Below are 57,310 nucleotides of genomic sequence, written 5' to 3' on the forward strand. Positions count from 1 at the left end.
TGGCTGTCTCTCGGTTTTCAAACAAAAAAGGCGAACACCGTGGTTCGCCTTTGTGCGGAGGGGGTGGTGGGTGCTGAGGGGCTCGAACCCCCGACCTACGCCTTGTAAGGGCGCCGCTCTACCAACTGAGCTAAGCACCCCTCCTTCAACTCTGCAATCAATTCAGTGCATCAGTCCAGAGATTTTAGCGGCGAAAACGCCCCATCCTTGACGTTGGTCGATATTTACCTGCTCAGGCAGCGGCAATCGCCTGTTCCAATGCCCTGCCCAGGTCCTGGGTACCAGCTGTACCACCCAGGTCGGGGGTACGAGGGGCTCCACTTCCGGGGCTCAGAACAGCCTCGATGGCTTGGAGCATGCAGTCATGCGCCGCTTTGTGGCCCAGAAACTCCAACATCATGGCGCCCGACCAGACCTGCCCAATGGGGTTGGCAATACCTTTGCCCGCGATATCGGGTGCCGAGCCGTGCACGGGCTCGAACAAGGACGGGAACTTACGATCCGGGTTGAGGTTGGCACTGGGCGCAATGCCGATCGTGCCTGTACAGGCCGGCCCCAGATCCGACAGGATGTCGCCAAACAGATTGCTGGCCACCACCACATCGAAAAAGTCTGGACGTTGTACAAAGTGCGCGGTCAGGATGTCGATGTGAAATTTGTCCACATTGATGCCAGGGTAGGCTTTCGCCATTTCTGCCACGCGCTCGTCCCAGTAGGGCATGGTGATGGCGATACCGTTCGATTTGGTGGCGCTGGTCAAATGTTTTTTGGGACGCGATTGAGCGAGCTCGAAAGCAAACTTGAGCACGCGGTCCACACCAACTCGGCTCATCACGGTTTCCTGCATGACAATTTCACGCTCCGTGCCCGGGTACATGCGCCCGCCAATACTCGAGTATTCGCCTTCCGTGTTCTCGCGCACGATGTACATGTCGATCTCACCAGGCTGGCGCGGGCTGCCATCCCGGCGCACCACGGGCGCAATGATGCCCGGCATCAAACGAGCCGGGCGCAGGTTGATGTACTGATCAAACTCGCGGCGGAACATCAACAAAGAGCCCCACAGCGAAACATGGTCTGCGATCTTGTCGGGCCAGCCTACCGCTCCAAAGTAAATGGCATCATGCCCGCCGATCTGGTCCTTCCAGTTATCGGGCAGCATCTTGCTGTGCTTTTCGTAATAGTCCCAGCTGGAAAAATCGAAGTGATCGAAGTGCAAATCGATATTGAATTTGCGTGCAGCCGCCTCCAGTGCGCGCAAGCCTTCGGGCATCACTTCCTTGCCAATGCCGTCGCCTGCAATCACAGCAATGCGATGTCGAGCCATGGAACTACTCCTTGATACTGAATAAATCGCCTCAGCGCGGCTTGGCGGGTCTGACCACCAAGCTCACCCCCACTGCCGTAATGGCCGTGCCCAGCAAGGTCAGCGTGGTGATCTGCTCGCCAAACAACACCCAGGCAATAAATGCGGTGGTGGGCGGCACCAGATACATCAAACTGGCCACCGAGGCCGCTGCACCGCGCTGAATCAGCAAGTACAACAAAGACGAGCCGCCCAACGTGAGGCCCAACACGGACCAGGCCATGGCACCCATGAGTTGGCCATTCCATTGCATCCCCTCGGGCTCCAGCCCCGCCAGGGGAATCGTCACTGCAGCTGCCGCTATCAGCTGCACCGTGTTGGCTGTACGAACATCACAGGGTTTGACAAATCGCTTTTGGTAAAGGGTACCCGTCGTGATGGCCAATAAAGCCATCACCGCCCAGGCCATGTTTTGCGGCGTGACATGGTCCAGAGGCGTCCCTTGGACAAATTTGCGTGAGACCACCATCACCAAGCCGACAAATCCCAGCAACAAACCCAACCACTGCCTTCGCGTGACGTGGTGTTGGCCTCCACCCGAGGCCATGGCTGACAACCAAATGGCAGTCAGCACGGGCTGAATACCCACGATCAGCGCCGACAGGCCAGACCCCATCCCGGCTTTCACGGCCGCCCAAACACCGCCCAAATAACCGGCATGCATGAGCACGCCCGTCACCGCCAGGTGCAAAAACTGCTTTCGCTCCATTGGCCAAGCCACTCGGGCGAGCACGATCCAGGGCAAAAAGCAAAGAATGGAAAAGAAATAACGCCAAAGCAGAAATGTGAATGGCGGGGCATAGGGCATGCCGTAACGTGCCACGATGAAGCCCGTGCTCCAGATCAGCACGAAGACAGCAGGCATGGCTTTGATCCACGCCGTGTTTTGGGAGTCTGTCATTGGACGCGTGCGCGAATCTCAGGCAGGGCTTTTTGCATGTAATAAACCATCGACCATACCGTCAAAATAGCAGCGGCCCAGATCAGAACTTCACCCCACAAACGCGAGTCCAGTCCGCCAGGCAGCATGCCGTCATAGAGCAAAAAAGGAATCGCCACCATTTGCACGGTGGTCTTGAGTTTGCCCACCATGTGTACGGCCACGCTCTTGCTGGCGCCAATCTGGGCCATCCATTCACGCAGGCTTGAGATGGCGATCTCACGTCCAATGATGATCAGCGCCACCAGCACGTGAACACGGTTCATGTGCACCAGAATCAAAAGGGATGCACAGACCAGAAACTTATCGGCCACCGGGTCCAGAAAGGCGCCGAAGGCCGAAGTCTGGTTGAGTTTGCGGGCCAGAAAGCCATCCAGCCAGTCAGTGACGGCAAACAGCACAAACATGACTGTGGCAATCAGGTTCTGAGTCGCCGCCAACATGCCTGGCAGGTAATAGACCCCGATGATGAGTGGGATGGCGACGATGCGCGTCCAGGTCAGAATCGTGGGAATGGTGAAAAACATGAGGCAATTGTGCACCAAACTCAATGCAATGCCTGGTAGATGGCCTCGGCCAATTCCTGCGAGATGCCCTCGACCTGTGCCAAATCTTCAACACTGGCCGCCTCCACCCCGCGTACGCCACCAAAACGCTGCAGCAGCCGAGCCCGTTTGCGGGGGCCAATGCCGGGAATTTCCTCGATCTTGCTGCCGCCCACCCGCACCTTGGCGCGCTGCGCCCGCATGCCGGTGATGGCAAAGCGGTGCGCCTCGTCGCGGATCTGCGCCACCAGCATCAGCGCCGCCGAGTCTTTGCCCAGGTAGACCTTCTCACGTCCATCGGCAAACACCAACTCCTCCAGACCGACCTTGCGACCCTCGCCCTTTTCCACGCCCACAATGCGCGATAGGTCCAGCCCCAGGTCGGTGAACACCTCGCGGGCCATGGCCACCTGCCCCTTGCCACCGTCGATCAGCACCAGGTCAGGCATGCGGGCGTTACCGTCGCCGGTTCTCAAAGCCTCGGCCAGCTTGCCGTAGCGGCGCGTCAGCACCTGGCGCATGGCGGCATAGTCGTCACCTCCGGTGATGCCCTCGATGTTGTAGCGCCGGTATTCGCTGCTTTGCATCTTGTGCTGGCGAAACACCACGCAGGACGCCTGTGTCGCTTCGCCCGCCGTGTGCGAAATGTCGAAACACTCGATGTGCAGCTGGTCCAGATCGTCGGGCGCCAGATCGAGCGCTTCGGCCAGCGCACGGGTGCGGGCCTGCTGCGAGCCTTCTTCGGCCAGCAAACGGGCCAACTGCAGCTCGGCGTTTTTCTCGGCCATCTCCAGCCAGGCGCGGCGGTGCTCGCGCGGCTGGTGCACCACGTTGATTTTCACTCCGGTTTGTTCAGTCAAGGCGGCAATCAGCGCTTTGTCTACCGGGGCGCTGAGCACCAGCACCAGCGGCACGGGTACACCGATGTAGTGCTGGGCCAGAAAAGCTTCGAGCACCTGCACATCGACCGGGCGTTCCACCTCGCCCTCCTCCAGGCCTTGCAAAGCCTGGGCATCGTCCACATGCGTTGGGAAGTAGGGCCGATCCCCCAGATGGCGCCCCCCGCGCACCATGGCCAGGTTCACACAGGCGCGGCCGCCCTGCACCCGCACCGCCAGGATGTCGGCATCGGTGTCGGTCACCGTGTCCACCGCCTGCTGGTGCAGCACCTTGGACAGCGCAGCGAGCTGGTTGCGCACTTCGGCCGCCTGCTCGAATTCGAGCTTCTCCGCGTGGTCCATCATGCGCGTTTCCATCTCGCGCATCAGCTCGCGCGTCTCGCCGCGCAAAAACTGCTCGGCGTGCTGCACATCGGCCTTGTAGGCCTCGGGGCTGATCAGGTTGACGCAAGGGCCGGAGCAACGTTTGATCTGGAACAGGAGGCAAGGCCGGGTGCGGTTGGCAAACACCGTGTCCTCGCAAGTGCGCAGCTTGAACACCTTCTGGATCAGCTGGATCGATTCCTTGACCGCCCAGGCGCTGGGGAACGGCCCGAAGTAGCGGTGCTTCTTTTCGACCGCACCCCGGTAATACGCCACACGCGGGTAATGCTGTGCCTCGGGCGCCGTCACCACGGCAGGCAGTGCCACGCGGCCATTGCCCGTGAGCTTGAGGTAGGGGTAACTCTTGTCGTCCCGGAACAGGATGTTGAAGCGCGGGTGCTGGGTCTTGATGAGGTTGTTTTCCAGCAGCAGCGCCTCGGCCTCAGAGCGCACCACCGTGGTCTCCATGCGCACGATCTTGCCGACCATGTGGCCGATGCGCGTGCCACCATGGTCCTTCTGGAAATAGCTCGACACCCGGCGCTTGAGGTTGAGCGCCTTGCCCACGTAGAGCAGCTGGTCCTGCGCGTCAAAGTAGCGGTACACGCCGGGCAAGGCGGGCAGCGCGGCGACTTGCGCAAGTAGAGCTTCATCGTGAGGGCTGGTCATGGTGCGTATTGTCTTTGAAAACAACAACGACAACACCGGCGACAATCGGCCCATGCGACACGGCCAACTCTGGGACATTTTCTGTACCGTCATCGACAACCACGGCGACCTGGGCGTGTGCTGGCGCCTGACGCGCCAGCTGCGCGATGCAGGTCAACGTGTGCGTCTGTGGGTGGACGACGCCTCGGCCCTGACCTGGATGGCCCCCGCCGCTGCTCAAGGCCTGGAGCCTGGCATTGAGCTTCGCGCCTGGACACAAGCTTCAGACCCGCAAGTGTTGGCCACCCTGCCCCCATCCGATGTCTGGATTGAAGCCTTTGGCTGCGAAATTCCACAAGCCTTTGTCGCCCACGGGGCAGCCACCCGCGCTGCGCAAGCTGCGTGGATCAACCTCGAATACCTCAGTGCCGAAAACTGGGTGGGCCGTATGCACCGCTTGCCCTCGCCGGTCATGAGTGGCCCTGCACGGGGCTGGACCAAGCGCTTTTTCTACCCCGGTTTCACTCCGGACACAGGGGGTCTTTTGCGCGAAGTCGACCTGCTCCAGCAGCAACAAAGCTTTGACCGCCGTGCCTGGCGGCATGCACACGCTCCAAAATCAGAGCCCAACGCGCTGCTGCTCAGCTTGTTTTGCTACGAACCCGCAGCGCTGCCCAGCTTGCTCAAGCAACTCGCGGGCACGACGCACCACTTGCTCGTCACCCCTGGTCGCCCATTAGCTGTGGTTCAACAAGCCCTGTCTAGCTGGCCTCAGGCACAAACACGCCCAAGCTGGAGTGCCTTGCCCTACACCGATCAAACCGGCTTTGACCAGATGCTCTGGGCTTGTGACCTGAACTTTGTGCGCGGCGAAGACTCCTTGGTGCGCGCCCTCTGGGCTGGTCAGGCTTTTGTCTGGCACATCTACCCCCAGGACGACCAGGCCCACCATGCCAAGCTCGAAGCCTTTCTGGATTGGCTGCAGGCCCCCGCCAGCCTGCGGCAGTTTCACCACATCTGGAACGGCCTGGAAACAGGAGACCTGCCGCCGCTCACACCGGAAAACCTTGCTCAGTGGGCCGATTGCGCCAGACGCGCACGTCAACGTGTGCTGGAACAGGAAGACCTGTGCAGCCAATTGCGCAGTCTGGCTGGCGAAAAAGGCTAAAATGATGGGTTTCGCACCTGTCACAGGTGCTACCTTTTCCTTTCCCCCACGGAAGCACCTATGAAAACAGCTCAAGAACTCCGCGCCGGCAACGTGATCATGCACGGCAAGGACCCTATGGTCATCCTGCGCACCGAATACCAACGCGGCGGTCGCGGTTCGTCCACCGTGCGCATGAAGCTCAAAAGCCTGATCGCCAACTTCGGCACCGAAGTCGTGTTCAAGGCCGACGACAAGATGGACCAGATCATTCTGGACAAAAAAGAATGCACCTACTCCTACTTTGCTGACCCGATGTACGTGTGCATGGACACCGAATACAACCAGTACGAAGTCGAAGCCGAAAACATGGGCGACGCCCTGAACTACCTCGAAGACGGCATGGAAGTCGAAGTGGTGTTCTACGACGGCAAGGCCATCTCTGTGGAACTGCCCACCAGCGTGGTGCGCGAGATCACCTGGACCGAACCCGCCGTCAAGGGCGACACGTCTGGCAAGGTGCTCAAGCCCGCCAAGATCGCTACTGGCTTTGAAGTGCCCGTGCCCCTGTTCGTGAACCAGGGTGACAAGATCGAAATCGACACCCGCACCGGCGAATACCGCAAGCGCGTCTGACCCGTTCAGCGTCCCATACAAAGGCCCTCTCAGGGCCTTTTTTATTTTCTTTGCCGCACAATGTGCGCATGAAGTCCACACACAACATCCAGGAAAGCGCCCTGCCCGATGCTTGGGCAGAACTTCAATCGCAAGCCAATCATGAGGACCTGATGAAACCGGAGTCCTACCGGCTGGCCTTTGCCGATCCGGAGTTTTTGCTGCGTCGTGAAACCCGGGGTATACGCATGCAGCTGGAACTGCTCAAACCCGATCTGGCCCAAAACAAAGTGGGCATTGAACACACCATCGTGGTCTTTGGCAGTGCGCGGTTTGTGGATCGCGAGCAGGCACAGGCCCAGTTTCAAGCCGCTCAAGCCAGTGGCGACCCCACGGCGCTTGCCCGTGCTCGCCTGGCCTTGCAAAACGCCGAGCACTACGAACATGCCCGCGAATTTGCCAAACTGGTGGCTCTCAACAGCGCCGGGCACCGCGAAGCTGACAAACTCTTCATTTGTACAGGGGGCGGTCCCGGCATCATGGAGGCCGCCAACCGCGGCGCGCAAGAAGCGGGTGTCCCCTCAGTAGCGCTGAACATCGTGCTGCCCCACGAGCAAAGCGCCAACCCCTATGTCACACCTGAACTGAGTTTCAAATTCCACTACTTTGCGATACGCAAAATGCATTTCATGATGCGAGCCAAAGCCTTGGTGGCTTTCCCGGGCGGTTTTGGCACACTGGACGAGTTGTTTGAAGTGCTCACACTGGTACAAACGGGCAAGGCCAAACCTGTGCCCATTTTGCTGTTTGGAAGCGCTTACTGGAAGCGGCTGATCAACCTGGAAGTGCTGGTGGAGTCCGGCACCATCAGCGCTGAAGATCTGGAGATCTTCAGCTATGTCGACACTCCCGAAGATGCCTGGCGCACCATCTGTGAGTTTTACTGCCTGCCCACAGCCAAGGAAAACTTCTGCCCCTACTGAGCGCCTGACTGAAGGCGATCAAGATCGCCTTCTTCACGCCCCGGCAGCAGACTTTGAGCCTGATCATCAGGCAAAGCATCAACCTGGCGCAGCGCGCGGTTCATCACATTCGTACGCGTCTGCGCCTGATCGAGCGTATTGAGCACGGTCTGCGTCTGGTTGCGCACCTTCGCCAGCACGTCGCCAAATTTGCCAAACTCGGTCTTGACTGCACCCAGCACCTGCCAGACCTCGCTGCTGCGCTTTTCAAGGGCCAGTGTGCGAAAGCCCATCTGCAGCGAGTTGAGCATGGCCAACAGCGTGGTTGGCCCTGCCAGCGTGACGCGGTGCTCGCGCTGCAACAGCTCCATCAGGCCGGGGCGGCGCAGCACCTCGGCGTACAGGCCTTCGGTGGGCAGGAACATCACCGCAAAGTCGGTGGTATGCGGCGGCTCCAGGTATTTGTCAGCAATCGACTTGGCTTCGAGTTTGACGCGTGCTTCCAGCGCGCGGGCGGCCAGTTCGGCGGCAGCCGCGTCTGCCCTGCCCTGCGCGTCCAGCAGGCGCTCGTAATCTTCGTTCGGAAATTTGGCGTCAATCGGCAGCCAGACGGGCTGGCCGTCGTCGCTGCGGCCCGGCAGGCGGATGGCAAAGTCCACCCGATTCTTGTCGCCCGGACGCGTGGCTACCTGAGTGGCGTACTGTTCGGGTGCGAGCACCTGCTCAAGCAAGGCGCCGAGCTGCGCCTCACCGAACATGCCGCGCGTCTTGACGTTAGTCAGCAGGTGCTTGAGATCGCCTACACCTTGGGCCAGTGAATGCATTTCGCCCAGGCCCTTGTGGACCTGCTCCAGCCGCTCGGCCACTTGCTTGAAGCTCTCGCCCAAGCGTGCCTGCAGTGTGGCCTGCAGTTTTTCGTCCACCGTCTGACGCATCTCGTCGAGCTTGGCGTTGTTGCTTTGCTGCAGCTGAGCCAGCTGGGTTTCCATGGTGGTTCGCATCTCGGTCAACCGACGCGCATTGGTCTCGCTGAGCATTTGCACTTGATGTGCCAAACTGTCCAGAAGGTTTTTCTGCAGCAATGCCACTTGCTGCGCCAAGGCATCGATTTGCTGATTTTGCGTGCGCGTGGTCTCAGCACCTTGCTGCAGCAGACTTTGCTGAAACAGCGTCAAGGTCTGCATGTTTTCCTGGCGAGAGTTGACTGCTGTCAAACTCACCTCTGCGCGCAACTCGCGCTCAAGTCGCTCGTTTTGAGACTGAAGAGCACTTTGCAGTTGTTGCAGCTGCTGCTCAACAGGTTGCAGATCAACATTTGCGGATCGGCGCAACACCAGCAAGACCCCTGCCCACAACATCAGCAGGAGCAAGGCCAAACCTCCCCAAAGGGCCCAATCCATCATGAGCGATGCCCTTTGGAAAAGAGGCTGGCGGGCATCAGATGAACCAGATGAGCGTCATGATGATGAACAAGGGCACCAGAATCGCCCCAGACCACAGCAAATAGCCAAAGAAGCTGGGCATCTTGATGCCACGGTCTTCCGCAATGGCTTTCACCATCAGGTTTGGCGCGTTACCGATGTAGCTGTTGGCCCCCATGAACACCGCACCCGCTGAAATGGCAGCCAGGGTGCTGGCACCTGCGGTCATGAGCATCTGGGCATCACCGCCAGCTGTGTTGAAAAACACCAGATAGGTGGGTGCGTTGTCCAGGAAAGAGCTGAGTGCGCCAGTGACCCAGAAATACATCATGTTGTTGGGCGAGCCATCAGCATTGGTCACTGCCGACACCACCGCACCAAACGGGCCGTTTGCGCCTGCTTTAAGCATGGCGATCACCGGAATGATGGTCAGGAAAATACCAGCAAACAACTTGGCCACTTCCTGCATCGGGCCCCAGGAGAACTGGTTGCTTTCATGCACCAGTGCAGGCGTCAACTTCAGCGAGAGCAAGGTCACCAGCACCAGGCCCAGATCACGCAGCACGCCTGGCAAGCCCATATGAGCACCGGCTACTTCAAAGTGAATATCGGATTTCCAGAATCCGCTCATCAACACCAGCCCCATCACGACCAGGAGCAAGGCAAAGTTGAAGCCCCCGTCAAAACCAATGCGTCGGGTGTCGGGCGTGGGGTCGCGAGGCATGACCTCTTCCTTGTGGTGATAAAACCACCAGTCCAATGCATAGAAAATGGCCAGCAGGGACCCCACCAGGAAAAGGGTCTCGGGGAAAATGTGACTGACTGTCCAGAAGAAATCCACGCCCTTGAGGAAACCCAGAAACAATGGTGGATCGCCCAGCGGTGTGAGGGAGCCACCAGCGTTGGACACGATAAAGATAAAGAACACCACCACGTGAGCCACATGTTTGCGGTTGTCGTTGGCACGAATCAGCGGGCGAATGAGCAGCATCGAAGCCCCAGTGGTCCCCATGAAACTGGCCAGCACAGCACCGATCCCCAAAATACTCACATTGAGCAAGGGCGAACCGTGCAGGTTACCTCGAATGTAAATACCGCCCGAGACGGTATACAAGGCAGTCAGCAACACAATGAAGGGGATGTACTCAGCCACCAGAGCATGTACAAAGTTGGAAGCCGCCTCCCCAGCGCCAAACACGACTGCAAAAGGCAACAAAAAGGCCAAAGCCCAGGCTGCTGCTACTTTGCCGAAATGATGGTGCCAAAAGTGCGGGACCAACAATGGCATCAAGGCAATCGAGAGCAAAATACCCGCAAAGGGCACACCCCAAAGAACAGACAGCTGTGCACCGTCAAATTCACTGGCATGCGCCAAACCCGGCAGCATACTCAGCAGCATGGCCGCCATGGGCCACGCGAGTGGTCGCAGATTGAACATGGGTACTCCTCCAGTGTATGAATAACTTCTAGGAACCCGATCTTAAGGGCTGATGAAAATCAGCCATTCTGGTCGAGCTCAAAAACCTGACGCAGATACGCCAGATATTTTTCATCTTCGCACATGCCTTTGCCCGGCGAATCTGACAGTTTGGCCACAGGCTGCCCGTTGCATCGGGTCATCTTGATGACAATTTGCAGTGGATCGTAGCCCAGATCGTTGGTCAGATTTGTGCCCACCCCAAAGGCCAGCTGGCAGCGACCATGGAACTGTTTGAACAACTCAATGGTGCGTGGAATGGTCAGCCCATCACTCCAGATCAGGGTCTTGGTCCGCGGATCCACACGGTTTCGCCGATAGTGCTCGATCATGCCCTCGCCCCAGGCAAACGGGTCGCCGCTGTCATGACGAGCACCATCAAACAGTTTGCAAAAGTACATGTCAAAGTCGCGCAAAAAGGCTTTGAATCCGTACACATCACTCAGGGCGATGCCCAGGTCGCCCCGGTACTCGCGCGCCCAGGACTCAAACGCGAACACCTGGCTGTCACGCAGGCGAGGCCCCAGAGCCTGACAGGCTTGCAGGTATTCGTGCGCCATGGTCCCCAAAGGGGTCAAACCCAGCATGTGCGCGAAGTACACATTGCTGGTGCCAGCAAACTGGCCAGTCGGCCCTGTGCCCAGACGGTCAGACAAAACACGCAAAACTTCTTCATGCCATGCCCGCGAAAAGCGACGACGGGTGCCGTAGTCAGCAATTTTGAGGGCCTGCAAATCAGCGCCCTGAAGTTGCGCAATTTTTTCATCCAGCCGTTGACGTCCATGCATCAAATCAGGCACGCGCTGGGTATTGCGGAAGTACACCTCGTTGACAATGGCCAATACCGGAATCTCGAACAAGATGGTGTGCAGCCAGGGCCCCGAAATGGTGATGTCAATTTCCCCCGTTTGCAAGGGTGTGACGGTGATGTACTTTTCGTTCAGCCGGAACAACCCCAGAAAATCGACAAAATCGCTTTTGATGAAGCGCAACGACGATAAGTAGCGCAGCTCGGAATCTTTGAACGACAAGCTGCACAGGGACCGGATTTCGCTGCGGATCTCGTCCACAAAGGGCGCCAATTGAACGCCCGGATTGCGACACTTGAACTTGTACTCGACCTGCGCACTCGGAAACTGATGCAGCACCACCTGCATCATGGTGAATTTGTAGAGGTCGGTGTCCAGCAGACTGGTAATGATCATGACAGGTACAAGGCCATCCGCTGGCGTACGGACACGGCTGGTTAGGGCTGAGGCTGCAGTTTAACGGATGACCCAGGCACAAGCACTTTCGACAACTGGCCACCACTCATGCGCAACACCTGGTCCGCATAAGGAGACAGAACTTGGTTTTGCTCAGCCACCACAAGCGTCACCCCACGGGCACGCAAATCGAGCAAGGCATCGCGCATGACCTGCACCAGCACAGGTGCAATACCTTCACACGGTTCATCAAGCAGCAACACCTGTGGCGAGGTCATCCAGGTGCGTGCCAGCGCGAGCATTTGCTGCTCTCCTCCACTCATTTGAGACGCAGGACGCTCCATCATCTCGCCCAACACCGGAAACCAGGCCAGGACATCCGACAAACGTTGTCGCGCTTGCTGACGACCTGCGGGCATCACGCCCACCCAGAGGTTCTCGCGTACCGTCAAGGCAGTGAACAACCGCCGGTCTTCCGCCACATATCCAAAGCCGACGCCAGCGCGTGCATGCGCTGGCAGCGCCGTCAAATCCTGCCCCTGCCACAGCAGCTGGCCCTGCGTGTCGGGCAACAAGCCCATCACGCTTTGAATCAAGGTGGACTTGCCTGCCCCATTGAGCCCTTGCAAAACCACCAGCTGACCAGGCAGCACCTCCAGATTCACGTCCCAAAGGGCTTGCGCGTGTCCATGCCATGCACTCCAGTGCCGCAACTCAAGCATGCTGGCCTCCGCGTTGCATCCATCCCTGCAAAGCATCGCCGAGATACGAAGCACGCACCTCGGGGTGCACGGCCACTTCTTGCGGCAAGCCATCGCACACCACACGGCCACGCATCAGCACAATCACCCTGTCTGCCACGCCAAACACGGCATCCATATTGTGTTCTGTATAGAGCACTGCCAGGCCTTGTGCCGCGCAGTCATGCACCAAAGCCATCATCTCGGCACGCTCTTCAGGGCCAAGCCCTGCAGCAGGCTCATCGAGTAAAAGCAATCCTTGCTCGCGTTGGCCTACGGCTTGCAAACCCGCCAGTGCCATAGCCAATTCCAGCCGTTTTTTGGCGCCATAAGCCAAACCCTGCACTCTCGCTTGGGCATGCGAAAACAAACCCACTTGCGTGAGCAAAGCCAGTGCAGGTGCAACCAGCTGCTCGTCGAGCCGATCCGCCCAGCTCAAGCCCTGTGGCGCCTTCAAACACAGCTGTAGGCTTTGCTGCACCGTCAAGGCTTCAAACAATTGAGCAACCTGAAAGGTCCTCGCCACCCCTTGCTGCAGGCGCTCATGCGGCGCCAAATGCAGCAGGGACTGACTGCGCCAGCTCACCTGCCCTTGCCTGACCTTCTGTTGTCCGGCAAGCGCAGCAAAGCACGTCGATTTCCCTGCGCCATTAGGCCCGATCAGGGCCACGCACTGCCCGGGGGCAACCTCAAAGCCGACATCATCGAGCGCGCGAACGCCGCCATAGCTGTGGCTCAGCCCTTGCACGCGCAATCCAACTGACCGCTCAGTCATGCGCGCTCCCCAGCGACAAGCGCCGCCAGCGCAAACCCATCACCCCTTGGGGAGCCAACAGCATGACCGCCACAATCAAGGCGCCCAACAAGCCACGCCAATATGCCCATGTTTGCGAGAGCTCTGCAGACGCCAAGGTCAACAAACCGCTGCCCAGCCAGGCTCCGGCCCATTGGTGCACACCTCCCAGCAATATCACAAGCAGGGCATCAACCGAGGTAGATACAGAGGCCACTGCAGGAAAGAGAGCACCTTTGAAGCTGGCAAACATGGCCCCTGCAACACCCGCTACCGAGGCACTGAGCACAAAGACCTGATAACGCATACGCTGAACGCGCAGGCCACTGGCCTGGGCCCGCAAAGGCGCATCGCGCAAGGCCTGCAGTCCAGCGCCCATGCTCGAGCGCACCCAGCGGCGCATGAGCCATATGCTGGCCAAAGCCAGCATCAGCAAAACAAGGTCTGCGATGCTGCGGTTGGCTGGCGTCACAAGCTGCAAACCAATCAGGCCGTTGTCGCCCCCCGTCAGTTCGGTCCACTGCGAAGCCAAGGCCCAGACAGACTGGGCCAAGGCCAGGGACAACATGGCCCAATACACGCCGCTGCTGCGCCGCATCAACCCGCCGAACGCAGCTGCAAAGGCCGCAGCCACCACCCCGCCCAAAAGCCAGGCCCACAGCCAAGGCCAAGCCGCATGCAGATGCGACAGCGCCGCCGCATAGGCCCCCAGTGCGAAAAACGCCGCGTGCCCGAAACTGACGAGTCCGCCAAGCGCCATCATGATTTGCAGGCTCCAGCCAAAGAGCATCAGCACCAAGACGTCTTCGAACAAGCTGCGCCCATAGTCCCCACCCTGCCACCAGCTCCACAGAGACAGCAGCAATACGCCTGTTACCCAGAGCGTCAGGCCCCAGGAGGCAGGCCGAAGTTCAAACACCTGCGCCTCTTCGACAGCATCTTGCGACATGCGCGAGCGGGCCAGCCCTTGTGGTCGCCAGATCAGAACCACCGCCATGGTCAAGAAAACCAGCACCAACGTGGCTTGCGGGAAAAAAGTCACCCCCAAGGCGTGAATCAGGCCAATCAACACGGCTGCAGCATAGGCCCCGCCAATGCTGCCCAGGCCGCCTGTCACCACCACGACAAAGGTCTCGACGACGATTTGCATGTCCATCTGCAAATTCGCGGGTTCCCTGGGCAACTGCAATGCACCCGCAAGCCCTGCCAAAGCACAACCGAGCACCACCACGCCCAGCATCAGGGGGGCAGGCCGCACCCCCAAAGCAGACAACATGGCAGCATCTTGTGTGGCTGCGCGCACACGTTGGCCCCAGAGGCTTTGTTTGAGCAAGACATGCAATCCCAACCACACCAGGGGTCCGAGTACCATCATCAGCAATTGCCAACTCGGGAAATAGGCCTCTCCGAGCGCCAAGGCGCCTTCCAGTCCCGGAAAACGTGGCGCAAACACTTCCTCCACGCCAAACACTGCCTGCATCGCGTCATGCATCAGGAGCGTCAGACCAAATGTGGCCAGCAGAGGATACAAGTGCGGCACACCGCGCATGCGACGCAAGACCAACAACTCCATCAGAGCGCCCGCGATTGCTGACGCTGCTGCTCCTGCCAGCATGGCCAGCAAATACCCCCAGACCGAAGGCTCATACAGCTCAAACCAGCCCGTCACTGCATGCGCTGCCACCAGCGCGCCCAGCATGAAGAAACTGCCGTGCGCAAAATTGACCACACGGGTGACGCCAAAAATCAGCGTCAGCCCTGCGGCCATCAAAAACAAAGTGGTGGCATGACTCAGCCCGTTGAGCAGCTGAATCGCCAGGCTATCCAAACCGGGCATGAAGTCCTTAGCGTAAAGCGCTTATTCCACCCAGTGGGTAAAAGCCGTGGCCGGTTCGCGCTCGGTTTCGAAGGTGTTGACCAGCGCCGAGGTATCGGCATAGCCCAAAGCCATGCCACACACCAGCATTTCCTGCTCCTGAGCACCGACAAAAGGCAGGATGATGTTGGCAAAATTGTTCCAGGCCGCTTGCGGGCAGGTGTGCAGGCCACGGGCACGCGCTGCCAGCATGACGTTTTGCAGGAACATGCCGTAGTCCAGCAAACTGCCACGGCCCATGACCTTGTCGATGGTGAACATCAAACCCACCGGCGCATCAAAAAACTTGAAGTTGCGCTGGTGCTGTTCGTGCATGCGCGCCTTGTCGCCCTTGCCGATACCCAACACACCATACAAGCCAAAACCGCAGGCCCTGCGGCGGTCGATATAGGGGCTCACCCACTGCTGGGGATAGTAGTCGTAAGCCTCGGCATATTGCGCAGCCAGGCCAGGGTCTGCCGTGACGGCGTCGTGGGCTGCGCAGACTTTTTGCACCAACTCGTCGCGACGCGCGCCCTGCAGCACATAGACCTTCCAGGGCTGGGTGTTGGTGCCGCTGGGCGCACGACCGGCCACTTGCAGCAAGTCCATGATGACATCGCGATCGACCGGGCGGCTTTCAAAAGCGCGCGCCGAAAAACGACTGAGCATGGCCGCATCCACGCTGGATGGATCAGCTACGGCAGTCTGCACTTGAGATTGAGGCAAAGCGGGTTGGGTCATGCCAAGGTCTCCGTCAAAGGTTTGAGTTTCTTGTGGCCGTCTTAAGCAAACTGGCGACTGGCCTTATTTTGCCAGCGTTGCCAGGATGAAAAGGCAACCTGCCAGGTCTGCACCTGCACAGCCACAGTGGTTTCAATCTGTCGGCCATAGCCCCCACCCATGCAAAACGCCACCGGCAAACGGTGCTCCCAAGCCCAGTCGAACACGCGCTGATCACGTTCTCGCATCCCTTCGCTGCTGACCTTCAGCCGCCCCAGCCTGTCACCCTCATGGGGGTCTGCACCGGCCAGATAAAACACAAACTGTGGCTGGAAGCGTGACCACATTTGCGCCAATGCCTCGTCCACCGCGGCCAAGTAGTGCTTATCTGTGCACCCATCGGGCAAGCCTATGTCCAAGTCGCTGTCGACCTTCCGAAAAGGAAAATTCTTCTCGGCATGGATCGACAGCGTAAACACGCTGGGGTCCGTGGCAAAAATACTGGCCGTGCCATTGCCCTGGTGCACATCCAGATCAACAATACCCACTTTGAGTACCTCCCGGCTGTGACGGGCATGCTCGGCCTGCATCAAACGAGCAGCTACCGCCAGGTCGTTGAACACGCAAAACCCACCCCCGCGCTCGGCGCTGGCATGGTGCGTGCCCCCAGCCAGGCTGCCGGCCAGCCCTTGGCTGCTCGCCGCTCTGGCGGCAGCAATGGTGCCCCCCACGCTGCGCACGGCCCGTTCGGCCATCTGCACAGACCAGGGAAAGCCTATTTCGCGTTGAATGTCATGAGCCAGCGTGCCCTCTGCCACTGCACGAATGTAAGCCGGGGTGTGCGCCAGGGCCAATTCGCCCACAGACGCTGCAGGAGCCTCGCCCCACTCCAGGCCGGGCAGTGCAAGCGCCAAGGCGTCGCGCAACAGACGGTACTTGGCCATGGGAAAGCGGTGCCCCTCGGGCAAAGGTAAAACAAAGTGGTCGGCGTAGAAGGCTTGCATGTCAGATTGAAGGCGAGTGGACATTTTAGAAAGTCCTCTCTAAAGCGCCCGCAAAGCCTTGCAATCCCCATTCAGGCCCCTATACTTCTAGTCATGCTGCACTGCAACATGCTGTATCGGCCCTCAGGCCAGTTTCAGCGCAGTCCCTTGAACCTTAACTTTTGGAGATTCACATGATGACCGCTGAACAAATCGCCGCTTCCAACAAAGCCAACATGGAAACCCTGTTTGGCCTGACCGCCAAAGCCTTCGAAGGCGTGGAAAAACTGGTCGACCTGAACATGACCGCCGCCAAGGCTGCCCTGGGCGAATCCGCACAGAACACCCAAGCCGCCATGAGCGTGAAAGACGCCCAGGAACTGCTGGCCCTGCAAGCCGCCCTCTTCCAGCCTCTGGCCGAGAAGACCGCTGCCTACAGCCGTCACCTGTACGACATTGCCTCCAACACCGGCAACGAATTCACCAAGGCTTTCGAAGCCCAAGCTGCTGTGGCCCAGAAACAGTTCGCTTCCATGATGGACACCGCGACCCAAAACGCCCCCGCTGGCTCCGAGTCCGCTGTGGCCATGATGAAGAGCGCCGTGACCGCTGCCAACAACGCTTTCGAATCCGTGCAAAAAGCCGTCAAGCAAGCTTCTGACCTGGCCGAGTCCAACTTCGCCGCCATGAGCCAAACCGCTTCTGGCGTTGCCAAGACCAGCAAAAAGCGCTGATCGACGAACCAGTTGTCTCCTCGGATCCTTTCGAAATCAGATTTCAGGGATCCATTTACAGGGCTGATCGCAAGATCAGCCCTTTTTTTTGTCTCTCACTTCAGCGTTTCTTCAGCGTTTGAGTGCAAGCAGTTTTTCGCGCAACTTGGGCAAGGCCACCAGCATGGCTTGACGACCTTGTTCGATCGAGCGCTCACGCGAAGCAAAGTCCGCACTGCCCACACCATTGAGCGAGGGCTGCACCACCACGTCGGCCTGGCGCAAGGCCAGTGCGTTGATTCTGCGTCCCATGATGGTGAAGGTCTGCAGCAAAATTTTGAAAACATCGCCCGTTTCGCCTGATTGCGGGTCGCTCGAAATGTCCACAGCAATCACAAAATTGGCCCCCATCTGCCGGGCTTGTTGCACCGGCACGGGCGCCACCAGCCCGCCGTCAACGTACTCTCGTTCACCGATTTTTACCGGCAGGAAGACGCCCGGTACGGCGCTGGACGCGCGCACGGCAGTGCCCGTGTTGCCACGTCGAAACACCACCGCATCGCCCGTGCGCAAATCGGTCGCCACAATGCCCAAAGGCAAGGACATGTTTTCAATCTGGCGGCCCTGCACTTGCTGGTTGACGTATTGCGCCAGCGCATCACCTTTGAGCGCTCCCCGGTTGAACAGCGGCAGGACCCAATCGGTGATGGCTGCTTCCTGCATGGCAACCGCCACCTGCCTGAGCTGAGCGCCACTCATGCCACTGGCGTACAAGGCAGCCACCAGACTACCGGCTGAGGTGCCTGCCACATACTGCGGGCGAATGCCTGCCTCTTCCAGCACCTGAATCACGCCTACATGCGCAAACCCTCGCGCAGCCCCCCCGCCCAGGGCCAAGCCAATGCGCACCTCATCTCCAGCGGGCAACGGGGTCACGGCTTCCCCGACCTCAGAGCGGGGCAGTTTGGGACTGCTGGCGCAACCGACCAGTAAAGCGACCCAAAGGAGCAAGCCCAGCCAGCGCATCGAGCGCCGACCGGAGCGTAAAACATCAGAAAAAACTGGCATGGGCAACACACTCACAATCTTCAAGACTGCGTATTTTGACGTGGGTGGCCCTGCCCCGTGTTCAGACAGCCTGCGGCAAACGGATCAAGTGATCAAAAGCACTGAGTGCAGCCTTGGCACCTTCACCCGCGGCGATCACGATCTGTTTGTAGGGCACGGTGGTGCAGTCACCAGCAGCAAACACGCCTGCTACGTTGGTGTGACCTTTGGCGTCCACCACGATTTCGCCGAACTTGCTCAGCTCCACCGTTCCCTTGAGCCACTCGGTATTGGGCACCAGGCCAATCTGTACGAACACACCCTCCAATGCCACATGGTGCTCGGCGCCAGTGGCGCGATCACGATAGCGAATGCCATTGACCTTGCTGCCGTCGCCTGTGATTTCGGTGGTCTGGGCATTGGTGTGCACCGTCACATTGGGCAAGCTGTTGAGCTTGGCCACCAACACGGCATCGGCCTTGAGGTGTTCGGCAAACTCGATCACGGTCACGTGTTCGACGATACCGGCCAGGTCAATGGCCGCCTCAATGCCTGAGTTTCCACCACCAATCACCGCTGTGCGCTTGCCTTTGAACAAGGGGCCATCGCAGTGCGGACAATAAGCCACACCTTTGTTTTTGTACTCGGCTTCGCCAGGCACGTTCACATTGCGCCAGCGAGCCCCGGTGGACAGGATGACGGTCTTGGCCTTGAGTGTGGCGCCGCTTTCGGTCTGAATCTGCACCAGCCCATCGGCGCCGGCTGGCACCAACTGGGCTGCACGTTGCAGGCCCATGATATCCACACCGTAGTGACGCACCTGCGCTTCCAATGCAGCGGAGAATTTGGGGCCATCGGTTTCCAGCACCGAGATGTAGTTTTCAATCGCCATGGTGTCGTTGGTTTGACCGCCCATGCGCTCGGCAGCCACACCGACACGGATGCCCTTGCGGGCGGCGTACACCGCAGCAGCAGCCCCAGCGGGGCCACCACCGACCACCAACACATCAAATGCTTCCTTGGCGCTGAGCTTGGCGGCTTCACGGCTGGACGCAGCGGTATCGAGCTTGGCCACGATTTCTTCCACACTCATGCGACCCGAGGCGAACACCTCGCCATTGAGAAACACCATCGGCACAGCCATGATCTGGCGCTCTTGCACTTCCTTCTGGAAAGCCCCCCCCTCAATCACCACAGTCTTGACCTTGGGGTTGAATATGGCCATGAGCGACAAAGCCTGCACTACGTCCGGACAGTTGTGGCAGCTCAGGGACATGTACACCTCGAAGTTGAAGTCACCGTCCAAGGCCTTGATGCTGTCGATCACGTCTTGCTCGACCTTGGGCGGGTGGCCGCCGGTCCACAGTAGTACCAGCACCAACGAGGTGAACTCGTGGCCAAGCGGCAAACCTGCAAAGCGCACGCCCAGGGTTTCGCCAGCCCGTGCCACCACAAACGAGGGCTTGCGTGCGTCTGTGCCACTGGTGTCGAGCGTGACTTTGTCGGACAGGCTGACGATGGTCTCCAGCAAGCTCTTCATGTCCACACCGGTCTCGCTGTCGTCCAGCGAAGCAATCAACGTGATGGGTTGGCGCAACAAACCCAGATATTGCTGCAGTTGGGCTTTGAGGGTGTCGTCCAGCATGGTTTTCTCCTTTTTCAGGGTGCAGAAATCCTGAGCCATGCGCTTGTGACGCTGGCCCCTGAGTTTCAAGGGTGGGAAATCGTTGAGTACAGCGCACGGATCGAGCCATGCGCTGAGGTCAACGCCCTGCATGCAGGGCGTAGGCTGACAGATTTAGATCTTGCCAACCAGGTCGATGGAGGGAGCCAGGGTCTTGGCGCCTTCTTTCCACTTGGCGGGGCACACTTCACCGGGGTGAGCGGCGGTGTACTGAGCAGCTTGCAACTTGCGCAGGGTCTCGGAAACGTCACGAGCGATTTCGTTGGAGTGCACTTCCATGGTCTTGATCTGGCCATGGGGGTTGATGATGAAGGTGCCGCGCAGCGCCAGGCCTTCTTCAGGAATGTGCACGCCGAAAGCGTTGGTCAGCACGTGGGTGGGGTCGCCGACCAGGGGGAACTTGGCCTTGCCCACAGCAGCGGAGGTCTCGTGCCACACTTTGTGAGAGAAGTGGGTGTCGGTGGTGACGATGTACACCTCGGCACCGGCTTTCTGGAAAGCCTCATAGTTGTTGGCAGCGTCTTCGATTTCGGTGGGGCAGTTGAAGGTGAAAGCAGCCGGCATGAAAATCAGGACGGACCATTTGCCCATCAAGGACTGCTCGGTGACTTCAACGAACTTGCCGTTGTGAAAAGCTTGAGCCTTGAAGGGCTGGACTTGGGTGTTGATCAGAGACATGGATTTTCCTTTCGAGGGTTACAAGGTTTGGGAACTGACAATGACCGTAATGGTATCGGAATAAAAGCAATAGAATAGACCTTATCGATTGATATTCACTATTAGTCCAATAGCGAGTGTCAAGCCCGAATAGCAGCCCACAACACGCACAGCCACCCCAACATAAAGGCGCCACCACCCCAAGGTACCAAACCCCGTGTGGCTTGCCAGTCCAACAACAGACGCACGTCAATGTTGATGCTGAAAAGCACAATACCCGTCGCAAACAACCCAGCTGCAGCGCACCAGGCTGTACGCTTGTTGCTGTGTGAACTCCACACCAGTGCCACCAGCATCGCCAACGCATGAAACTGCATCATCTGCTGCGCCGATGCAAAGCTGGCAGGAATGCCTTGGGCAAACACAGGCAAATGGGCGGCCATCGCCCCCAGCACCACGCTGGCCAAAGCAGACAGCGCTGCAAATACAGCCAGCAAGCGAGCAGGCAAAGAGAGTCGCCGAGTCGAATCCAGAAAAGCACTCATCCTTCAATCTCCTGAACTTTTTCGAACACCCTGACCAGCATAGGGCGGGTAAAGTCCGCACCGTTGTCATCACAGTGCGGTGCAAACGCCTGAGCAATTCGCACCAGCAAGTCCGCGTCAATGTCCAGATCAATGAACGTAGGTTTGAGCATGCGGGACTCGAACGCAGCAAAGTCCGCAAAATGAACAGGCTGCGTGAACCGAACCGCCTCGCGTTCTTGCCACAAGCCTTGGCGTGTGAGCCTGTCGAGTGCAGCTTGCGCGGCAGCGCGCACCACACCTTCGTCGTTGTAGAGGCGAACAATCTCGTTCAACGCGCCAGCGTATACCGGCTCGGACACATAAAGCAAACCGTCCGGCTTGAGCACGCGCCAGATTTCCTGCAGGGCCTGATCCATCTCAGACACCGGCACATGGTGCAGTGACTTGAGCATCATGGCCGCATCAAAACTCGCGTTCTCAGCCGGGACTTGGGCTGCAGATGCAAGTTCAAAGCGCATCCCGTCTACAGGCTCTTGCGCATTACGAGTCATGGCCCGCTCATCAAGATCAACCCCAAAATAACTTCTTCCGGGGACTTGTGCCATCCATTGCCGAGCCAACCGCGCGCGGCCACAGCCCAGCTCAAGCAAGCTTTGAACACCCGTTCCAAGACAACTCTGCAAAACCTCCAACTCATCGAGCACCACTGCCCCCTCATGACTCATACATGCTCCAAATGTTGATCTTGCTCAATATGCCGCAGCATAGCGCCACAGGCTTGCGATAGATCATGCTTCATGACTGAAATCGGATTGAAATGAACACATCCCAACAGGAGATGACCATGAAAGCATTGATCGACCTCTTTTCCACTGACTACGGCCTGATGAGCCTTGCGGGCATTTTGTTCATGATTGGCATGGGCGTGTTCTTTGTCCGCTTGTTCTTGAACAAGATCAAGTAATCCGGGCACCTGTCGCTGCCTTTCCTGCATCCATGCATAATTGACGTTTACGTTAACGTCAATTGAATCCATACACCAAGGAGCGAGACATGGACATTCAATGCAAGGTTTTCATCGTCACTGGCGGTGCATCGGGACTGGGCGAAGGCACGGCACGCATGCTGGCGGCCAACGGCGGCAAGGTCGTCATTGCTGACATGCAGGCCGAAAAAGGCGAAGCCATCGCCAAAGAACTGGGCGGCGCCTTCGTCAAATGTGACGTCAGCAACGAAGCCGACGGCCAGGCTGTAGTGGCCAAGGCCGTGTCCATGGGCAAACTCATGGGTTTGGTCAACTGCGCAGGCATCGCCCCTGCCGAAAAAACGGTGGGCAAAAATGGCGCTCACAGCCTGGCGGTTTACACCAAGACCATCACGGTCAACCTGATCGGCACCTTCAACATGATTCGCCTGGCCGCCGAGGCCATGTGCAAGAACGAACCCGAAGCCACCGGCGAGCGCGGCGTGCTGATTTCCACCGCCAGTGTGGCCGCCTACGACGGGCAAATTGGGCAGGCCGCCTACGCAGCCTCCAAAGGCGGTGTGGTCGGCATGACACTGCCGATTGCCCGTGACCTGGCACGCAACGGCATTCGCAACATGACGATTGCCCCCGGCATCTTTGGCACGCCCATGCTGTTTGGCATGCCCCAAGAAGTGCAAGACGCACTGGCCGCTGGTGTCCCCTTCCCCAGCCGCCTGGGTACCCCGCAGGACTACGCCCGCCTGGCCAAGCACATCTTTGAAAACGACATGCTCAACGGCGAAGTGATCCGCCTGGATGGGGCCATTCGTCTGACTCCAAAGTGATCACGCCTGAGCGGACAACAAAAAAGCGCCCGCGGGCGCTTTTTTGTTGAACTGATTCGAAGATCAGTAAGCCTGGCCCAGCTGGCTCAGGATGTGCGGGTTCTCCAGGGTGGAAGTGTCCTGCGTGATTTCCTCGCCTTTGGCCAGCGAACGCAGCAGGCGGCGCATGATCTTGCCGGAACGGGTCTTGGGCAGGTTCTCGCCAAAGCGGATGTCCTTGGGCTTGGCGATCGGGCCAATTTCCTTGGCGATGTGGTCGCGCAGTTGCTTGGCAATCGCTTTACCCTCGTCGCCGCTGGGCAGGGCACGCTTGAGCACCACGAAGGCGCAAATCGCCTCGCCGGTGGTGTCGTCAGGACGGCCCACCACAGCAGCTTCGGCCACCAGCTCAGTGCAGCTGACCAGCGCAGATTCGATTTCCATGGTGCCCATGCGGTGACCGGACACGTTGAGCACGTCATCGATACGACCGGTGATGGTGAAGTAGCCGGTGTTTTCATCGCGGATCGCGCCGTCGCCAGCCAGGTAGTACTTGCCCTTGAAGTCGTCGGGGTAGTAGGACTTCTTGAAGCGCTCCGGGTCGCCCCAGATGGTGCGGATCATGGAAGGCCATGGACGCTTGACGACCAGAATGCCGCCTTGGCCGTTGGGCATGTCTTCACCGGTTTCGCTGACGATGGCAGCCTGAATGCCGGGGAACGGCAGCGTGCAGGAGCCCGGCACCAGAGGAGTTGCGCCAGGAATGGGGGTGATCATGTGGCCACCGGTCTCGGTCTGCCAGAAGGTGTCCACGATGGGGCAGCGGCCGCCGCCCACGTGCTGGTGGTACCACTCCCAGGCGGCTGGGTTGATCGGTTCGCCCACCGAGCCCAGCAGGCGCAGGCTGGAGAGGTTGTAGCTCTTGGGGTGCACGGCGTCGTTGGCTTCGGCAGCCTTGATGAGCGAGCGGATGGCTGTGGGGGCGGTGTAGAAGATGGAGACTTTGTGATCCTGGATCATCTTCCAGAAGCGACCAGCGTCGGGGTAAGTGGGCACGCCTTCGAACACGATTTCGGTACCACCCAGTGCCAAGGGACCGTAGGTGATGTAGGTATGGCCCGTGACCCAGCCGATGTCGGCCGTGCACCAGAACACGTCGTCTTGTTTGAGGTCGAAGGTCCACTTGGTGGTCAGGGCTGCGTGCAGCAGGTAGCCGCCGGTGCTGTGCTGAACGCCCTTGGGCTTGCCGGTGGAGCCAGAGGTGTAGAGCAGGAACAGGGGGTGCTCGGCCTCGACCCACTCAGGTTCGCAGGTGGTGGCTTGCTTATCGGCCAATTCGGCCATCCACTGGTCACGGCCAGCGGCCATGGCAATGTCCATGGTGCCGCGCTTGACGACCAGCACGTTCTTGATGGAGTCGCAGCCGCCCAGGGTCAGGGCTTCGTCCACGATGGCTTTGAGGGGCAGCTGTTTGCCGCCGCGCACCTGGCAGTCGGCAGTGATCACGGCCACAGCACCAGTGTCTTCGATACGGTCACGCAGCGCCTGGGCCGAGAAACCGCCAAACACCACAGAGTGAGTCGCGCCGATACGGGCACAGGCTTGCATGGCCGCCACGCCGTCGATCGACATGGCGATGTAGATCATCACGCGGTCGCCTTTTTTGACGCCAATGCTCTTGAGGGCGTTGGCGTATTGGCAGGTCTTGGCCAGGAGCTGGCTGTAGGACACCTTGGTCACTTCGCCGCCATCGGCTTCAAAAATGATGGCGGTCTTGTCGCCCAGGCCGCGCTCGATGTTGCGATCCAGGCAGTTGTAGGACACGTTGAGCGTGCCATCTTCAAACCATTTGAAGAAGGGAGCATTGGACTCGTTGAGTACCTTGGTGAAAGGCTTTTTCCAGCTGATCAGCTCTTTGGCCAGGCGCCCCCAGAAACCTTCGTAATCGGTCTCGGCTTCTTTGCACAGGGCGTTGTAGGCCTCCATGCTGGGGATATAAGCGTTCTTGGCAAAGGCTTCGCTGGGTTTGTAGAGTTTGTTTTCGCTCATAGTGATTGTCTCCTGAATGACAAAACAAATATAACCTGCGCACTGTCATCGCTGGCTCTTACAAAGCACTGACTGACAGACAACTTGCAGTCGATCTCTCTGCGCCCGAAGCCACTGGCCCTAAAATCAAGGTTTATTTCGCGCACGCTTTTTTCGTATGCAAGAACCCACCCGCAAAAGCCCACTACGCCCCCTGCCCAACCTGATTTTCGCCAGCCGTTGGCTGCAGCTGCCTTTGTACCTGGGCCTGATTGCAGCACAGGGCGTCTATGTGTTTCATTTCTGGGTTGAGCTGGTGCACTTGCTCGAGGCCGTGTTCGGCAACCAGCACGCGCTGGACATTTTGGTCAGCAGCATTGGCTACAAGTCGGATGCCCCCGTCACCAGCTTGAATGAAACCATCATCATGTTGGTGGTTTTGGGTCTGATTGACGTCGTCATGATCTCAAACCTGCTGATCATGGTGATTGTCGGTGGCTACGAAACCTTTGTCTCCCGACTGAATCTGGAAGGTCACCCCGACCAACCCGAATGGCTGGACCATGTGAACGCGTCCGTACTCAAGGTCAAGCTCGCCACAGCCATCATTGGCATCAGCTCGATCCATCTGCTCAAGACCTTCATCAATGCCGCCAATTACGACGAGAAAGTATTGATCTGGCAAACCGTGATCCACATTGCCTTTTTGTTCAGCGCCATGTCGATTGCGCTGGCCGATCGCCTGCTGCCCCACCACGGGCCAGCCAAAGAACACCATTGATTTTTAACGCGAGTACCACCATGACCGTCATCAAGCAAAACGACCTGATCGAATCCATCGCGGGCGCCCTGCAGTACATCAGCTACTACCACCCCGCCGACTACATCGAGCACCTGGCCCGCGCCTATGAGCGCGAACAAAGCCCGGCTGCCAAGGACGCGATGGCCCAGATCCTCACCAACAGCAAAATGAGCGCACTGGGCCACCGCCCGATCTGTCAGGACACCGGCATCGTCAACGTCTTCCTCAAGGTCGGCATGAACGTGCGCTGGGAAGGCTTCACCGGCAGCCTGGAAGACGCCATCAACGAAGGCGTGCGCCGCGGCTACATGAACCCCGACAACGCCCTGCGCGCTTCGGTCGTTGCCGACCCGCTGTTTGCCCGCAAGAACACCAAGGACAACACCCCCGCCGTGATCTTCACCGAGATCGTGGCGGGCGACAAAGTCGACATCACCGTGGCGGCCAAGGGCGGCGGCTCCGAGAACAAGTCCAAGATGATCATGATGAACCCCAGCGACAACCTGGTCGACTGGGTGCTCAAAACCGTGCCCACCATGGGCGCCGGCTGGTGCCCGCCAGGCATGCTGGGCATCGGCATTGGCGGCACGGCTGAGAAGGCCGTGCTGCTGGCCAAGGAAAGCCTGATGGACGACCTGAACATGTACGAGCTGCAGGCCAAGAGCGCCCGCGGCGAAAAGCTCGACCAGGTCGAAGAACTGCGACTGGAACTGTTCGAGAAGGTCAACGCCCTGGGCATCGGCGCGCAGGGCCTGGGTGGCCTGACCACCGTGCTGGACGTCAAGATCAAGATGTACCCCACCCACGCTGCCTCCAAGCCCGTGGCCATGATCCCCAACTGCGCAGCCACCCGCCACGCCCACTTCGTGATGGACGGCTCGGGCCCGGTGTACCTGGACGCCCCGAGCCTGGACCTGTGGCCCAAAGTGGACTGGCAGCCCGACACCGAAAAGAGCCAACGTGTGGACCTCAACACCCTCACCAAAGAACAAGTGGCCAGCTGGAAACCCGGCCAGACCCTGCTGCTCAACGGCAAGATGCTCACCGGCCGCGACGCCGCGCACAAACGCATCCAGGACATGCTGGCCAAAGGCGAGCAGTTGCCGGTGGACTTCACCAACCGCGTGATCTATTACGTCGGCCCGGTCGACCCCGTGCGCGATGAAGTCGTTGGCCCCGCAGGCCCAACCACCGCCACCCGCATGGACAAGTTCACCGACATGATGCTGGCCAAAACCGGTCTGATCGCCATGGTGGGCAAGGCCGAGCGCGGCCCGGTCGCCATCGAGTCCATCAAGAACCACAAGTCGGCCTACCTCATGGCCGTGGGCGGCGCCGCTTACCTGGTGTCCAAAGCCATCAAGGGTGCCAAGGTGGTCGGCTTTGCCGACCTGGGCATGGAGGCCATCTACGAATTCGACGTGGTCGACATGCCCGTGACCGTGGCGGTGGACGCGGGCGGCACCAGCGCGCACATTACCGGCCCGGCCGAGTGGGAAAACCGCATCGCCAGCGGCGAGTTCAAAGGCATTGCGGTCAAGGCCAATTGATTCATTTGCCCGTCACTGCAGCGAAGCGTGGCAGTCCATGTTGAGCCCAAACACATGGATCACCACGCCGCTTCACGCCTCGTGATGACCGCGCCCAACCGTGCCCCCATCGGGGTGTTTGACAGCGGCATCGGCGGTCTGAGCGTGTTGCAGTCGCTGCTGACTGCCCTGCCCCACGAGCACTTTGTGTACCTGGCCGACAACGGCCATGCACCCTATGGCGAAAAAACCGATCTGTTTGTGCGCCAACGCTCACTGGCGATTGCGCAGCACCTGATCGAACAACACCATATCAAGGCTCTGGTGGTGGCCTGTAACACAGCCACAGCCGCGGCTATTCACGAGTTGCGCACACACTACCCGCATCTGGTCTTGATTGGTGTCGAGCCCGCGCTTAAACCCGCAGCGCAAAGCACGCGTACCGGTCGTGTTGGCGTCATGGCCACCCGTGGAACTGTAGGCAGCGAAAAATTCGCTCGCCTGCTCGCCAGCATGGACCCGGCTACACACTTCGAAGTCAAGGCCTGCAACGGTCTGGCCTTGGCGATTGAGCAAAGCACCCTGCCCGCACATGCCGAGCAAGCCCAGGCGCAAGTGAGCCAACTGCTCAGACAATACATCCAGGAGCTAGGCGAGTTTGGCTCGGCCCCTGGTCAGATGGATACGCTGGTGCTAGGTTGCACCCACTATGTGTTTGCGCAAGAAGAGTTACAACAGCTGGTGGGCGGTGAAGTGCGACTGATGTCGACCGGCGAAGCCGTAGCGCGCCAGACACATCGACAGCTGGAAGCTGCAAGCCTGCTCAGCCCTCAGGCTGCACCAGCCCAAGCCCACGGGCGCGTGGCGCTGTACACCACTGGTGATTTATCGGGCTTGAAAGCAGCCGCCCATCGCTGGCTGCAACTGCCAGCCGGCGACTGCCACCTGGCCAGCACGATTTAACCCTCCATCTACTGCAAAAAGCCCGCTGCAATATCGAGCGCCCGCAAGCGCAGTGCGGGGTCAAATATGTCGCACACCAGCATCAACTCATCGGCTTGCGTGGCGCAAAGTGGGACGCAAAGGCATAGGGCAAACCGCGCTGCGCCGCAAGCTGCGCAGAAAACAGGCTCGACCAGTACTGCAGTGGAAGAACACGCCAGCCCCGGCATATTTTGGTGCTCAGCCAACCAGTAGCGTGTAAAGCCCAGCTGCTCGGCGTGCTGTGCGGTTTGCACGGCGGTGGCAATGGCTTAAGCCACCGTACTGCCTTCGCGCACGGCCACAAGGTCCAGCATGGAAAGTTGTGTCTTGGTCATAAGTTTTGATGGTCTTGCGCCTTGCGGTGCCCACGCGCCACATCCACCGGCAGGAGCAGCAACAGGCCCAACGCAAACAACACCGCAGTGGACACCATGGCCAGACGGTGGTTACCACCCGTCAACCAGGTGATGAGACCATAGGACAACGGCCCCACAATGCTGGCCAGCCGAATGGCAAAAGTCCACAACCCGAAGAACTCGGCCAAGCGCACAGGCGGCACCAACATGCCGGCCATGGCACGACCCGCAGATTGGCTGGATCCCAGAAAGACACCTGCAATGGCTGCCGCCACCCAGAACATACCCTTGGTGGTCGACGCTGCAGCCAAAATACATGTAAGGATCCAACCCACAATCGTCCAGCCGAGGGCACGCTTGTGACCCACCACATCTTGCACATGGCCAAACACCAGGGCGCCGAGAAATGCAGCGATGTTGAGCACAAAAATCAGCACCATCGTTTCCTGCGGGGCAAACCCGATCACCTGCTCCGCGTAAATGGCTGCCAATGAAATGGCCACCGCCACACCCGCCTGGTAAGCCACTGCGCAGGCCATCAGCTGCCGGAAATCGGTATACCGTCGGCTCTCACGCCAAGTTTGGCGCAATTGGATCAAACTGGCTTTAAAGCTTTGTCCTTGACTGCTTGGGTTGGGGGCACTGTGCTCCTTCAACAACCAGAAAGTCACGCTGGCCGCAGCAGCGTACATGGCAGCCGTGATCAGCATTGTCACCGGCACAAACTGGGCTGCACTTTCCTGTCTGGCCTGCGCCGAAAGCACATAAGCCAAACAAATACCCAAAGTCAACATCCCCCCCAGGTACCCCAGTGCCCAACCCCAGCCACTGACCCTGCCCATGGCCTGTGGCCGCGCCAGCTCAGGCAAAAAAGCCGCTGTCAACGATTCGCCATAGGAATAAAAGGTGTTGGAAACAATGAGCAGCAACAAACCCAGAGCCACCTGCCCAGGACCGACCAGCGCCAAAGCTGCGGTCGAGGCCACACAGGCCACGGTGCTGATGAGCAACAGTCGTTTTTTGGCGGCATGCCGATCAGCCCAGGCCCCCAATGCCGGCATGGTGATCATCACGATTGCATACGAAACGCTCAGGCCCAACGTCCAGGCCAATGTGGCCCAGCTGGCCCCTCCCGCCAAACTACCCACAAAGTAGGCCGCAAACACCGCGGTGATGACCACGGTGGTGTACCCTGAGTTGGCAAAGTCGTACATCGCCCAGCCCAAAAGCTCCCGGGGCTTGACGCCCGGGTTCAGGCTGTTTGCAAACAAGGATTTCATGGCCGTGCTGGAATGCGTGGGGCCAGTGCGGTTCAGTGCAAATGGCGTGGGCGACGGCCACCGCCACCATGCCCGTTATTGCCGCCGCGCGGCGAGCGCCCCAGGTCCAGTGAACTGACCAAGTCGTTGAAACGATCGCTGAACAATTTATCGATCTCGGAGACCACACCACCCAATTGCGAGGCGTCAAAGTGACGCTCCATCATGTTGACCACGTCGTGCACCAGCAAGTCGCGCTGCGCCTGCATGATGGCCGCGGGGTCTGGCCCCACGAACAGCATCACGAAATCATCGCGTGCCTCTGCGCCACCGGCCTCGTCTTCGTCGTCAAATTCGGCATCGTAGAACGTGACTTCGATCTGCGCACCGGCTGCAGACAAGTCGTTGAGGTTCATGCACAGTTCATCAAGCACCTGGCGAAAATCGTCGTCGCCACGCACCGTCCAGCACATCTGCAGCTTGTGGCCAGCGGCATCAAAGCGCAAGCCGGGCTCTTCTTCGTAGAGACTGACCGCGCCCTCGCCCAGCGAGCGGGCGCCAGCGTATTGCCACAAGGGCTTGAGCGCGTCCTGCACAGCGGCTGCGGAGACCTCTGCGCGCAAAGGGACATCGCCGTGAACATGGATTTCGTAAGGGGTGGAGTAGCTGGGCATGATGGTCTTCCTGTGGTGCCCCGGACCGGAATCGAACCGGTACGCCCGTTAAAAGGCGGCAGATTTTAAGTCTGATGTGTCTACCAATTTCACCACCGGGGCACGCCCTCTATTGTGCCTGCAAGTTCAGCGCTTATAGATCCAGCCGCGCCTGACCATGGCCTTTTCGATCTCCACCGCCACAAACAGCACCCCTGCAAGCCCAAAACACAGCAGTAGCTCAAAGGCGGAAAGTGGCGCCGTCTTGAACACCTGATGAAGCCAAGGCACATACAGCACAGCCATTTGCAAACCGACACTCAGCAAAACCACTACAAACAAAGGCTTGTTGGACAACAGGCCTTGCGAAAACAGGCTTTCGCGTTCACTGCGCACAGCCAGCACATGCCCCAGCTGCGACAGGGTCAAGACGGTAAACACCATGCTTTGCCAATGCGTCCCTGCCCTCTCCATTGCCCAGGCTTGAGCCAGTACACAAAGACCTCCCATGAGCAGGCCTGCCCAAACCGTATGCTGCCAAATGCCTAGCGCAAAAATGCTTTCCTGCGGTGGTCGTGGCGGCCGCTGCATGGCTCCGCGCTCTGCCGGTTCACCCGCCAAGGCCAAGCCCGGCAAACCATCGGTCACCAGGTTGATCCATAACAGATGGATCGGCAGCAAAGGTATTGGCAACACCAAAAACGAGGCCAGAACCAGGGTCCAGATCTCGCCGGCGTTGCTGGGCAGGGTGAATTTGACGAACTTTCGGATGTTGTCGTAGATGCGCCTGCCTTCGCGAACCGCGTGAACCAGGGTGGCAAAGTTGTCGTCCAGAAGCGTCATGTGCGCGGCCTCGCGGGCCACGTCCGTTCCGCCCTGTCCCATGGCAATGCCGATGTCTGCCCTCTTGAGCGCTGGCGCATCGTTGACGCCATCACCTGTCATGGCCACCAATTCGCCTTGCTCTTGCAGCGCCTGAACAATTTTGATTTTTTGCTCGGGGTTGAGCCGTGCATACACCCGTACCTGTTTGACTTCACGCTCAAAGTCAGGCAATGACAGGGCTTGCAACTCACTGCCGGTCATGACCTTGTCGTTGCCGTCCATGATGCCCAGACGTCGGGCAATCGCCGCCGCGGTGGCGGGATGGTCGCCCGTCATCATCACCACACGAATGCCTGCAGCCTTGCAGGCCGCCACAGCCTCTTGTGCTTGCGGACGCGGTGGATCGATCAGCCCCACAAAGCCCAGAAAGCTCAGTTCGCACTCCGAGGCATCCAAATGGCCCGATGCTGGCAAGCCCGGTAACGTGCGGCACGCCAAGGCCAACACGCGCAGCCCTTGCCGGGCCAAGCCCCTGGCCTGCTCATGCAAAGCCGTGGCATCCAGATGCCGGCCACCTGTGCCGCCCCACAGCTGCGTGCAGCGCGGCACCACAGCCTCTGGCGCGCCTTTGACAAGCATCAGCACCTCATCACCATCCTGATGGAAAGTGCTCATGCGGGCACGCTCTGCACTGAACGGCAGCTCAGCGAGCCGTGGCCAGTGTCGACGATCCTGCTCCGGAGTCCAACCTTGCCCCGCAGCAAACTCAAGCAAAGCCGTTTCGGTGGGGTCCCCCACCCATACGCCCTGGGCGCCTCGCACGGCATCGTTGCATAAGTTCAAAACCTTGCATGCCTCTCGCTGCGCTTGAGCATCCGCAACGTCCAGCACATCCACATGCATCCGGTTCACCGTCAAGGTCCCGGTTTTATCGCTGCAAATGGTGGTGACCGATCCCAGGGTCTGTACCGCAGGCAAGCGCCGTATCAAGGCTCGGTAGCGAACCATGCGCGCGGCCCCCAAAGCCAAGGTGATGGTGACTACAGCAGGCAAAGCCTCAGGAATCGCAGCCACCGCCAGGCTGATGGCGGTCAGCAACATGGTCATGGGCATCTCGCCGCGCAACCAGCCAGCCAGGAACAACACTGCACATATGAACAACACCGCTACTGACAGTTTTTGCCCAAACGCGGCCAGCCGCTTTTGTAAAGGTGTTTTACCAACTTCCTGGTCCAGCAAGGACGCAATCTTGCCCAGCTCTGTACGCATGCCCGTAGCCACCACCAGCCCACGTGCACGCCCATATGCCACGGTGGTGCCTTTGTAGGCCAGGTTCAGCCGGTCGCCCAGCGCCAGGTCGCTCGACTGCAGTGTGGACAGGCTTTTTTCCACCACCAAAGACTCCCCCGTCAAGGTCGACTCATTGACCCTGAAGGACCACAAGTCCAGCAAGCGCAGATCCGCCGGCACAATATTTCCCGCCTCCAGATCGACCACATCGCCGGGCACCAGTTGCGTGGCATCGATCTGCCGCACCAGCCCATCGCGCACCACGCGGGTCTGCAGCGCCATCATTTGTTTCAGGGCCAGCATGGCCCGCTCGGCCCTGTACTCCTGCACAAAGCCCAACACCGCATTGAGAACCACAATCACGGCGATCGCCACCACATCCTGTGGCTCACCGATCAGTCCCGCAATGATGGCAGCAACCAGCAACACCAGGATCATGAAATCGGTGAACTGAGCCAGCAAAATACGCAAAGGATGCCGCTGCCCGGCCTCAATCAAGGCATTGGCACCCACATGCAGCAGCCGCGTCTGCGCTTGCGCAGTGGTCAATCCTTGATGCGCATCGCTGCCCAGTTCGCGCAGCAGGTCTGCCGGATCGTGCAAATGCGCGTCGGTTACGACCGCCTCAGGTACAGGTTCAGTGGTCATGCAGGTACATGAACAAAGTGTTCAGGATGTAAATGGCAAACAGCAGCAAGCTGATCCAACTCACTGTACGAAACGCTTTGGACACCGGACGCAAGATCAAGCCCACCACGGCCACACCACTCATCATCATGGCCGAGAAAGCAGAGACAGCGTGAGCAATCGACACATCGGAAAACAAGGGCCCAGGCAAATACGCCAGGTCATCCACGGCCAGGATGACCATGTTGAACAAATTGCTGCCAAAGAGGTTACCAATCGCCATGTCCACCGAGCCCATGCGCAAGGCTGCCAGCGTCACCGCCACTTCAGGCGCCGAAGTAATGGCCGCCACAAACAAGGTGCCCACGAAACTTTGCTGCCACTGCATCGCTTTGGCCAGCGCTTCTGCCACAAAGGGCAACAGCAAGGACGTCAACACCACGGCTGAGGCAGCCACAAGGTAGCGCCCCATGACTGCTCCCAGCGTCAAGCTGGCCAGCTCCGGGCTGTCGTCAGGGGCGGCGTCCGGCACCTGCTGCAGCTCATAGCGGTACAGCGAGCGCAAAGCCAAGGCATACAGCAGCACCAACAAAGGCGTGTACCAACCGACGTGACCCAAGGCCGGCACGCCCGCGTCGCGGTAGAACAGCAAGTTAAACCCCACAAAGCCAATCAGCGCAATGCTGTAGCCCGCAGACACCACATTACCCAAGCGGGCACGGGTAAAAATGGATTCTTTGCGGTACAGCAGATCCAACACCACAATGAGCAGCAGGTTGAAGACGCAACTGCCCATCACACTGCCCACTGCAATATCGGGCACTTGGGCTACTGTGACAGCAGACAAGCCACTGACCAACTCGGGCAAGGACGTCACCGTAGCCAACAGCACCAGCCCCACCCAGGTACGCGACAGGCCACTGATCTGTGCAATCACATCGCCGTAGTAGCACAGCTTGTAGCCGGCGTACCCGATGACACCCAGGCACACCGCCAGCAAAAACCAGATCAACCACACGTTTTGCACAAGCACTTTACTTACCTCGCATACGCCCGAGTGTAGGCCGTCCGCAAAATCGACACGTTTTGGCACAATCTAGCTACTCCCGAACCTCCCAAACAACCATGCAAACATTTTTCCCACACGGCTGGGGCCACTACCTGGCTGGCGGACTGCTCATTGGCGCAGGCGTCTCACTCATGTTTTTGCTGCTCGGCCGTATCGTCGGCATGAGCACGTTTTTCAGCTCCAGCTGGTCTTATGTCTCGCGCCTGCCCTACTTTCAACAAGCCCCTTTGGTGCAAACCCGTTTGTGGCGCCTGGTCTGTGCGATTGGCCTGGTTCTGGGTGCAGGTTTGTGGTGGTGGCTGTCTGGCCCTGAACAGGCCCAGCACACCCTGGTCAGCCCGGCCCGGCTGTTGGTGGGCGGCTTGCTGGTTGGCTACGGCTCACGCTTGTCCAATGGCTGCACGTCCGGCCACGGCATTTGCGGCCTGGCCAGCCTCTCGCGCCCCTCGCTGGTGGCGGTGCTGATCTTCATGGCCGTGGCCATTGTCACCGCCCGCGTATTTGCGTTCATCAGCGGAGGTGCCGTATGAAGCGCTTGCAACCTTGGGTCGCCATGTTGGTGGTGCTGGCCGGCGGCATGCTGTTTGGCTACGGCCTGGCCCTGTCCACCATGATTTCGCCCGAAGTGGTGCTGGGCTTTTTGACTGGCAACGACTATGGACTTACCCTGGTCATGGGCGGCGCAGTGGCCATCACCCTGGTGTGCTACCAGCTGGCCCCGCGCTGGATGGACAGCCCTGTCATGGACAAGCAGTTCATGCTGCGCGAAGCCAAGCTCGACCGAGACACCGTGCTGGGCTCGGTCATTTTTGGCCTGGGCTGGGGGCTGTGCGGCGTGTGTCCTGGACCGGCCATTGCTGGCCTGGGCGCAGGCAATATGGACATGCTGTGGGCACTGACCGGTATTTTTGCGGGCGCTTACCTGCAAGGCTGGTGGGCCAACCGCAAATCGGCCGCCTAACACCCACTAAAACCATCAGCCCAAAGGCTGCGGCATCAAAAACTCGCGGCTGATGCGCGCACCCAGCACATTCACGCGTTCCAGAAACTGCGTCAGGTAGGCGTGCAGGCCGGTGGCCAGAATTTCGTCAATGCAGCCAAACGCCAGTTCGGCGCGCAGGCGACCTGCATGGCGCAAGGTCTGGCTGGCGCTGTCGGAAGTGACCATGCTCAGGTTGCTCATGACTTCGTTCATGCTGGCATGCAATGAGCGGGGCATGTCCGGTCGCAAGATCAACAGCTCGGCCACCCGTTCGGGTTTGATCACATCGCTGTAGACCTTGCGATAGACCTCAAAGCCGCTGACGCTGCGCAAGATGGCACTCCAGTGGTAGAAATCAAACTCCTGCGCGGACTCAGGTGCAGCCATTTCAGGCACAGGTGCGCCAAAGTAGTCGCCCTTCATGGCGTGAAACTTCACATCCACCAAACGCGCGGTGTTGTCCGAGCGTTCAAGAAACGTGCCCAGGCGCATGAAGTGCAGTGCCTCGTCCATCAGCATGGTGCCCACGGTGACGCCACGCGAGAGGTGCGAGCGGAATTTGACCCACTCAAAAAACTGACCAGGGTCACGCTCGAACTCACGGGTCTTGAGCATGCGGTTGACCTCCAGCCAGGTCTGGTTCTGGGTTTCCCACACTTCGGTGGTGAGGGTGCCACGCACGGCGCGGGCGTTTTCGCGGGCGGCGCGCAGGCACGACACGATGGACGAGGGGTTGTCCTCGTCACGCACCATGAACTGGGTCACGCCTTCGGGCGTGATCTCGCCATGCAACGCCCGATAGGACGGCAGCAGCTCGCTGATGGACAAAATACCTTCCCAGCCCGCCTGCGCAGCAGCGGCAGACTGCGGCAGCATGGAGGTTTCGTAGCTCACGTTGAGCATGCGGGCCGTGTTCTCGGCGCGCTCCATGTAGCGCGACATCCAGAACAAATGATCGGCGGTTCTTGACAACATCTTGCGGTCCTTCGAATCTGTAATGGGGTGCGCTCAGGCTTGCAAAATCCAGGTGTCTTTGGTGCCCCCGCCTTGCGAGGAGTTCACGACCAAAGAGCCCTCTTTCAAGGCCACGCGGGTCAGGCCACCGGGCACCATTTGCACCGTGCGACCACTGAGCACAAAGGGACGCAAATCAATGTGGCGAGGCGCAATGCCGCTGTCCACATAGGTCGGGCAGCTCGACAGGCTCAGCGTCGGCTGGGCGATGTAACGCGAGGGATTGGCCAGCAGCGCTGCGCGGAATTTCTCAATCTCCGCCTGGCTGGCGGCAGGACCAACCAACATGCCGTAGCCTCCTGCCCCGTGCACCTCCTTGACCACCAGGTCTTTCAGATTGGCCAGGGTGTACTGCAGGTCCTCGGGCTTGCGGCACATGTAGGTCGGCACGTTCTTGAGAATGGGCGCCTCACCCAGGTAGAACTTGATCATGTCTGGCACATAGGGGTAGATGGATTTGTCGTCCGCCACGCCGGTACCCACGCCGTTGCAAATGCTCACATGACCAGCCTTGTAGGCCTCCATCAAACCGGCGCAACCCAGGGTGGAGTCGGGACGGAACACTTCGGGGTCCAGAAAGTCGTCATCCACACGGCGGTAAATCACATCCACCCGCTTGGGGCCGCGCGTGGTGCGCATGTACACAAACTTGTCCTTGACGAAGAGGTCTTGCCCCTCCACCAGTTGAACACCCATTTGCTGCGCCAAAAACGCGTGTTCAAAATAAGCGCTGTTGTACATGCCGGGGGTGAGCACCACCACCGTGGGCTCGGCCGTGGTGGCCGGGCTACTTGCACGCAAGGTCTCCAGCAGCCAATCGGGGTAATGCGCCACCGGGGCCACGCGGTGGCGGCTGAACAGGTCCGGGAACAGACGCATCATCATCTTGCGGTCTTCGAGCATGTAGCTCACGCCGCTGGGCACGCGCAGGTTGTCTTCGAGCACGTAGTACTCGCCATTGCCTGCGCTGTCCGGTGCCCGCACGATGTCGATGCCACTGATGTGCGAATAGATGTTGTTGGGCACATCCACACCCACCATCTCGGGGCGAAACTGGGCGTTGTTCTCGATCTGGTCGCGCGGGACAACCCCGGCCTTGAGGATCTCCTGGTCATGATAAATATCGTGAATGAAGTGGTTGAGCGCGGTCACACGCTGCACCAACCCGGCCTCCATGCTTTTCCACTCATGCGCGGGAATGATGCGGGGAATCAGGTCAAACGGAATCAAACGCTCGGTGCCGGAGCCGTCTTCATCCTTGTCCCCATACACCGCAAAGGTGATGCCGACGCGACGAAAAATGACTTCGGCCTCTTCCCGACGGGCCTGCATGGTGCCGTGGTCTTGCCCGGCCAGCCACTGGGCATAGGCTTTGTAATGGGACCGGACTTCGCCACTGTCTTTGCCCTCTGGCAGGCGGCTGTACATTTCGTCAAATTTACGCATCGCGTTTACTCCTGCCCAGAGCTTAGCAAGATGCGTACCCGTTTAACTTGACTGCCCTCAAGAAAGCACGTCAAGGTGGTGTGTCGTGCCAATACCGTCTGGCTTGCTGGCGCCAGCAATCGGTGCGCCCGGGCTCATCGCTGCGCCAATGCAGTGCGCCACATTGATCCGTGCGCACCACAGACAAACCCAAAGCGGCATAACGCGCCATGACCGCACCAGCCGGGTGCCCATAGCGGTTCATGTGTCCTGCCTGAACCCAGGACCAGCGCGGATCGACGGCTTGCAAGAATGCCTCGGAGGAAGAGGTCTTGCTGCCATGGTGCGGCACCAAAAGTACATCTACCGGTGCCAACACCGCATGCTCCAGCAGCTGCGCCTCTTGAGATGTCTCGATGTCGCCCGCCAACAGCACTGTACGTCTCCCGTTGGAGATACGCAGCACGCAACTGCCTGCATTGGTTGCAGCCCCCAGTTGTTCATAGCCGGGCAGCGGATACAGGAACGCAAAGCGCACCCCATCGCGCTCCCAACTGCGACCTTGCTCGCATGTGCGCAGCTCACGCACCCGACTGAGGTCTTCAGCTACGGTCATGGAGCTCCAGAGCGTGAGATCCGGGTAACGCATCAACACTGCGCGCACCCCGCCGGTGTGGTCGCTGTCGCGGTGACTGAGCACCAAGTCACGCAAGGGCTCTCGTGATCGGTCCAACCAAGGCACAAGAACCCTTTCGCCAGCGTCGCTGTACTCCGAATAGCGAGGCCCGGTGTCATAAAGCAAGGTGCCCGTCAAGGTCCGAACCAGCACAGCGTTACCCTGCCCCACATCGGGTGCCCAAACGTCAAACTCACCGTAGACCGGCCGTTCAGGCTGCCAAAACAGCAGTGGCAGCAACAAGGGTAGCCCCCACAGACGCAAGGCCATATCCCAAGGCCTCATCAGTAGCCAGGCACCACACAAAGCCGCCGCTGCCACCGGCCATGGCGGTACTGGCCACAACAGTACGGCCGAGGGCCACTGTGCCAGAAGATGCAGGATGTGCCACAGAGGCCACATCAACCAGGCACTGAGGTCCCATAAACCCGGCACCCACACGCCCAGCAAAGCCAGCGGAGTGACCCCGTAGCTGACCCAGGCAATGGCCAGTAAATTGGCCAGCAAACCGACCAGAGACCACTGCCCAAAGAACAACACACTCAATGGCGCCAGCGCCAGCATGATCACCCACTGCTCGCGCAACAACCTTCCAGCAGACACGCCAAACTGGTGCACATGCAACCACAAGCCCGCTTTTGGTGCGCCCGGATGCTGATCATGCGTCACAGACTGCGACTGAGCCAAGACACCAGCCCGCGACAACAGCACGCCCACAGCCACAAAACTCAACCAGAAACCTGGCTGCAACAAAGCCCAAGGGTCAAACAGCAACACCCCAAACGCACACCACAGCCACACCAGAGACCAGGGCCAGCGTCGCCCCGAATGCTGCAGCGCCATCACCATGCCCAGCATGATCACCGTACGTTGCGCGGGCACAGCCCATCCGCTGAACAAAGCGTAGGCCAATCCAATGCCCCAAGCCAGCAGCGCCGCCAGCCCCTGTACTGGCCAGCGCAACACCCAGGGCTTCTGCGCCAGGCCAGGCACTGTACGCACGCTCCAGCGCCACCAACGGAAAACCCAGGCACGCATCAGCCATACCAGCATGGTGATGTGCAAACCCGAGATGCTCATCAAATGCGCGACACCTGTGATCCTGAAAACATCCCAGTCGTCGGGCTGAATGGACGCCTGATCTCCCGTCACCAACGCCGTCAGCACGCCGTACACGGGTTGCAATTGAGGCCAGAGATGTCCTTTGGCCAACAAACTGTCGCGCACCTGTTGACGCCATTGCTCCAGACGGTAGCCCTGTCCTGAAGCGATCAACTCGGGGGCAGGGCCGTCGCGTGTGATGCGCACATAACCGCTTACACGCAAACGCCGCTCCCACATCCACAGCTCGTAATCAAAGCCTGAGGGATTGAGTTGACCATGGGGCGTTTTCAGGCGCAAACGCATGCGCCAACGCTGCCCGACATGGACATCCGGCACAATCAGCACCTGCTCCTCAGCGCTGTCCAAAGCTGAGCGACCGGGATACCAGCTCAGCGACAGACGTTCGGGCATCACAAAACCCGCAGGCAATCCGGGCACCCCTTGTTTAGGCACCAACGCGAACTGCTCGAGTGACAACACAAAACGCAGAGACTGCGCACCGCGTTGGGGCATGTTCGTGACAACACCCTGCACATCGAAGTCTCGCCCTTGGAGTTCGGCAGGCAAAGTGGGCAAGCGCTGAACCGCCAACCAGCCACTCCAGGCCCAGCAGCCCGCCATCACCAGCGGCAGGGCCAGCCAATGCCAAGCTCCACAGGCCAGCCGCATCACCCCCGCAAGCAGCAGCCCCGAAAGCACGAGCGCCCCCATATAGACCGCAGCTTCATACAACTGCGCTTGTTGAAGCTGCAACGCAACCCCGCTCACACCGGCCAAGGCCATCCCATGCCACCAAGCGCGCAAGCCATGGCGTTCTTGCCTTTGTTCAGGCATCTTGCTCCTCCCTGTTGGCCACACCGTCTGGCTGAAAAGAAACTGGCGCGGCTCTTGCTTTATTTGTTGACATTAAAGCAGCACCTACCGAGCCTGTCCATGTCCATCCACGTCGCCCTGCACCACGTCACCGAATACCGCTACGACCGCCCCATCCAGCTCGGCCCCCAGGTGGTGCGCCTGCGCCCTGCCCCGCACAGCCGCAGCCGCGTGTTGTCCTACAGCCTGCGCGTCGAGCCGCAGAACCACTTCATCAACTGGCAGCAGGACCCGTTTGCCAACTACCAGGCACGGCTGGTCTTCCCCGAGAAGACCACCACCTTCAAGGTCACCGTCGATCTGGTCGCCGAGATGGCGGTCTACAACCCGTTTGACTTCTTTCTGGAGCCCTCGGCCGAAACCGTGCCGCTGAGCTACGCGCCCGAGCTGCGCGAAGAACTCGCCCCTTATCTGGTTTGTGCGCCCGAACTGGCGAAGGCCCCGCTGTTCCAGAAGTACTTGGCGGGCATCGGCCGCGAAGAGCAACGCACCATCGACTTTCTGGTGGGCATCAACCAGAAGTTGCAAGGCGACATCGGCTACCTGATCCGGCTGGAGCCGGGTGTGCAGACGCCCGAAGAAAGCCTGAGCAAGCGCAGCGGCTCGTGCCGCGACTCGGCCTGGCTGCTGGTGCAGCTGCTGCGGCACCTGGGTCTGGCCGCGCGCTTTGTGTCGGGCTACCTGATCCAGCTCGCGCCCGATGTGAAATCGCTGGACGGCCCCAGCGGCACCGAGGTGGACTTCACCGACCTGCATGCCTGGTGCGAGGTGTACCTGCCCGGCGCAGGCTGGATCGGGCTGGACCCGACCTCGGGCCTGCTGGCCGGTGAAGGCCACATCCCGCTGGCCTGCACGCCGCAGCCCAGCAGCGCCGCGCCCATCGAAGGCCTGATCGACGAGTGCGAGGTCGAGTTCGGCCACGAGATGAAGGTCACCCGCATCTACGAGTCGCCCCGCGTGACCAAGCCCTACACCGAAGAGCAGTGGGCGCAGGTGCTCCAGCTCGGCGAACAGGTGGACCAGCAGCTGCAGGCGGGCGATGTGCGCCTGACGATGGGTGGCGAGCCGACCTTTGTGGCGGTGAACGACCGCGACGCACCCGAGTGGAACACCGACGCACTGGGCCCCACCAAACGTGGCCTGGCCACCGAGCTGGTGCACAAGCTGCGCGCCGAATACGGCCAAGGGGGCTTTCTGCACTTTGGCCAGGGCAAGTGGTACCCGGGCGAGCAGCTGCCGCGCTGGGCGCTGTCGATCTACTGGCGCGCCGACGGCGAACCCATCTGGCACGACCCGACGCTCTTCGCCGACGAGCGTGACGCCCACCACTACACCAGCGAAGACGCGCGCGTCTTCATGCAGACCCTGACGCGTAAGTTAGGGCTGAGCGACAAATACGTCGAGCCCGGCTACGAGGACACGTGGTACTACCTCTGGCGGGAACGCCGTTTGCCGGTCAACGTCGACCCGTTTGACTCGCGCCTGGATGACGAACTGGAGCGCGTGCGCCTGCGCCGCGTGTTCAAGCAGCAGCTGGACAGCGTGATCGGCTATGCCCTGCCGATCCAGGCCGGCGATGTGCAGCTCGGCGGCCCGCGCTGGTCCACCGGCCCCTGGTTCTTCCGTGACGAGCGCATGTACCTGATCCCGGGCGACTCGCCCATGGGCTACCGCCTGCCGCTGGACACCCTGCCCTGGGTCAGCGAGGGCGACTACCCCTGGCAGATAGAGCAAGACCCATTTGCACCGCGCAACCCTTTGCCCACGGCCACGATCCGAAAACAGCACAACGCAACCTGGGACAACACCCATGGCCATGCGCAGCCTTCACACGCCCACCTTCAGGCCAACACGCTGGACACGCGCTCACCCAGCCGCTTTGAATCCGCCGCCTGGATCACGCGCACCGCGCTGGTGGTCGAAGCCCGCGACCCCATGCGCGCCAATGGGCCCAAAGCCGAGCGCCAGCACGGTGGCCAGGGCTCGCAGCTGTACGTGTTCATGCCGCCGCTCTCGCGCCTGGAGGATTACCTGGAACTGCTCTCGGCCGTCGAGGCCACCGCCAGCACACTCGGCATGCAGATCGTGCTGGAGGGCTACCCGCCGCCACGCGACGCGCGTCTGAAACTGCTGCAGGTCACGCCCGACCCCGGCGTGATCGAGGTCAACATCCACCCCGCGCACAATTGGGGCGAGCTGGTGCAGCACACCGAGTTTTTGTACAAGGCCGCTTTCGAGTCGCGCCTGTCGGCCGAAAAGTTCATGACCGACGGCCGCCACACCGGCACCGGCGGTGGCAACCACATGGTGATGGGCGGGGCCACGCCTGCCGACAGCCCGTTTTTGCGCCGCCCCGAGCTGCTGGCCAGCCTGATCCTGTACTGGCACAACCACCCCTCGCTCAGCTACCTCTTCAGCGGCCTTTTCATCGGCCCGACCAGCCAGGCCCCGCGTGTGGACGAAGCGCGCAACGACCAGGTCTATGAGCTGGAAATCGCGCTGCGCGAGATCGTGGCCAACCGCAAGGTGTATGGCAACGACATGCCCCCCTGGCTGGTGGACCGCACCCTGCGCAACGTGCTGATCGACGTAACCGGCAACACCCACCGCAGCGAGTTCTGCATCGACAAGCTGTATTCGCCCGACAGCAGCACGGGCCGCCTGGGCCTGCTGGAGCTGCGCGCCTTCGAGATGCCACCGCACGAGCGCATGAGCATCGTGCAGCAGCTGCTGCTGCGTGCGCTGGTGGCGCGCTTCTGGGATGAACCCTACACCGCGCCCGTGACCCGCTGGGGCACCGAGCTGCACGACCGCTTCATGATGCACCACTGGATCAAGCAGGACTTTGACGATGTGCTCACCGAGCTGGGCGACTGCGGCTTCCATTTCGATCCGGCCTGGTTCGCGCCGCACTTCGAATTCCGCTTCCCCAAAGTGGGCAATGTCAACGTGGACGGCATGGTGCTCACACTGCGCAACGCGCTCGAGCCCTGGCACGTCATGGGCGAGGAAGGCGCGATCGGCGGCACCGTGCGCTATGTGGATTCGTCGCTGGAGCGCATCGAAGTGCATGTGAGCGGCCTCAACCCCTCGCGCCACAGCGTCACCGTCAACGGGCAAAGCCTGCCCCTGCAGCCCACGGGCGTGGCAGGTGAATGGGTCGCCAGCGTGCGCTACAAGGCCTGGAACCCGCCGTCTGCCCTGCACCCCACGATCGGCGTGCACGCGCCGCTCACGCTGGACATCGTGGACACCTGGATGAAACGCTCTTTGGGCGGCTGCCAGTACCACGTGGCGCACCCGGGCGGTCGCAACTACGACACCTTCCCGGTCAACGCCTACGAGGCCGAAAGCCGCCGCCTGGCGCGCTTCTTCCGCATGGGCCACACCCCGGGGCGCATGGCCGGGGTGCAGCCCACCCTGGGCGTGCCCGCCAGCCGCGAGTTTCCGTTCACGCTGGATTTGAGGTGAAAATGGCTACATGTCTGACACCCCACGTCCGTTCGAGCACACGCAGGAGCCGCCAGAGCTCATGAGCTGGCTGCAACTGCACGCCCCTGCCGCCCCCGATGGGCATTGGGACGAGTTGCGCGGCCAGCTTGAGCGTGGCAGCAGCAGTGCCGAACTGGACGCTGGGTGGGCTGCCTTTGTGCAACACCTGGGGCCCCAGGGGCTGGCCAGCTTGAGCCCGCGCATGCAGGAATTACAGCGCCAGGTGCGCGACAACGGCATCACCTACAACGTGTATGCACACAGCGAAAAGCCGCAACGGCCTTGGTCGCTGGATCTGTTTCCACTCATCATTTCGCCCACACACTGGCAGCAAATCGAGCGCGGCGTGCTCCAGCGCATGCGCCTGCTTGAACACATCATGGCCGACGCTTACGGCCCGCAAACCCTGGTGGCCAGCGGTCAGTTGCCTGCTGCGTTGGTGCAAGGGCATCCGGGCTACTTGCCCGCCATGCATGGTTGCCCGCCTGTGGGTGGGCGTTACCTGAGCATGGCCGCCTTTGACCTCGCTCGCGGGCCGGACGGCCTGTGGTGGCTGCTGTCGCAACGTACGCAAGCCCCCTCCGGCTTGGGCTACCTGCTGGAAAACCGGCTCATCATCTCCCGTTTGTTCACGCAAGGGTTTGAGCATTTGTCAGTGCAGCGCCTGGCCAGTACCTATCAAGCCCTGGTCAATGGCCTCAAAGCCCGCTGTCCTCTGCCTGCAGGCGAGACACCACACATTGCGCTGCTCACACCCGGCCCCTACAACGAAACCTATTTCGAGCACGCCTATCTGGCCCGCTACCTGGGCCTGAGCCTGGTGCAGGCTGATGACCTGACCGTGCGCAGCGATGGCCTGTACCTCAAAACCGTGCAAGGTCTGCAACGCGTGCACGGTTTGCTCAAACGCGTGGACGACGCCTGGCTGGACCCACTTGAGCTGCGCTCGGATTCCAGCCTGGGCGTGCCCGGCCTGCTGCAGGCTGTGCGCCTGGGCCAGGTCTTGCTGGCCAACACGCCCGGCTCGGGTTTTCTGGAGTCCAACGCCCTGCTTGGCTTCATGCCGGCGCTGGCCAAAAACCTGCTCGACGAAGAGCTGGTGCTGCCCGCCATACCCAGCTGGTGGTGTGGCGAAGCTGCAGCTTTGCCAGAGGCGCTGGCTCAGCTGCCAGAAGGCTTGATCAAGCCCACCTACCCGCAAGATGGTCAGCGCCCCAGCTTCGAGCCACGCCCAGGCCGCGGCATGGACCAGCGCGAGCGCGATGAATGGGCAGGCCGCATTTTGCGCATGCCCGAGGCGCACACGGTCCAGTCCTGGTTGCCGTTGTCGCATCTGCCCGTCTGGAACCCCAAAGCCGAAGCGCCAGGCGCGGTGGAAACGCGGCCGGTGGTGCTGCGCGTGTTTGTGGTGGTGGACGAACAAGGCCAATGGCAAGTGCTTCCCGGCGGTTTGGCCCGGCTGGGCTCGCACGAAGGCATCGCCTCCATGCAACGCGGCGGCAGCAGTGCCGATGTATGGGTGCAAGCGCCCTCACGTGAAGACGTGCACCCCTTAAGCCTGCTGGCCGATGAGGTCAAACCGAGGCCCGTGCAACGCCTGGTCACCAGCCGCGCGGCCGAAAACCTGTTCTGGCTGGGACGTTATTCCGAACGCACCGAAAACACCTTGGCCCTGTCTCGCCTGTCGCTGGAGCTGCTCATCAGCGAGCACCAAAGCCACCCGCGCCTGCTCAAGTGGCTCAATGCCCTGACGCGGCGGCATGGTCTGGTGCGCAGCGCCTCTCCCAGTGCCAGCCAGTCGCACCGAGTGTTTGAACGCTCCATCGTGGCGGGGCTGTGGGACACTGAACACACCACGGGTGTGGGCTACAACCTGCGCAGCATGCTGGGGGCCGCCACCTCGGTGCGCGAGCGCCTGTCGCCCGAACATTGGCACATGTTGCAAGACACCGAGCAACGATTCTTTGCAGCCGCACCTGCTGTGTCTTCACGCTTGGCTGACACAGCGCAGTCCCAACGCACCCTGACCGATTTGAGCCAGCGCATGGCTGCCATCACGGGCTTTCAGACCGACCGCATGAGCCGCGACGATGGTTGGCGCATGCTATCGCTGGGTCGGCACATCGAGCGGCTGGACTTTTTGAGCCACGCCCTCTCGCAAGCCTGGCAGCACGAACTGTTGCGCGACCAGGCTGGTTTTGACGCCGTGCTGCACCTGTTTGACAGCACCATCAGCTTTCATGCCCAGTACCAGCAAGCCCGCACCCCCTGGGCCTTGCTGGATTTACTGGTGCTCAACACCGACAACCCGCGCTCGCTGGCCTGGGTGGTGCACACGCTACGCTCGCGGCTCAAGCGACTGCAACATCTGGCAGGTGGCGCCACACTGTCGCTGGCTTCGCGCATTCCCGCACTCGAACCCGAAACGGTGTACCCCTTACTGGATGCGTCACCGCAAGCCATGCTGGACTGGTTTGCCCAGTGGCCCGATTGCGCGCGCAGCATGGCCGAAGGTTTGAGCGCCCTGTTCTTCACCCACAGCCAGCAAGGCTTGCACAGCGTGGGAGCCTGAACATGCAGCTGCGCATTCTTCATGACACGCTCTACACCTACACCACACCTGTGGAGAACGCACAGCATGTGGCGCACTTACAGCCCAGCAGCAGTGCGACGCAAACCGTGCACAGCTTTGCCCTGAGCATTGACCCCGAACCCACTGCGCTACACACGCACACCGATGCCTTTGGCAACGTCATGAGCCACTGGACGTTGCACCAGGCCCACCAACGCTTGCACGTACGCGCCAACAGTCAGATCCATACGCAAGTGCTGTCTGCGCCAGAGCCTGCAAGCCTTCTGGCCAACTGGGAAAGCGTGCGCGAGCAGTTTCGCTACCGAGCCGGTCAGAGTACGGACCTGAACAGCCAGTTTGTATTTGCCTCGCATCATGCCCCGATTGACGAAGCTTTTGCGCAGTTCGCACGCCCTGCCTTTGCGACGGAAATTAGCATGGTGGAGGCGGCCATCAGATTGATGAAAAGAATTTACAAAGGGTTCACTTAAGCCAGTCAGAGCACCGACATCCACACCCCTGCCCTGCAAGCGCTGCAGCAACGACGTGGTGTGTGCCAGGACTTTGCACATATCCTGATCGCTTGTTTGCGCAGCCTGGGGCTGCCCGCGCGCTACGTCAGCGGCTACCTGCTCACCCACCCGCCAGAAGGCAAGGAGCGTCTGGTGGGCAGCGACGCGTCACACGCCTGGGCTGCGGTCTATGTGCCTGCCGCACGCGCACACGCCAGTGGCGGCTGGCTGCATCTGGACCCCACCAACAACCGCTGGGGCTGGGGCAGCCCCGGCGAGGACTATGTGCAAGTGGCGCATGGCCGGGACTTTGCAGACGTCTCGCCCCTGCGCGGCATTTTGCAAGGTGGTGCCTCACACAGCTTGCAAGTCGGCGTTACAGTGGAGCCTTTGGAACAGATTGATCCCGAGGAATCCACTCATGAGCGTTTACAAACAACTTGAACAACTGAACATCCAGCTGCCCCCCGTATCCGTACCGGCAGCGGCTTACGTGCCTTTCGTGCAAACCGGCAATCTGGTGTTTTTGTCCGGCCACATTGCCAAGAAAGACGGCAAACCCTGGGTCGGCCAGCTGGGTAAAACCATGAGCACCGAAGAAGGCCAGCAAGCTGCTCGCGCCATCGCTATTGACCTGATGGGCACGCTGCATGCAGCAGTGGGCGACCTCAACAAGATCAAACGCATCGTCAAGGTCATGAGCCTGGTCAACTCGACCGGTGACTTTACCGAGCAACACCTGGTCACCAACGGTTGCAGCGAGCTGCTGGGTCAAGTGTTTGGTGCCGCTGGCGCACACGCCCGCAGCGCATTTGGCGTGGCCCAGATTCCGCTGGGCGCGTGCGTTGAAATCGAGCTGATTGTCGAGCTGGCCTGATCTCTCCCCACAAGTCGTGGTCAAACTTGTGGACAACTGCATGAATAAGCGCTGCAAACCTGATGCCTCAAGGCTTGCAGCGCAGTGCTCATAAAACAGGCAACTTACTCAACCCGTGAAATTTTGTTGGGTTTAAAGCCCAGATCCGCCACTTTGCCCTTTTTCGCGCGGCTGACCTTGGCGTTGTTGAGGCTGCGGATTTCGAGGGTTTCCTCGCGCTCCTTGCCGCCGCGGCCAATACCCTCGATCTTGATGCTGCGCGTGTAGGCCGCTGCGCCAGCGAGGGTGTCTTTGGCCTCGAGGTCGATGAGCATCAAGCCGCGACCACCCTTTTCCATCAGCTTGAGTTCGCTGATTTCGAAGGTCAGGATGCGACCTCCCGTGCTGGCGCAGGCGACGCTGGTGGCTGCAGGCAGCGCGGGCTTGTCAGCGCTGACCGTCGCACTGGAGCCGCTGACATGTGAGGGGGCGCACACGGTTTCGCCCTCGCCGAGGCTGATGAAGCTCTTGCCGCCCTTGTTGCGCGAGACCAGGCCTTCGACTGTGGCCAGAAAGCCGTAGCCGCCCGATCCCGACAGCAGCAGCGTGGCGCTCAGAGGCCCGGCAAAGTAATGGGCAGGTTGGGTGCCGCTCTCCAGATCAATCAGTGTGGTGATGGGCTGGCCATCGCCTCGTGCACCGGGCAACGCGGCCACGGGCACGCTGTACACGCGACCATTGGTTCCAAACACAATCATCTGGTCTACGGTGCGGCATTCGAAAGTGCCGTATAAACCGTCGCCTGCCTTGAAGGCGAAGCTGCTGGCCTCATGCCCATGGCCGGTACGCGCACGCACCCAGCCCTTCTGGCTGATCACCACGGTGACCGGCTCGTCCACCACCTTGACCTCGGCCACGGCTTTTTTCTCTTCCTGAATCAGGGTGCGGCGGGCGTCGGCAAAGGTCTTGGCGTCCTGCTCGATCTCCTTGACCATCAGGCGGCGCAGCGCGGCGGGGCTGCCCAGGATTTCTTCGAGCTTGGCCTGTTCGCCGCGCAGCTCCGACAGCTCCTGCTCGATCTTGATCGCTTCCAGACGCGCAAGCTGGCGCAGACGGATTTCCAGAATGTCTTCGGCCTGACGGTCCGAGAGCTTGAAGCGTTCGATCAGCGCGGCCTTGGGCTCGTCCGAGTTGCGGATGATGTGGATCACCTCGTCGATGTTGAGCAGCACCAGCTGCCGGCCTTCGAGGATGTGGATGCGGTCCAGTACCTTGGCCAGCCGGTGCTGGCTGCGGCGGGTGATGGTGGTCTGACGGAAGCTGATCCACTCGGACAGGATCTGGCGCAGCGACTTTTGCACCGGCTTGCCATCGATGCCCACCATGGTGAGGTTGATCGGCGCCGAAGTTTCCAGGCTGGTGTGCGCCAGCAGCGCGGTGATGAGTTCCTGCTGTTCGATCTTGCTGGTCTTGGGCTCGAACACCAGACGCACCGGCGCATCCTTGCTCGACTCGTCGCGCACGACATCCAGCACCGCCAATATGCTGGCCTTGAGCAGTTGCTGGTCCTGCGTAAGCGCCTTCTTACCGGCCTTGACCTTGGGGTTGGTCAGCTCCTCGATTTCTTCGAGGACCTTCTGGCTGCTGACGCCCGGCGGCAACTCGGTCACCACCAGCTGCCACTGGCCACGCGCCAGGTCTTCGATCTTCCAGCGCGCCCGCACCTTCAGGCTGCCGCGTCCTGTGCGGTACGCATCGGCAATGTCGCTGGCCGGACTGATGATCTGCCCGCCGCCGCAGTAGTCTGGACCGGGAATGATGGCGAGCAGCTCTTCGTCGCTGAGCTTGTCGTTCCTGACCAGCGCCACGCAGGCGTCGGCCACTTCGCGCAGGTTGTGGCTGGGGATCTCGGTGGCCAGGCCCACGGCAATGCCGCTCGCGCCATTGAGCAGCGTGAAGGGCAAGCGGGCAGGCAGCTGGCTGGGCTCTTCGGTGGAGCCGTCGTAGTTGGGTACGAAGTCCACCGTGCCCATGTCGATTTCGTCGAGCAACAAGCTGGTGATGCGCGACAGCCGCGCCTCGGTGTAACGCATGGCGGCTGCGCCATCGCCGTCACGCGAGCCAAAGTTGCCCTGCCCGTCGATCAGCGGGTAGCGCTGCGAAAAATCCTGCGCCATGCGCACCAGCGCGTCGTACGCGGCTGTGTCGCCGTGTGGGTGGTAACGGCCCAGCACATCGCCCACCACGCGGGCGCTCTTGACTGGCTTGGCGGCCGTGGCCCGGTTGGGACCACTGTAGCCCAGACCCATGCGGTCCATCGAGTAAAGAATGCGTCGCTGCACCGGCTTTTGGCCGTCGCACACATCGGGCAAGGCGCGGCCCTTGACGACGCTCAAAGCGTATTCGAGATAGGCGCGCTGCGCGTAAGCACCCAAGTGGTCGCCCTCGGGCGAAGCAACGGGTTCGGGAGTCAACAGATCAGTGGTCATGGAGCCATTCAAAGAAGTAAGCCGTCATGGCAAGCGCAGCGCAGCCATCTACAGATCGGGTCGTACCTCGCGATGACAGCAAAATTTCAGACGTCAATTTCAATGGAGTCACCGTGCAATTCCATCAACTCGCGGCGGGCGGCGGCTTCGCCTTTGCCCATGAGCTGGGTCATGAGGTTTTCGGTGGCGGCCAGGTCCAAGGGGCCCAGTTCAACCGGCAGCAGGCGGCGGGTATCTGGGTTGAGCGTGGTTTCCCACAGCTGCTCGGCACTCATCTCGCCCAGGCCCTTGAAGCGGCTGATGCTCCACTTGCCCTCGGCCACGCCGTCCTTGCGCAGTTTGTCCAGAATGGCCGTCAGCTCACCTTCGTCGAGCGCGTACATCTTGGTCGCCGGTTTTTTGCCACGCGCCGGGGCGTCCACGCGGAACAGCGGCGGGCGTGCCACATACACATGGCCTGCATCGATCAGCTTGGGGAAATGGCGGAAGAACAGCGTCAGCAGCAGCACCTGAATGTGCGAGCCGTCTACGTCGGCGTCCGACAGGATGCAGATCTTGCCGTAGCGCAGACCGCTCAGGTCCGGCGTGTCATGGGGCCCGTGCGGGTCCACACCAATGGCCACCGAGATGTCGTGGATTTCGGTGTTGGCAAACAGGCGGTCGCGCTCGACCTCCCAGGTGTTGAGCACCTTGCCGCGCAGCGGCAGAATGGCCTGACACTCCTTGTCGCGGCCCATCTTGGCGCTGCCCCCGGCGGAATCGCCCTCGACCAGAAACACCTCGTTGTGGCTGATGTCGCGGCTCTCGCAATCCGTGAGTTTGCCAGGCAGCACCGCCACGCCCGAGCTCTTGCGCTTTTCGACCTTCTGACCGGCGCGCTGGCGCGTCTGCGCGGCCTTGATGGCCAGTTCAGCCAGCTTTTTGCCATAGTCCACATGTTGGTTGAGCCAGAGCTCGAGCGCCGGGCGCACAAAGCTCGACACCAGCCGCACCGCGTCGCGCGAATTCAAGCGCTCCTTGACCTGACCCTGGAACTGCGGATCCAGCACCTTGGCGCTCAGCACATAGCTGGCGCGGGCAAACACGTCTTCGGGCAGCAGCTTGACGCCCTTGGGCAGCAGGCTGTGCAGTTCAATGAAGCTCTTGACGGCGTTGAACAGGCCGTCGCGCAGGCCGCTGTCGTGCGTGCCACCCGCGGGCGTCGGAATCAGATTGACGTAGCTCTCGCGCACCGGCGCACCCTCTTCGGTGAAAGCCACGGCCCAGGCCGCGCCCTCGCCTTCGGCAAAACTGTCGTGGCTCTTGTCGGCATAGCCCTCGCCGGCAAACATCGGGATCACCGGGTCCGCACTCAGGGTCTGGCCCAGGTAGTCGCCCAGGCCGCCCTTGTATTGCCAGTTTTGCGTTTCTTTGTTTTTCTCGTTGACCAGCGTGACGCTCACGCCGGGCATCAGCACCGCCTTGCTGCGCAGCAGGTGCACCAGCTCGCCCATGGGCAGCGCAGGCGAATCAAAGTATTTGGCATCGGGCCAGACGCGCACCGTGGTGCCCTGCCTGCGGTCGCCCGCCTGTTGGGCACGCGCCACCAGTGGTTCGACCACATCGCCGCCCGAGAACACCAGCGTGGCCACCTGGCCTTCGCGGTGGCTGGTGGCTTCGAGCCGCTTGGCCAGCGCATTCGTCACGCTCACGCCCACGCCGTGCAGGCCGCCCGAGAAGCTGTAAGCACCGCCCGAGCCCTTGTCGAACTTGCCGCCCGCGTGCAGGCGGGTGAAGACCAGCTCGATGACCGGCGCTTTTTCTTCAGGGTGCAGGCCAAACGGGATGCCGCGACCATCGTCCTCGACGCTGACCGAGCCATCGCCGTGCAGCGTGACCTTGATCTTTTTGCCATAGCCCGCCAGCGCTTCGTCGGCAGCGTTGTCCAGTACTTCCTGGATGATGTGCAGAGGGTTGTCGGTGCGGGTGTACATGCCCGGCCGCTGCTTGACCGGTTCCAGGCCCTTGAGGACCCGGATAGAACCTTCGGAGTATTCGCTTTGTGTTGCCATGGCGGCGATTGTAGTGGGAACAAGCAGCAATAACTGGATAAATACACAGCTCCAAATTCGAGTCCGGCTCGCGACCGCAAAGTGGTGCGGCTTTAGGTACAGTCTCGGGCATGCAACACAAACCGCTTTCCCTTGCGCAGGTGCTGGCCTGCGGCGCTGCCATCGTCACTTTGTCCATGGGCATCCGCCACGGCTTTGGCCTGTGGCTGCAACCCATTACCCAGGCCCAGAACTGGGGCCGCGAAGACTTTGCACTGGCCATGGCGATACAAAACCTGTCCTGGGGCTTTTTCGGTATCTTTGCCGGCATGCTGGCTGACCGATTTGGTGCTTTCCGCGTCATCGCCGTGGGTGCGGCTTGCTACGCACTGGGCCTCGTCGGCATGGCACAGGCCAGCGAGGTGCTGCCCTTCATCGTCTCCACCGGTGTATTGATTGGTCTGGCGCAGTCGGGCACCACCTACGCCGTGGTCTATGGCGTGATTGGCCGCAACGTCCCGCCCGAGCGTCGCTCCTGGGCCATGGGCGTGGCCGCAGCCGCGGGCTCTTTTGGTCAGTTCCTGATGGTCCCCACAGAAGGCATGCTGATCAGCCAGTTCGGTTGGCAAGAAGCCTTGCTGATTCTGGCCGCCGCCGCCTTGATCATGGCCCCACTGGCTTTGGGCCTTCGCGAGCCAGCGCTGGGGCTGGCCAGTGCACACCGTGAACAAACCATCACCCAAGCCCTGCGCGAAGCCTTTGGCTACCGCAGCTTCCAGCTGCTGATGGCCGGTTACTTTGTGTGCGGCTTTCAGGTGGTGTTCATTGGCGTGCACATGCCCAGCTACCTCAAGGACCATGGTCTGGCCCCTCAAGTGGCCAGCTTTGCGCTGGCCTTGATTGGCTTGTTCAATGTCTTTGGCACCTACGCTGCTGGCGCGCTGGGCCAGAAGCTGGCCAAGAAAAAAATCCTGGCTTTCATCTACTTTGCCAGATCGGTGTGCATTGTGCTGTTCCTGCTGGCCCCGCTCACGCCCACCAGCGTGTACCTGTTCTCTGCCGTCATGGGACTGTTGTGGCTATCCACTGTCCCCCCCACCACCGCTGCAGTGGCACAGATCTTTGGCGTAGCCCATCTGTCCATGCTGGGTGGCTTTGTTTTCTTCAGCCACCAGATCGGTTCTTTCATGGGCGTGTGGCTCGGCGGTTATCTGTATGACAAAACCGGCAGCTACGACATCGTCTGGTACCTGGCCATTGCCCTGGGCGTGTTCGCCGCGCTGGTCAACCTGCCGGTCAACGAGTCGGCGATTCGCCGCCCGCAACTGAAAGCGGCCTGAGCCATGCGCGACCTTTTCTGGCGCAAGGCATGGGTCTGGGCAGGCATCGTGCTGGCCCTGTTACTGGTGTCCTTGCTGTACTTGCGCCCGGACTTTGTGATTTCCATGGCCGACCAGTTGTGGGCCTGTTTCTGAACACGGCAATGCACCACTCCACCACACCATCGCCCTGGATCGAACGCTGGAGCCACCTGCTACCCCCAAACAGCCAGGTTCTGGATCTGGCCTGCGGGCACGGTCGTCATATGCAGTTTCTCCAGCAACTTGGCCACACCGTTTTGGGCGTGGACCGCGACGCTGCAGCCCTGCAAACCGCCAGTGCATACGGCCCAGTGCTGCAAGCGGATGTGGAAAAAAACCCCTGGCCCTTGACCCAAAAGTTCGATGCTGTGGTCGTCACCAATTACCTGTGGCGCCCGTTATGGCCGTCCTTGCTGGGCAGCCTCAAGCCCGATGGTGTGCTGCTGTACGAAACCTTTGCAGAAGGGAACGAAACCGTGGGTCGTCCGGCCCGACCCGAGTTCCTGCTACGCCGTGGCGAGTTGCTTGAAGTGTGCGCTGGCCTGCATGTGGTGGCGTTTGAGCAGGGTTTTGCATCCAATCCAGACCGTTATGTGCAACGCATTGTCGCCATCGCCAGCCAGGAAAACGCGCCTTGGCCCCTGGCGACTCGCTAGAATGGTATTTTCAGATTCACCGAGCCTGTACTAGAGCCCGACATGACCCAAGCTTCCCTTTCCCTCAAAGGCAGCATTCCTGCCCTGATCACCCCCATGCAAGACAACGGCAGCGTGGACTACGCAGCCCTTCGAAAACTCATCGACTGGCATGTCGCGGAAGGCACCGATGCCCTGGTGATCGTTGGCACCTCGGGCGAGTCGCCCACGGTCAACGTGGAGGAACACCGCGAGATCCTGCGCGTCTCGGTCGAACAAGCAGCCAAGCGCATCCCCATCATTGCCGGCTGTGGCGCCAACTCCACTTCTGAAGCCATTGCTCTGGCCAAGTACGCCGAATCCATTGGCGCTGACGCCCAGCTGCAGGTGGTTCCCTACTACAACAAGCCCACGCAAGAGGGCCTGTTCCAGCATTTCAAGGCCATTGCCGAAGCCACGCCCAAACTGCCCGTGGTGCTCTACAACGTGCCAGGTCGTACCGTGGCCGATCTGCAGCACGACACCGTGGTGCGCCTGTCCAAAGTGCCTGGCATCATCGGCATCAAGGAAGCCACCGGCAACCTCGAGCGCGCCCAATGGCTCATTCGCGACCTGCCCAGGAGCTTTGCCGTCTTCTCGGGCGACGACCCCACAGCCGTGGCGCTGATCCTGATGGGCGGCGCTGGCAACATCAGCGTGACGGCCAACATTGCCCCTCGCAAAATGCACGAGCTGTGCGTAGCCGCTGCGCGCGGTGACATCACCACCGCCATGAAGCTGCAGTTTGAACTGATGCCGGTGCACAAAGCCCTCTTTGTGGAAGCCAACCCCATCCCGGTCAAATGGGCCGCTGCACGCATGGGCCTGTGTGGCTCGGCCATTCGCCTGCCGTTGACCGAACTGTCCGAAGGACAGCGCCCAGTGGTGGAAGCAGCACTCAAAGCTGCCAACCTGCTCTGAACCCCTTTGAGGAAGCTTCGCGCATGAACGCAACATCCACCCCGCGCCTGATTCTGGCCCTGACCCTGACGGGCACCTTAGGGGCCTGCTCTGTTCTGGAAGAAGGCAAAGTCGATTACAAAAGCGCCAAACCTGCCAGCAGCCTGGAAGTGCCTCCAGACCTGACGCAGCTGACCAAGGATTCGCGCTATGTGCTGCAAAGCACATCGGCTACTGCTTCGGGCTTCATGAGCGCCGCAGCACAAGTCAAGGATGCTGGCACCGCCGCCAACAGCATGGGCGATGTCAGCATGCAGCGAAACGGGCAGCAGCGCTACCTGGTGGTACAGCGCCCAGCGGACAAGCTGTGGGAACCCCTGCGCAAGTTCTGGAGCGACAACGGCTTCGTGTTGACCACAGACGCTCCCGATATCGGCATCATGGAAACCGACTGGGCAGAGAATCGTGCCAAACTGCCCCAGGATTTCATCCGCAAGACCCTGGGCAAGGTGTTGGACTCGCTGTACTCCACCGGCGAACGTGACCGCTTCCGCACCCGTGTCGAGCGCACAGCCAAAGGCGTGGAAATTTACGTCACCCATCGCCGCATGGTCGAAGAATACGCAGACCAGCAAAAAGAACGCACGATCTGGATGCCCGGCGCCAACGATCCGGAACTGGAAATTGAATTTCTGCGCCGCCTGATGGTCCAGCTGGGTGCAACGCCAGAACAAGCCAAAGCAGCTTCAACAGCGGGTCAAGCCGCTACCGCCCCTGCCAGCGCACAAGTGAGTGTGCAACAAGGTCAGCCTGGTATTGTCCTGACCGATGATCTGGAGCGAACCTGGCGCCGCGTGGGTGTGGCCCTGGACCGCACCGGTTTCACAGTAGAAGACCGCGACCGCCAAAAAGGCATTTACTTTGTGCGTTATGTCTCTGGTACAGGGCAAGAACAACCCGGCTTCTTTGCCCGTATGTTCGGCAGCAAAAAGTCTGAAGGTCCTGTGCTGAACAAGTACCGCATTGCTGTGTCCGCACAAGGCACGGGCAGCCTGGTGCAGGTGCTCAACGAGCAAGGCCAGCCTGAGTCAGCGGACAACGCTACCAAGATCCTCAAACTTCTGGCGCCCGAGATTCGCTGATATCCAGACAATCTCCCCAAAGAAAAAGCCCGCCAATTGGCGGGCTTTTTCTTGGCTGAAGTGCCGATGCAAAGCACCGGCATTCAACGACGAAGAATTACTTCTTCTCGCCTTCAGCAGCTGCGGGAGCAGCAGGAGCGGCTGCAGGGGCAGCAGCAGGAGCGGCGGCATCAGCAGCAGGAGCGGCTGCGGGGGCAGCAGCAGGAGCGGGAGCAGCAGGAGCAGCGGCTTCTTCTTTTTTGCCACAAGCAGCCAGAGCAGCAGCAGCGATCAGGGTAGCCAGAACGAGAGATTTTTTCATTTTGAGGTCCTTGAAAGGATGTAAAACAATTTCCGGAAATTGCCCGAGGCTTTCACCCCGGTTTGAGCATGCGGCATTGCGGTGCCTCATGTTCAGACGCGATTCTAGCGGCATTAAGGGCAAACCCGTAGCCTCTCCTAGGGCTTTGGTTACAGAAATTTACGTCTGCACATTTACAAGGTTTTGAGCCATCCGTTATCGGCCCAATCCTGCAATGCCGCTTGCGCATCAGGACTGAGTTTGGCCACCTTGTCGGCCCCCAGTTGGCGCTGGTCTGCCAACTGACGCAGCAGTCGTCCATCGGCACCACCTACGCGAAAACTGTCCCCATTGATGTAGATCTGGCGCTTGTCGTACATCATGCGGGTGCGACGATCGAGGGCC

Annotated in this window: 50 protein-coding genes, 2 tRNA genes and 1 pseudogene (1 of these 53 running past the window's edge); 21 read left to right on the plus strand and 32 right to left on the minus strand. The window is 60.4% G+C overall.

What is annotated here, in order from left to right:
- Positions 1–64: 64 nt before the first annotated feature.
- The 5 genes from AAFM15_RS02065 to uvrC all read right to left on the minus strand — a co-directional run bounded on the left by AAFM15_RS02065 (position 65) and on the right by uvrC (position 4,782).
- Positions 65–140 (minus strand) — tRNA-Val (locus AAFM15_RS02065).
- Positions 141–232: 92 nt separating this feature from the next.
- Positions 233–1,327: a tartrate dehydrogenase gene (locus tag AAFM15_RS02070; protein ID WP_341685039.1), complete on the minus strand. Its 1,095-nt coding sequence runs from the start codon at positions 1,325–1,327 to the stop codon at positions 233–235.
- Positions 1,328–1,358: 31 nt separating this feature from the next.
- A complete protein-coding gene (locus AAFM15_RS02075) occupies positions 1,359–2,231 on the minus strand; it encodes a DMT family transporter (RefSeq protein WP_341685040.1) in 873 nt (290 codons plus the stop codon).
- A gap of 32 nt (positions 2,232–2,263) precedes the next feature.
- Positions 2,264–2,833, minus strand: a complete 570-nt coding sequence (pgsA, locus tag AAFM15_RS02080; RefSeq protein WP_341685041.1) for a CDP-diacylglycerol--glycerol-3-phosphate 3-phosphatidyltransferase — start codon at positions 2,831–2,833, stop codon at positions 2,264–2,266.
- Positions 2,834–2,853: 20 nt separating this feature from the next.
- On the minus strand, positions 2,854–4,782 hold the full coding sequence (gene uvrC / locus AAFM15_RS02085) for an excinuclease ABC subunit UvrC (protein ID WP_341685042.1): 1,929 nt from the start codon (positions 4,780–4,782) through the stop codon (positions 2,854–2,856).
- 52 nt (positions 4,783–4,834) lie between these two features.
- Between uvrC and earP the strand changes: the two genes are divergently transcribed.
- The 3 genes from earP (at position 4,835) to AAFM15_RS02100 (ending at position 7,506) form a co-directional block, all read left to right on the plus strand.
- Complete coding sequence (gene earP, locus AAFM15_RS02090) at positions 4,835–5,929, plus strand: elongation factor P maturation arginine rhamnosyltransferase EarP (RefSeq protein WP_341685128.1); 1,095 nt, start codon at positions 4,835–4,837, stop codon at positions 5,927–5,929.
- Positions 5,930–5,989: 60 nt separating this feature from the next.
- Entirely contained in the window at positions 5,990–6,544 is a 555-nt protein-coding gene (gene efp, locus AAFM15_RS02095) for an elongation factor P (RefSeq protein WP_341685043.1), read from the plus strand.
- Between the two features lie 68 nt (positions 6,545–6,612).
- Complete coding sequence (locus AAFM15_RS02100; protein ID WP_341685044.1) at positions 6,613–7,506, plus strand: TIGR00730 family Rossman fold protein; 894 nt, start codon at positions 6,613–6,615, stop codon at positions 7,504–7,506.
- Here the strand turns inward: AAFM15_RS02100 and AAFM15_RS02105 are convergent.
- From AAFM15_RS02105 to AAFM15_RS02140, 8 genes are read right to left on the minus strand one after another with little or no spacing between them, the layout of a single operon-like run.
- Entirely contained in the window at positions 7,500–8,885 is a 1,386-nt protein-coding gene (locus AAFM15_RS02105; RefSeq protein ID WP_371833069.1) for a DNA recombination protein RmuC, read from the minus strand. The genes AAFM15_RS02100 and AAFM15_RS02105 overlap by 7 nt on opposite strands.
- 37 nt (positions 8,886–8,922) lie before the next feature.
- Complete coding sequence (locus AAFM15_RS02110; protein ID WP_341685046.1) at positions 8,923–10,344, minus strand: sodium:proton antiporter; 1,422 nt, start codon at positions 10,342–10,344, stop codon at positions 8,923–8,925.
- Between the two features lie 59 nt (positions 10,345–10,403).
- Positions 10,404–11,588 carry a nicotinate phosphoribosyltransferase gene (gene pncB, locus AAFM15_RS02115; protein WP_341685047.1) on the minus strand — a complete coding sequence of 395 codons (1,185 nt, stop codon included), beginning with the start codon at positions 11,586–11,588 and terminating at the stop codon, positions 10,404–10,406.
- 41 nt (positions 11,589–11,629) lie between these two features.
- Positions 11,630–12,310, minus strand: a complete 681-nt coding sequence (locus AAFM15_RS02120) for an ATP-binding cassette domain-containing protein (protein ID WP_341685048.1) — start codon at positions 12,308–12,310, stop codon at positions 11,630–11,632.
- Positions 12,303–13,103, minus strand: coding sequence for an ATP-binding cassette domain-containing protein (locus AAFM15_RS02125; RefSeq protein ID WP_341685049.1), 801 nt, complete (start codon positions 13,101–13,103; stop codon positions 12,303–12,305). Before AAFM15_RS02125 ends, AAFM15_RS02120 begins: the two co-directional genes overlap by 8 nt.
- A complete protein-coding gene (locus tag AAFM15_RS02130; RefSeq protein ID WP_341685050.1) occupies positions 13,096–14,958 on the minus strand; it encodes an ABC transporter permease in 1,863 nt (620 codons plus the stop codon). Before AAFM15_RS02130 ends, AAFM15_RS02125 begins: the two co-directional genes overlap by 8 nt.
- A 21-nt stretch (positions 14,959–14,979) precedes the next feature.
- On the minus strand, positions 14,980–15,720 hold the full coding sequence (locus tag AAFM15_RS02135) for a nitroreductase (protein WP_341685051.1): 741 nt from the start codon (positions 15,718–15,720) through the stop codon (positions 14,980–14,982).
- A gap of 41 nt (positions 15,721–15,761) precedes the next feature.
- Positions 15,762–16,703: a histone deacetylase gene (locus AAFM15_RS02140; RefSeq protein WP_341685129.1), complete on the minus strand. Its 942-nt coding sequence runs from the start codon at positions 16,701–16,703 to the stop codon at positions 15,762–15,764.
- 173 nt (positions 16,704–16,876) lie between these two features.
- Here AAFM15_RS02140 and AAFM15_RS02145 point away from each other — a divergent pair, with 173 nt between their 5' ends.
- Positions 16,877–17,416: a phasin family protein gene (locus AAFM15_RS02145; protein WP_341685052.1), complete on the plus strand. Its 540-nt coding sequence runs from the start codon at positions 16,877–16,879 to the stop codon at positions 17,414–17,416.
- A 111-nt stretch (positions 17,417–17,527) separates the two neighbouring features.
- Here the strand turns inward: AAFM15_RS02145 and AAFM15_RS02150 are convergent, their stop codons facing one another.
- The 5 genes from AAFM15_RS02150 to AAFM15_RS02170 all read right to left on the minus strand — a co-directional run bounded on the left by AAFM15_RS02150 (position 17,528) and on the right by AAFM15_RS02170 (position 22,035).
- Positions 17,528–18,463, minus strand: a complete 936-nt coding sequence (locus AAFM15_RS02150) for a patatin-like phospholipase family protein (RefSeq protein ID WP_341685053.1) — start codon at positions 18,461–18,463, stop codon at positions 17,528–17,530.
- Positions 18,464–18,524: 61 nt separating this feature from the next.
- Positions 18,525–20,087, minus strand: coding sequence for an alkyl hydroperoxide reductase subunit F (gene ahpF / locus AAFM15_RS02155; protein ID WP_341685054.1), 1,563 nt, complete (start codon positions 20,085–20,087; stop codon positions 18,525–18,527).
- Positions 20,088–20,240: 153 nt separating this feature from the next.
- The gene (gene ahpC, locus AAFM15_RS02160; RefSeq protein ID WP_341685055.1) at positions 20,241–20,804 is read right to left on the minus strand and encodes an alkyl hydroperoxide reductase subunit C; all 564 of its coding nucleotides are present in this window, start codon (positions 20,802–20,804) and stop codon (positions 20,241–20,243) included.
- A gap of 119 nt (positions 20,805–20,923) precedes the next feature.
- Entirely contained in the window at positions 20,924–21,328 is a 405-nt protein-coding gene (locus tag AAFM15_RS02165; RefSeq protein WP_341685056.1) for a DUF423 domain-containing protein, read from the minus strand.
- Positions 21,325–22,035: a methyltransferase domain-containing protein gene (locus AAFM15_RS02170; RefSeq protein WP_341685057.1), complete on the minus strand. Its 711-nt coding sequence runs from the start codon at positions 22,033–22,035 to the stop codon at positions 21,325–21,327. The genes AAFM15_RS02165 and AAFM15_RS02170 overlap by 4 nt, the downstream gene beginning before the upstream one ends.
- Positions 22,036–22,154: 119 nt before the next feature.
- Between AAFM15_RS02170 and AAFM15_RS02175 the strand changes: the two genes are divergently transcribed.
- Together AAFM15_RS02175 and AAFM15_RS02180 are read left to right on the plus strand one after the other, a co-directional pair.
- Positions 22,155–22,274, plus strand: coding sequence for a DUF3149 domain-containing protein (locus tag AAFM15_RS02175; protein ID WP_341685058.1), 120 nt, complete (start codon positions 22,155–22,157; stop codon positions 22,272–22,274).
- An 89-nt stretch (positions 22,275–22,363) separates the two neighbouring features.
- Positions 22,364–23,122, plus strand: coding sequence for a 3-hydroxyacyl-CoA dehydrogenase (locus AAFM15_RS02180; RefSeq protein ID WP_341685059.1), 759 nt, complete (start codon positions 22,364–22,366; stop codon positions 23,120–23,122).
- 63 nt (positions 23,123–23,185) lie between these two features.
- Here AAFM15_RS02180 and acs read toward each other — a convergent pair whose 3' ends face one another.
- A complete protein-coding gene (acs, locus tag AAFM15_RS02185) occupies positions 23,186–25,150 on the minus strand; it encodes an acetate--CoA ligase (protein ID WP_341685060.1) in 1,965 nt (654 codons plus the stop codon).
- A gap of 157 nt (positions 25,151–25,307) precedes the next feature.
- On the opposite strand from acs, the gene AAFM15_RS02190 reads away from it, so the two are divergent.
- From AAFM15_RS02190 to murI, 3 genes are all read left to right on the plus strand, one after another.
- On the plus strand, positions 25,308–25,910 hold the full coding sequence (locus AAFM15_RS02190; protein ID WP_341685061.1) for a YqhA family protein: 603 nt from the start codon (positions 25,308–25,310) through the stop codon (positions 25,908–25,910).
- A 20-nt stretch (positions 25,911–25,930) separates the two neighbouring features.
- Positions 25,931–27,481 carry a fumarate hydratase gene (locus tag AAFM15_RS02195; RefSeq protein ID WP_341685062.1) on the plus strand — a complete coding sequence of 517 codons (1,551 nt, stop codon included), beginning with the start codon at positions 25,931–25,933 and terminating at the stop codon, positions 27,479–27,481.
- Between the two features lie 84 nt (positions 27,482–27,565).
- Positions 27,566–28,423, plus strand: coding sequence for a glutamate racemase (murI, locus tag AAFM15_RS02200; RefSeq protein ID WP_341685130.1), 858 nt, complete (start codon positions 27,566–27,568; stop codon positions 28,421–28,423).
- Positions 28,424–28,593: 170 nt separating this feature from the next.
- On the opposite strand, the pseudogene AAFM15_RS02205 reads toward murI, so the two are convergent.
- The 6 genes and pseudogenes from AAFM15_RS02205 to AAFM15_RS02230 all read right to left on the minus strand — a co-directional run.
- Positions 28,594–28,779: pseudogene (locus AAFM15_RS02205) on the minus strand (LLM class flavin-dependent oxidoreductase); the annotation flags it as partial.
- The gene (locus tag AAFM15_RS02210; protein WP_341685063.1) at positions 28,776–30,080 is read right to left on the minus strand and encodes an MFS transporter; all 1,305 of its coding nucleotides are present in this window, start codon (positions 30,078–30,080) and stop codon (positions 28,776–28,778) included. The pseudogene AAFM15_RS02205 and the gene AAFM15_RS02210, both read right to left, overlap by 4 nt.
- 32 nt (positions 30,081–30,112) lie before the next feature.
- On the minus strand, positions 30,113–30,733 hold the full coding sequence (locus AAFM15_RS02215; protein ID WP_341685064.1) for a DUF6806 family protein: 621 nt from the start codon (positions 30,731–30,733) through the stop codon (positions 30,113–30,115).
- A 13-nt stretch (positions 30,734–30,746) separates the two neighbouring features.
- Positions 30,747–30,835: transfer RNA gene (locus AAFM15_RS02220), tRNA-Leu, on the minus strand.
- Positions 30,836–30,859: 24 nt separating this feature from the next.
- Positions 30,860–33,475, minus strand: a complete 2,616-nt coding sequence (locus AAFM15_RS02225) for a cation-translocating P-type ATPase (RefSeq protein ID WP_341685065.1) — start codon at positions 33,473–33,475, stop codon at positions 30,860–30,862.
- Positions 33,465–34,487 carry a sodium:calcium antiporter gene (locus AAFM15_RS02230; RefSeq protein WP_341685066.1) on the minus strand — a complete coding sequence of 341 codons (1,023 nt, stop codon included), beginning with the start codon at positions 34,485–34,487 and terminating at the stop codon, positions 33,465–33,467. Before AAFM15_RS02230 ends, AAFM15_RS02225 begins: the two co-directional genes overlap by 11 nt.
- Before the next feature lie 53 nt (positions 34,488–34,540).
- Between AAFM15_RS02230 and AAFM15_RS02235 the strand changes: the two genes are divergently transcribed.
- Together AAFM15_RS02235 and AAFM15_RS02240 are read left to right on the plus strand one after the other, a co-directional pair.
- Positions 34,541–35,053, plus strand: a complete 513-nt coding sequence (locus AAFM15_RS02235) for a YeeE/YedE family protein (RefSeq protein ID WP_341685067.1) — start codon at positions 34,541–34,543, stop codon at positions 35,051–35,053.
- On the plus strand, positions 35,050–35,484 hold the full coding sequence (locus AAFM15_RS02240; protein ID WP_341685068.1) for a DUF6691 family protein: 435 nt from the start codon (positions 35,050–35,052) through the stop codon (positions 35,482–35,484). The genes AAFM15_RS02235 and AAFM15_RS02240 overlap by 4 nt, the downstream gene beginning before the upstream one ends.
- A 15-nt stretch (positions 35,485–35,499) precedes the next feature.
- Here the strand turns inward: AAFM15_RS02240 and AAFM15_RS02245 are convergent, their stop codons facing one another.
- The 3 genes from AAFM15_RS02245 to AAFM15_RS02255 form a co-directional block, all read right to left on the minus strand.
- A complete protein-coding gene (locus tag AAFM15_RS02245) occupies positions 35,500–36,480 on the minus strand; it encodes an alpha-E domain-containing protein (protein ID WP_341685069.1) in 981 nt (326 codons plus the stop codon).
- Between the two features lie 33 nt (positions 36,481–36,513).
- Positions 36,514–37,965: a circularly permuted type 2 ATP-grasp protein gene (locus tag AAFM15_RS02250; protein WP_341685070.1), complete on the minus strand. Its 1,452-nt coding sequence runs from the start codon at positions 37,963–37,965 to the stop codon at positions 36,514–36,516.
- Between the two features lie 70 nt (positions 37,966–38,035).
- Complete coding sequence (locus AAFM15_RS02255) at positions 38,036–40,558, minus strand: DNA internalization-related competence protein ComEC/Rec2 (protein WP_341685071.1); 2,523 nt, start codon at positions 40,556–40,558, stop codon at positions 38,036–38,038.
- 99 nt (positions 40,559–40,657) lie between these two features.
- Here AAFM15_RS02255 and AAFM15_RS02260 point away from each other — a divergent pair, with 99 nt between their 5' ends.
- Genes AAFM15_RS02260 through AAFM15_RS02280 form a run of 5 tightly spaced genes read left to right on the plus strand, consistent with a single transcriptional unit; the run spans position 40,658 to position 48,050 of the window.
- Positions 40,658–44,068 (plus strand): transglutaminase family protein, encoded by a 3,411-nt coding sequence (locus AAFM15_RS02260; RefSeq protein WP_341685072.1) that lies wholly within the window; start codon positions 40,658–40,660, stop codon positions 44,066–44,068.
- A 10-nt stretch (positions 44,069–44,078) separates the two neighbouring features.
- The gene (locus AAFM15_RS02265) at positions 44,079–46,661 is read left to right on the plus strand and encodes a circularly permuted type 2 ATP-grasp protein (protein WP_341685073.1); all 2,583 of its coding nucleotides are present in this window, start codon (positions 44,079–44,081) and stop codon (positions 46,659–46,661) included.
- A 2-nt stretch (positions 46,662–46,663) separates the two neighbouring features.
- A complete protein-coding gene (locus AAFM15_RS02270; RefSeq protein ID WP_341685074.1) occupies positions 46,664–47,152 on the plus strand; it encodes a transglutaminase N-terminal domain-containing protein in 489 nt (162 codons plus the stop codon).
- 18 nt (positions 47,153–47,170) lie between these two features.
- Complete coding sequence (locus AAFM15_RS02275) at positions 47,171–47,617, plus strand: transglutaminase family protein (protein WP_341685131.1); 447 nt, start codon at positions 47,171–47,173, stop codon at positions 47,615–47,617.
- Positions 47,595–48,050 (plus strand): RidA family protein, encoded by a 456-nt coding sequence (locus tag AAFM15_RS02280; protein WP_341685075.1) that lies wholly within the window; start codon positions 47,595–47,597, stop codon positions 48,048–48,050. Before AAFM15_RS02275 ends, AAFM15_RS02280 begins: the two co-directional genes overlap by 23 nt.
- A 104-nt stretch (positions 48,051–48,154) precedes the next feature.
- Here the strand turns inward: AAFM15_RS02280 and parC are convergent, their stop codons facing one another.
- Positions 48,155–50,518, minus strand: a complete 2,364-nt coding sequence (gene parC / locus AAFM15_RS02285) for a DNA topoisomerase IV subunit A (protein ID WP_341685076.1) — start codon at positions 50,516–50,518, stop codon at positions 48,155–48,157.
- Between the two features lie 86 nt (positions 50,519–50,604).
- Complete coding sequence (locus AAFM15_RS02290; RefSeq protein ID WP_341685077.1) at positions 50,605–52,569, minus strand: DNA topoisomerase IV subunit B; 1,965 nt, start codon at positions 52,567–52,569, stop codon at positions 50,605–50,607.
- Between the two features lie 110 nt (positions 52,570–52,679).
- Between AAFM15_RS02290 and AAFM15_RS02295 the strand changes: the two genes are divergently transcribed.
- The 5 genes from AAFM15_RS02295 to bamC are packed head-to-tail and all read left to right on the plus strand — an operon-like array spanning position 52,680 to position 56,625.
- Positions 52,680–53,888 carry an MFS transporter gene (locus tag AAFM15_RS02295; RefSeq protein ID WP_341685078.1) on the plus strand — a complete coding sequence of 403 codons (1,209 nt, stop codon included), beginning with the start codon at positions 52,680–52,682 and terminating at the stop codon, positions 53,886–53,888.
- A 3-nt stretch (positions 53,889–53,891) separates the two neighbouring features.
- Positions 53,892–54,023 (plus strand): hypothetical protein, encoded by a 132-nt coding sequence (locus tag AAFM15_RS02300; protein ID WP_341685079.1) that lies wholly within the window; start codon positions 53,892–53,894, stop codon positions 54,021–54,023.
- Positions 54,024–54,031: 8 nt separating this feature from the next.
- Positions 54,032–54,565, plus strand: a complete 534-nt coding sequence (locus AAFM15_RS02305) for a class I SAM-dependent methyltransferase (protein WP_341685080.1) — start codon at positions 54,032–54,034, stop codon at positions 54,563–54,565.
- 42 nt (positions 54,566–54,607) lie between these two features.
- Entirely contained in the window at positions 54,608–55,504 is an 897-nt protein-coding gene (dapA, locus tag AAFM15_RS02310) for a 4-hydroxy-tetrahydrodipicolinate synthase (protein WP_341685081.1), read from the plus strand.
- A gap of 23 nt (positions 55,505–55,527) precedes the next feature.
- A complete protein-coding gene (gene bamC / locus AAFM15_RS02315) occupies positions 55,528–56,625 on the plus strand; it encodes an outer membrane protein assembly factor BamC (protein ID WP_341685082.1) in 1,098 nt (365 codons plus the stop codon).
- Between the two features lie 97 nt (positions 56,626–56,722).
- On the opposite strand, the gene AAFM15_RS02320 is transcribed toward bamC, so the two are convergent.
- Together AAFM15_RS02320 and AAFM15_RS02325 are read right to left on the minus strand one after the other, a co-directional pair.
- A complete protein-coding gene (locus AAFM15_RS02320) occupies positions 56,723–56,926 on the minus strand; it encodes a hypothetical protein (RefSeq protein WP_341685083.1) in 204 nt (67 codons plus the stop codon).
- A 173-nt stretch (positions 56,927–57,099) separates the two neighbouring features.
- Positions 57,100–57,310: the end of a cupin domain-containing protein gene (locus AAFM15_RS02325; protein WP_341685084.1), read on the minus strand. It continues 905 nt past the right edge of the window; the window shows 211 of its 1,116 coding nt (coding positions 906–1,116); the start codon falls outside the window, past its right edge; it ends in the stop codon at positions 57,100–57,102.

The organism is Limnohabitans sp., assembly GCF_038134685.1.
Classification (GTDB): domain Bacteria; phylum Pseudomonadota; class Gammaproteobacteria; order Burkholderiales; family Burkholderiaceae_C; genus Limnohabitans_A.

Coding starts and splice junctions, on each gene's coding strand:
- AAFM15_RS02300 (WP_341685079.1), top strand. CDS start 53,892: ATGCGCGACCTTTTCTGGCGCAAGGCATGGGTCTGGGCAGGCATCGTG.
- AAFM15_RS02175 (WP_341685058.1), top strand. CDS start 22,155: ATGAAAGCATTGATCGACCTCTTTTCCACTGACTACGGCCTGATGAGC.
- AAFM15_RS02295 (WP_341685078.1), top strand. CDS start 52,680: ATGCAACACAAACCGCTTTCCCTTGCGCAGGTGCTGGCCTGCGGCGCT.
- AAFM15_RS02215 (WP_341685064.1), bottom strand. CDS start 30,733: ATGCCCAGCTACTCCACCCCTTACGAAATCCATGTTCACGGCGATGTC.
- AAFM15_RS02270 (WP_341685074.1), top strand. CDS start 46,664: ATGCAGCTGCGCATTCTTCATGACACGCTCTACACCTACACCACACCT.
- murI (WP_341685130.1), top strand. CDS start 27,566: ATGACCGCGCCCAACCGTGCCCCCATCGGGGTGTTTGACAGCGGCATC.
- AAFM15_RS02320 (WP_341685083.1), bottom strand. CDS start 56,926: ATGAAAAAATCTCTCGTTCTGGCTACCCTGATCGCTGCTGCTGCTCTG.
- AAFM15_RS02105 (WP_371833069.1), bottom strand. CDS start 8,885: ATGGATTGGGCCCTTTGGGGAGGTTTGGCCTTGCTCCTGCTGATGTTG.
- ahpF (WP_341685054.1), bottom strand. CDS start 20,087: ATGCTGGACGACACCCTCAAAGCCCAACTGCAGCAATATCTGGGTTTG.
- AAFM15_RS02070 (WP_341685039.1), bottom strand. CDS start 1,327: ATGGCTCGACATCGCATTGCTGTGATTGCAGGCGACGGCATTGGCAAG.
- AAFM15_RS02150 (WP_341685053.1), bottom strand. CDS start 18,463: ATGCCAGTTTTTTCTGATGTTTTACGCTCCGGTCGGCGCTCGATGCGC.
- pncB (WP_341685047.1), bottom strand. CDS start 11,588: ATGATCATTACCAGTCTGCTGGACACCGACCTCTACAAATTCACCATG.
- dapA (WP_341685081.1), top strand. CDS start 54,608: ATGACCCAAGCTTCCCTTTCCCTCAAAGGCAGCATTCCTGCCCTGATC.
- AAFM15_RS02120 (WP_341685048.1), bottom strand. CDS start 12,310: ATGCTTGAGTTGCGGCACTGGAGTGCATGGCATGGACACGCGCAAGCC.
- AAFM15_RS02305 (WP_341685080.1), top strand. CDS start 54,032: ATGCACCACTCCACCACACCATCGCCCTGGATCGAACGCTGGAGCCAC.
- AAFM15_RS02195 (WP_341685062.1), top strand. CDS start 25,931: ATGACCGTCATCAAGCAAAACGACCTGATCGAATCCATCGCGGGCGCC.
- AAFM15_RS02140 (WP_341685129.1), bottom strand. CDS start 16,703: ATGCAAGCCTTCTACGCCGACCACTTTGTTTTACCTTTGCCCGAGGGG.
- AAFM15_RS02265 (WP_341685073.1), top strand. CDS start 44,079: ATGTCTGACACCCCACGTCCGTTCGAGCACACGCAGGAGCCGCCAGAG.
- ahpC (WP_341685055.1), bottom strand. CDS start 20,804: ATGTCTCTGATCAACACCCAAGTCCAGCCCTTCAAGGCTCAAGCTTTT.
- AAFM15_RS02260 (WP_341685072.1), top strand. CDS start 40,658: ATGTCCATCCACGTCGCCCTGCACCACGTCACCGAATACCGCTACGAC.
- AAFM15_RS02240 (WP_341685068.1), top strand. CDS start 35,050: ATGAAGCGCTTGCAACCTTGGGTCGCCATGTTGGTGGTGCTGGCCGGC.
- AAFM15_RS02290 (WP_341685077.1), bottom strand. CDS start 52,569: ATGGCAACACAAAGCGAATACTCCGAAGGTTCTATCCGGGTCCTCAAG.
- AAFM15_RS02165 (WP_341685056.1), bottom strand. CDS start 21,328: ATGAGTGCTTTTCTGGATTCGACTCGGCGACTCTCTTTGCCTGCTCGC.
- earP (WP_341685128.1), top strand. CDS start 4,835: ATGCGACACGGCCAACTCTGGGACATTTTCTGTACCGTCATCGACAAC.
- bamC (WP_341685082.1), top strand. CDS start 55,528: ATGAACGCAACATCCACCCCGCGCCTGATTCTGGCCCTGACCCTGACG.
- AAFM15_RS02255 (WP_341685071.1), bottom strand. CDS start 40,558: ATGCCTGAACAAAGGCAAGAACGCCATGGCTTGCGCGCTTGGTGGCAT.
- AAFM15_RS02100 (WP_341685044.1), top strand. CDS start 6,613: ATGAAGTCCACACACAACATCCAGGAAAGCGCCCTGCCCGATGCTTGG.
- AAFM15_RS02145 (WP_341685052.1), top strand. CDS start 16,877: ATGATGACCGCTGAACAAATCGCCGCTTCCAACAAAGCCAACATGGAA.
- AAFM15_RS02225 (WP_341685065.1), bottom strand. CDS start 33,475: ATGACCACTGAACCTGTACCTGAGGCGGTCGTAACCGACGCGCATTTG.
- acs (WP_341685060.1), bottom strand. CDS start 25,150: ATGAGCGAAAACAAACTCTACAAACCCAGCGAAGCCTTTGCCAAGAAC.
- AAFM15_RS02110 (WP_341685046.1), bottom strand. CDS start 10,344: ATGTTCAATCTGCGACCACTCGCGTGGCCCATGGCGGCCATGCTGCTG.
- AAFM15_RS02075 (WP_341685040.1), bottom strand. CDS start 2,231: ATGCCTGCTGTCTTCGTGCTGATCTGGAGCACGGGCTTCATCGTGGCA.
- uvrC (WP_341685042.1), bottom strand. CDS start 4,782: ATGACCAGCCCTCACGATGAAGCTCTACTTGCGCAAGTCGCCGCGCTG.
- AAFM15_RS02245 (WP_341685069.1), bottom strand. CDS start 36,480: ATGTTGTCAAGAACCGCCGATCATTTGTTCTGGATGTCGCGCTACATG.
- AAFM15_RS02280 (WP_341685075.1), top strand. CDS start 47,595: ATGAGCGTTTACAAACAACTTGAACAACTGAACATCCAGCTGCCCCCC.
- AAFM15_RS02190 (WP_341685061.1), top strand. CDS start 25,308: ATGCAAGAACCCACCCGCAAAAGCCCACTACGCCCCCTGCCCAACCTG.
- pgsA (WP_341685041.1), bottom strand. CDS start 2,833: ATGTTTTTCACCATTCCCACGATTCTGACCTGGACGCGCATCGTCGCC.
- AAFM15_RS02130 (WP_341685050.1), bottom strand. CDS start 14,958: ATGCCCGGTTTGGATAGCCTGGCGATTCAGCTGCTCAACGGGCTGAGT.
- AAFM15_RS02170 (WP_341685057.1), bottom strand. CDS start 22,035: ATGAGTCATGAGGGGGCAGTGGTGCTCGATGAGTTGGAGGTTTTGCAG.
- AAFM15_RS02135 (WP_341685051.1), bottom strand. CDS start 15,720: ATGACCCAACCCGCTTTGCCTCAATCTCAAGTGCAGACTGCCGTAGCT.
- AAFM15_RS02250 (WP_341685070.1), bottom strand. CDS start 37,965: ATGCGTAAATTTGACGAAATGTACAGCCGCCTGCCAGAGGGCAAAGAC.
- parC (WP_341685076.1), bottom strand. CDS start 50,518: ATGACCACTGATCTGTTGACTCCCGAACCCGTTGCTTCGCCCGAGGGC.
- efp (WP_341685043.1), top strand. CDS start 5,990: ATGAAAACAGCTCAAGAACTCCGCGCCGGCAACGTGATCATGCACGGC.
- AAFM15_RS02180 (WP_341685059.1), top strand. CDS start 22,364: ATGGACATTCAATGCAAGGTTTTCATCGTCACTGGCGGTGCATCGGGA.
- AAFM15_RS02125 (WP_341685049.1), bottom strand. CDS start 13,103: ATGACTGAGCGGTCAGTTGGATTGCGCGTGCAAGGGCTGAGCCACAGC.
- AAFM15_RS02210 (WP_341685063.1), bottom strand. CDS start 30,080: ATGAAATCCTTGTTTGCAAACAGCCTGAACCCGGGCGTCAAGCCCCGG.